We start from the raw sequence: 57,671 nt of genomic DNA, 5'->3' as shown, positions 1-57,671 counted from the left end.
TGGTGCGACCGCACGCAGAATGTCGATGCGAGACAGCACCGTGCCGAAGTCATTTGACGTCCAACGCACGAATGCGAAGATGCTGCCTGGCGCGAACGAAAGGACGCGCCGGTGAGCATCTACGATCTTTTCCGTAACCGGCTTGCCGAACCGAATGCGGTTCTCGATGCGTTTCTCGAGCCACAGGAGCTCAACGTTTGTGACATCACTCACCTGACGCCTCCTTGTGCTTAAGAGAGCTTGTGAAGGAGCCAACATGTCGCCGCCAGCGCATTGCGGGCGCAGACTTGCGAGCGCGGCTGTACGATAGTGGTGAAGCGGACATGCATCGGCGTCGCCGCCCTGCAGCAATGCCGGTCGCGCCAACGAGCTCTGTTCCGTTAGAAGGAATCCGAAGGATTCCTTGTTAGGAAAGTTACGGCAGCAGGAAGTACTTGCGCCGCAACGCTTTAGCCATGCTTTTGGTCCCCGATGGCACGAGCCGGCGTTCCCCGATGGCACGAGGGTTCTGGTCCCCGATAGCACGACGCGATTCACAGGTTATCCCCCGCTGGAGACACGAGCCGACGTTTGCGCAATCGCTGGGTGAGCGGCTCGATGGGAATCGGCGCGAAGTTCAATCGCTCTGCGCCATTCGGGTCGTGCGTGATGAGAAGCTGATACCCCGGCAAGTTCTGATGACGGACGATCTGACGCACGTCGTAAGCAAAATGTTTGAGCGGTGACAGGCTGCCTGACTTGGCATGCAAGTGCAAAAGGTCGAAGCTCCAGCCGCCACGTTGACGGCCGCCGTGCTTGCGTACGAGACGGTAGAGCCAGCGCTCCAATCCGCCAGTCAGATCGAAATACGCGCGGTCAATGGTCAGCACGAGCGCTTCGTTGAGAACACCGGCATAGAACCAGTCCGGTAGTATCAGCTCGAGTCCCCGCGGACGGCCGTGGACGTCCGCTGTCTCTTTCCATTCGTTGATCCAGGAGAAACGATGCGCTCGCCGCGCTGTCGGCTGCCGGATCGACGTCAAGACTGTGGTCGATTGCAGCCGATCGAGTGCGGCCTTGAGGCGGTCGTAATCGCGCGCACTGGTGCCGCGGCCGACGAAGGTCAGGATCTCGTAGGGTGTGGCGGCCATCAATCGGGATGTCTTCAGACCGGCGTCACGGGCCTCGACGATTTGCGATGCAGCCCAGATCAGAACGTCCGCGTCCCAGATGGTCGCCATACCGTGTTCCGGCACGGATTCGACCCGGATTGTGATGGTTCCCACGCGAAAGTCGATTGGTACAATTCGTTTTGACTTAGCCAGCGAGAAGAACGGATACGCCATCAGGTCTTGCGCGTCGCGCGGCGCCAGATTGCCAGGAAGCGCGCGAAACAGATCGAGTTGGTCTCGCTCGGAGTAGCGCTTTGTATGTAGGGAGAAGTTGCTGTTCGGCATATGGTCAGCGCCGCTCCTTGCCCGCATACGGGATGGGTGTGTGCCGTTTGGCCGGCAACACCGATCCATTTCCTGGATCGCTGGTCGATGTCTTGGCTCCGCGGTCGACCCACGCCTTCAAGTCCTCAAGCGCATAGACGACGCGGCCACCCAGCTTGCGGTAGGTCGGACCCGTGCCATAGGTGCGATGCTTTTCGAGCGTGCGACCGGACAGGCCGAGAAAGCGCGCGGCTTCTGGCGTTCGTAAATATCGCGGCGGCAGGCCGGCGTTTGGATCGGGCATCTTCGAGCCTCCGTGACCTCTGGGGCGCGACCGAGTGGCATTGCGCGTCGGCGGTCACGATGGCGGAGAAGGAGTGGTTAGGGGGATGCCGAAGATGCAAAGATGAATTTCGGCACCCTGCTCTATTCCTTGCGAGACGTTGGCCGAAGCAATGCGCGATAGCCGCCGCGTACCAGCGCACGACCAGCCTGCACCAGGCGGATGGTCCGGCTGCGCAGATCATGGGTCTTCCAGGCGCGCTCAGAGATGCGTTGATTGCCGAACAGCACTTCGGCGAAGACGCGATAAGATGCGCCATCCATATACGCATCCAGTGCTCGCAACGCTAACGCCAGCCTTGCTCGCTGTTGCACCGAAAGCTGATGATAGGGAGGTCCCGTCGGGCGGCCGTTAATGGCACGCCACAGCCGATGTGAGGCATAGGCGCGGATTTCGAAATCCGCATCAAGGGGCAGTTCAGCGGAATAGAAAGCCCCAAACTGAGGTGCCTGCTTCAGCCAAAGGTGATGTTGCGTTCCCCGAATACGGCGTGCCAACCATCCGAAGCCCGTTTAATACTGCCCGACGCAAGGTCGGCAAGCGGTAGCGGCGCGCCGACAACCTGCGAGGCAGGCGCGCTACGCGCGAGCGGCACCACGCTCGGCAAGACCTCTGGTGCCCAGAAGATGGTTTGCTGAAAAAAGACCCCTCGGGGTCATGGGCGAAAGCAGATCCCCCAGCTCCTTCTGAATTCGGCGCCCACGTCCCCGCCTTTCGCACGAAACTCTCGATAATCAATCCGGTAATTGGGACTTCGCCTGAGCGTTTCCCAGGCAAAGTCCGCCCTCTCCCCTGATTTGATTGCGCGCTGATAGGGCTCTGGTGAGCGCCAGTCGAACTCCGACATTGCAAAGATTCCCCGCGTCAGATTGTCGCGCAATGTCTATGAAGCCCTTGGTTGTGACGCAAGTCGCAAATTTCGCATCGCGTGATGCGTAGGAGCGATCACTTTGGAGCACGGAAAGGCTTGATCTCGATGGCAGACTTCAAACGGTGGAATTTTGCTATCTTGTGGCTCTGCCGCGAAGCAAATGGCGGTAACCGTGGTCGGCCATCCAATTTGCTCGTGCCAGGTGGGTATCAAATGCATTGCGGGCGCGTGAGGGTTCACGATCTGGATCGACACGCAACACAATCCGAGCCACTTCCTTCCAATCGGCCCCCTCGGCCGCCGCATCAAGCAGGCGCCAGTTGGTCACGAGATGCTGCTCATCGTAGATCGTGAGCACCGGCGCATCGGGGGCCGACTCGGCGACCTCTGGATCAGGTGGCGGCGTCAGCATGGTTCTTGCCATCAACTTTGTTGCTCAACATTACTCATTCTTCGCGAGCAATGCCATATGGGCGCCATAATATGGCAAGCCTAGGCATAAACTCGCTGACCTCGTCATCGACGTGTGCGTTAAGCGCGGTGTCCGACATCCCAATTCTCGTCATCCGCTTTGGGAATACATACTATAGGAGATAAACCTCATAGTATGTAAAGACGCAACTTGCGCAGATGGACATACGCAAGTTGGTAGGCCGGAATTTCACTCGGCTGCGGAAGCAGAAGGGCTTCACGCAGGAGAAATTCGCGGAGGCCTCTGGCTTTACTCAACAGTATATCAGCGGGTTGGAACGTGGCCGACGTAATCCGACTGTCGTGACGCTGTTCGAACTCGCAAGCACGTTAGGTGTTAGTCACGTCGACCTTATCTTGCCTGACGAAGAATTTACCAGGCGCCCCAAAGCGAAAATCATAGACCACGTCGGATTCGGACCATGCGGTTTGGCGCGCCTTCCTGGCACCTAGGAAGAACCCCGCCCGAGCAGCTCGGGCGGGGTTGAAGGTATTTTACTCACCGTTCTTGCGCGGCCGCGACCAGAGCAGGTTGTAACCCTCGCCACCTTCATCGTCGAACAGGTTCGCGTAGATCGGTGCGTTGAAGGAGGGATCATCGAGCTTGAGCGAGAGGTAGTCGCGGCCCTCCTCGGAGCGCTTCGACCAGGCGGCTCCGATCTCGGCTCGGCCCACATAGATGCGGTGGCTCGGGGCGTTGTCGTTGGAGCGGTTCGTCTCGGCGACGATACGGACGCCCTTGGCCTGCAGGCTCAGGGTGACGATCTCGCCCTGAAAATCGTTGCCGACCTTCTTGAAGGAACCGATGTTAGCCATGTCACTTCTCCTGTTGTGTTTCGAGCCCGCGACCACCGCGGCCTCGATGGCGATCTGCAGGCCGAAGACGATCGGCGACGCACCCGCCCGGGGGCCGGAGCGCAGCGGAGGACGCCGTTGTGGCGACTTTCTTGACTCGCGAGGAATGGGCGAAGCCCAGGGGAAGAAAGTCGCATCAACGGCGTTGCGGCTCAGACGATCGAGGCGAAGCCGGTCTTCGGCCAGATCAAGCCAACGAGGCCACGTGCGTCGCGTGCTGAACCCGCAATCTCGGGAGAAAACATGGCGTAGCCCGGTTGCGCTGAACAAGAGGTGGGAACGATTCGGCGCAAAAGGAGAAACAATCTGCTGCAAAGGGCGGTATCGTCTCTGAAAAAACGATCGAGACATCGCCGCTCCACCGCTTCTATGTGGGCCGAGCCGAGATTGGGTGCGGCATGGTCGAGGCATTTCGAGGAGGACTGCCTCTCCCACCTCAGGTCCCGATCATTCCCTTCAATGCGCCTGATCTACGCGAACCTGTTCGATGATGAAGGCGGTGAGCGATCATCCTTCGCGCGTGGCGGCCGGAAGAATTGGCTGTGTCCGATTCTCTACCACCCTGCCAGGTCGAACGGGCCAGGCTCCGCAAAAACGGTCAAGCGCGTCCACGCTGTGCCGCCCACACAGACCGCGCCCAGGCAAGCGAAGATCTCACGCCAGGCAGGCAAAGGCACGCCGATATGGGACAGAGCGAACGCCACCTGATAGCCAGCGACGGCCGCCGGAACAGCGTATGCGGTCGCGATCACGATGCGCAAGGCCAGGCGTCGGCTAGCAGTGAAGGCGACCTGGCCAAGGACAAGCGTCAGCGCGCCGCTGACGATCCCGACAAGCAGTGCGCCAAGGAGGCTGGCGCCACCCTCGAACGCCGCCATCCCGATATTAAACGCGACGAAAAACGGAAGGGCATATACCGCGAGGGCGAAGATCAGCCAGCAGAACAGACCAACGCCGATGGCGTTGAGGGCAAGCATGGTGGTGGCTCCATGTGCATAGGATTAAGGATTGCGCCTTCCACCACCACCACGGCGCATCTTCATACATGAAACCGAAACGAGGCGGAGTTGCGGCGTATGCAATTCCGCTTTGACGCCTTGGAGACCAGAAGACGGCGCTCACGCGCCGCCAAACTTCCAGACGGGGATGCCGAGGCGCTTCGCCTTGTCAGCGAGGTTGTCCTGAATTCCCGTGCCCGGGAAGTGCATGACGCCGATCGGCAGGAGTTCGAGCATGGCGTCATTGCGCTTGAAGGGGGCCGCCTTGGCGTGCTTTGTCCAGTCAGGCTTGAAGGCGATCTGAGGCACTTTGCGGTGGGTCGCCCATTTGGAGGCAATCAGTTCGGCTCCTTTCGGAGAGCCGCCGTGGAGCAAAACCATGTCTGGATGCTTGGCGTGAACCTTGTCGAGGCGGTCCCAGATGAGGTGATGGTCGTTGAAGTCGAGCCCACCGGTGAGTGCGATCTTTGGTCCCGGTGGCAACATGACTTCAGTCTCGGCGCGACGCTTGGCTGCGATGAAGTCGCGGGAGTCGATTATGGCCGCGGTTAGCGTGCGGTGGTTTACCAGCGATCCCGATCGGGGGCGCCAGGTTGAACCGGTGTGGGTCTCAAAGCGCTCGATGGCCTGGTCGCGGAAGACCTCGAGGCAGCTGCGGCGCTCGATCAAAGTGATGCCTTCGGCCGTCAGGCGCTCGAGTTCGACCGATCGGACTTCGGAGCCGTTCTGCTCGCGCTGGCTTTTCTGCTGCGCCTGTTCGTTATCGTCGAGATGGCGTTCGATGCGGTCGACGGCCCGGTGGAACAGATTGACGGTCGACCAGAGCAGATCGTCAAGATCTGGCTCGAGCCGTGTGTCGCTCAACGTCGCGACGAGGGCATCGAAGATATCGGCGACGGCGCCGGTGATGATCTTGCCCTCGGGAAGCGGCCGTGGATCAGGCTCGTTGTCGAAGGGTCGGTAGCCGAACAGCTGTAGTTCGGTGAGGACGTGATCGGTCGGAGATACGGCGTGCGGCGGTTCGATGTCGTCGTGGTCGGCCATTTGAGGAGTTCCTTTGCCGGATCGGCCGCGCCCATCGCGGCCTTCGTGGCGATCACTCAGACGGCGGGCGGAACGGGCCAGAACCCGAAGGGCCGAAGCGACAGCAGAGGATGGCGGAGACCGGCTATTTTGCCTCGCGATGCAAAGCGCGCTAGCCAGATGGCGGGTTTGTCTTCTCATCGCCGGCGCGCGGCGGAAAATAGCCGGGCGTAGCCATTGCCGGCCCGGTCCCGGTTGCCGTCCGATCGCCCTCTAGAAGGCCGAGGTCGCGTCCTCTTCTGGCAATGGCCTCGTTATGAGCGACCTATCAACGTCGATCGAAGCACCGGCCTATTCTGCGACTACCGTCGACGAATGCAGGAAGCGGACGACGTCCTCTGGTACGAGTTGAAGCCGCAACGCTGCTCGGAGAGTCTCGAGACCGAAGATGTGCAGGTCTTCGTTGAAATCTCCCAGCCGGGGCGACAACGCGATCGCTTCAACACCGACGGCTTCTGCACGCTGGCTAAGAGTAGCCTGCACGGCATCTCCGGCGGCATCAGCGTCGCGGGCGATATAGAGCCGACGCAGGCCAGACGGCAGCATCAGGGCTGCAAGGTGACTGGCCGAAAGCGCGGCTGCCATCGGCAACGTCGGCAGCACGTAACGCAGCGACAGCATGGTCTCGAGACCCTCGCCGGCGGCGAGCACGTCGTCCACCGCGCCAAATCGAACGGCATTGCCGAGCAAGTCGCCCATAGCCCGTCGTGGAGTATCGATTGGGGCCTTGCCGAGCCGCACGCGATCAAATCCGTCTGGGTCGAGCCAAGTGCGGTGCACGCCGGAGATCCGCCCATCGAGGTCCGTGACGCCAGCTATCATCGCCGGCCAGGTCTCGGTCGGCAAATGCTCGCCCGGTCGGTAGTAGCAACGTGGGTGGAAGCGCAGACTGCCACCATGGTGGATGCGGGCTATTCCGCGGCGCCGCAAATAAGTCTCGACCACCGTGCCTTCGATCGGGCTAGAGATCGCAAAGAGCCGACGGGCGGCTTCCTGCGATCCGACCGGCGCAGGCGAACGAATGGGTTTCGAGGCCAGCTGCTGCTCGGGACGAGGCAGCCTCAGAAACCGCCGCGCCTCCTCGGCGACCTCGCGGAAGTCTCGCAAGGCCAGGCTTTCGCGGATGATGTCGAGGAGATCACCATGCTCGCCGGTCGCAGCATCAGTCCACTTGCCGGCGGGACCCTTCGGCGATTCCTGGAGCCGCACGAACATCGAGCGGCCCGGCGTGTTGTGGACGTCTCCGACCACCCAATACCGCCCCGCCCGCTTGCCATGGGAAAGATAATGTCGGCACACCGCCTCGGCCTCGCGCGCGAGGCGGTGTGCCAGTTCGGAAGCATCGCGGGACATCACGCGGCCTTGCGCTCACTGACGCGCGCGACCGGATACGTGTCGAGCACCTTTGTCAGGATCCCGACGCCGCTCGCGTCCGTGGGCACAAACATGCGCAGCTTCCAGGATATGATCTCTCCAAAGAGGCCGTAAGCTCGGAGGCGATCGCGCATCGCGTCGTTGAATCCCGACAGCTCGATGCGCCATGCGCCTATCACCCGGACGCGGCGAAGCTGGAGCCCCTCCGCGAGGTCGAGGACGGTGCGTCCCTCCATTACCGCGGCAAAGGCAGCGTCCGGCGTCAGCGTGGGCGTGTCCGCCGAGACGACGTTTGCGACCCACGCGGCAGAAACCTTGCGGCCGATGATGCGTTCGCCCGCATCGGTCTGGAGCCGATAGACACGTGTCGATTCGTTCGGCAATCGTTTCCAGATGGGTAACAGCAAGCCGGCCACGACGTGAATCGTGCTTTCCGTGAACTCAGGCACCTCGGCAAGCTCCGCCAGCCAGGCCGCGGCAAAACGTTCGCGATCCGCTTCAAGCCAATGGCTCTCCACCATCATGTTCAAGGGGACCTGATGCTGCTCCATAGGCCGGATCAGGCGGACGCGGCGCTCGATCTCGCCGTCGTCGAGCATGATGCTCGGGGCCGGAACCTGCACGGCGGCCCGTCCCGACCGCTCGTTGATCAGCAGGACAGCATGATTGGAAAGACGAGCAAGGGCGTCATCCAAACCAACAGGATGGTTGCGCTGGCGTTGGGTGATGCTGAGCCGCCGTGTCTCGGCGCCTGTGCGCGGATGGACATAGATCGTCCGCCGGCCGCTGACGACAAAGCTTTCGGCGCGGAGCGTTTCCAGCCCGACGTCGTAGGTGCCCGACGCGACAGCGCCTTCGATTCGACCGGTCAAGAGCTGCTCGAAGGCGGTGAACAGGACATTCTGTAGGTCGATGGTGAGCGCCAACAACCTGTTCAGGAAGGTCGTGATCGGCGGCAGATCATCCCTGAGCCCATTGGCGTCCGTCAGCTTCAGGCCGGTGGCATCCTCGAACCTCTCGAGTGAGCATCCGTCGACCTTGCCCCGCGCGAGCAACGTGTAGAGTTGACGCAACGCGTCCCGCCCGTACTGGCTTTCGAGATTGTCCTCGGGCCGAAACAGGCCCTGCCCTCCGGTCTGGCGCTGGCCGCGGGTAATGGCCCCCAATGTGTCGAGCCGACGCGCGATGGTGCTGAGGAAGCGCTTTTCCGCCTTCACGTCGGTCGCGATGGGCCGAAACAGCGGCGGCTGCGCCTGATTGGTCCGGTTGGTCCGGCCGAGCCCCTGGATCGCGGCGTCGGCCTTCCAGCCGGGCTCAAGCAGGTAATGGACCCGCAAGCGGCGATTCCGGGCAGAGAGTTCGGCATGGTAGCTCCTCCCCGTGCCGCCCGCGTCGGAGAACACCAGGATGCGCTTGACGTCGTCCATGAAGGCCGAGGTCTCGGCGAGGTTTGCCGACCCGGCGCGGTTTTCGACCACCAACCGGTCGCCCTTGCGAATGATACGGCGCGAGCGGCCGGTCACTTCGGCGACCATGTCGGTGCCGAAGCGCTGCACGATTTGATCCAGCGCGCCGGGTACCGGAGGCAGCGAGGCGAGCTTCTCGATGAGGCGGCCGCGTCGTGCCACGGCCTCCCGGCTCTCGACCGGCTGGCCATCGCGATAGACAGGTCGAGAGCAGAGGTTACCCTCAGAGTCGGTGAACGGTTCGTAGAGCTGGACCGGGAAGGAATGAGCGAGATAGTCGAGCACATACTCGCGCGGGGTGATCTCGACCTGGACGTCGCCCCAGTCTTCGGTCGGGATCTCGGCGAGCCGGCGCTCCATCAGCGCTTCGCCCGTTGAGACAATCTGGATGACAGCGGCATGGCCGGCGTCGAGATCGCGGTCGATCGATCGGACGAGCGACGGCGTCTTCATCGAGGTCAGCAGATGACCGAAGAAGCGCTGTTTGGCGCTCTCGAAGGCGGATCGGGCCGCGGACTTTGCCTGCCCGTTCAGCGTTCCGGTTTCGCCGGTGATGTTGGCGGCCCGCATCGCCGCGTCGAGGTTGTTATGGATGATGCTGAACGCATCTGCATAGGCGTCATAGATGCGAACCTGCTCCGGTTTAAGCTTGTGTTCGACGAGCTCGTACTCGACGCCCTCATAGGACAATGAGCGGGCGGCGTAGAGACCGAGCGCCTTGAGGTCGCGCGCCAGCACCTCCATCGCCGCGACCCCGCCCCCCTCGATTGCCTCGACGAACTCGGCTCGCGTGGCGAATGGGAAATCGGCGCCGCCCCAAAGGCCGAGGCGTTGCGCGTAAGCGAGGTTGTGAACCGTGGTAGCGCCCGTCGCCGACACATATACCACGCGAGCATTGGGCAAGGCGTGCTGGAGCCTCAGGCCCGCGCGCCCCTGCTGGGAGGCCGCCTGGTCACCGCGTTCGCCCTTGCCGCCGACCGCGTTCTGCATGGCATGGCTCTCGTCGAAGACGATCACTCCGTCGAAGTCGGATCCCAACCATTCAACGATCTGCCTGACACGCGAAAGCTTTTCGCCACGCTCGTCGGTGCGCAGCGTAGCGTAGGTGGCAAAAAGGATGCCTTCCGAAAGCCGGACCGGGGTGCCCTGGCGAAACCGGGACAGGGGCGTAACGAGCAGCCGCTCCATGCTGAGCGCTGACCAGTCGCGCTGGGCATCTTCGATCAGCTTGTCGGATTTGCTGATCCAGACCGCACGGCGGCGGCCCTTGAGCCAATTGTCGAGAAGGATGCCGGCGACCTGCCGCCCCTTGCCCGCGCCGGTGCCATCGCCGAGAAACCAGCCGCGGCGAAAACGGACGGCATTCTCTGCATCGTCACGCGCGGCGGCCACAACATCAAAGGTCGCATCGACCGTCCAGGAGCCCGCGAGGAATTCGGAATGCGCCTCGCCCGCATAAATGACGCTTTCGAGCTGGGCGTCCGACAGAACTCCGTCTGCCACCAGACTTAAAGGTAGATGCGGACGGTAGGACGGCTTCGGTGGCGCAACGGACGCCATCGCCGCGGATTGCACGAGCTTGGTCGGATGTGCGCATGATCCGGGAATACGGATCGACTGCAATCCGTACTCCTCGTACAGCGCGTCGGTGAGGCGGGCGCCTTCCGGCGGCGACCATTCGACGGTCTCGTACGCAAGTTTCACACCTTCGGGTGCGCTCCCCGAAGTGGACGAGGGGCTTGGTGCAATGGCGCCGGCCGATCGGGGCATTGCAGGGCGCCTAACGATGTCGGCTACGACCGGCGCGGCGACAGGCAGCCTCGGAGGCACATGCTGTGTTACCCAATTGAGCAAGGTGGCGACATCGCCGGCCATGCCTTGTGAGACAGGAAAAGCCTTTGGATCGGCAGCAGGCGACTTGTCGATTACGAGCAATCTCGTATCCGTCTGAGTGCCGTGCTTGGCGTAGACGGCGCCGTCGATCGCGGCGGAAAACACGACCCGTCCGCGCTCCTGGAGGCGAACAAAGGCCTCTAGCCACGCCGGGTTATCCGGCGCAAGGCCTGCGCCCGCGATGGCGACGAGGCGCCCACCATCGCAAAGTCGCGCGAGCGCCGAAGCGATGTGCCGAAAAGCGGCGTCCGGCATCTGTCGATCGACATTCGCTACCGCGGAGAACGGCGGGTTCATCAGAACCACGTTTGGTACGAGGTTCACGTCGAGATGATCATCGATCTGCGCGGCGTCGAACCGCGTGACCTCAACGTTGGCGAACAAATGATCCAGCAGCGCCGTGCGGCCTTCGGCCAACTCGTTCAGCATCAGAGAGCCGCCGGCGAGCTCGGCAAAGATGGCGAGCAAGCCGGTCCCCGCGGATGGCTCCAGAACGCGGTCGGCAGGCGTAATACCGGCTGCGGCGCATGCGGCCAGCCCAAGCGGGATCGGTGTCGAGAATTGCTGAAGCGCCTGACTGTCTTCGGAACGCCGCGTATGAGTCGGCAGACAGCTCGCGATTCTCGCGAGCATTGGCAGCATCGCGGCCGTCGAGCCAGCCCTGGCGCGCATGGCCGGACCGAACTTGCGCAGGAAGAGAACGGTTGCCGCCTCGCAGACGTCATAGGCGGTCTTCCAGTTCCAAGCGCCGGGCGCGTCCGAGCCACCGAATGCAGCCTCCATGGCGCTACGCAGGACGGCCGAATCGATGCGACGGCCGCGTTCGAGATCCGTCAAGAGCCGTCGCGCGGCCCCGACGGCGGCAGAGGTGAGAGTGGCAGCGGCACGCATCGAGAGCAACGCGGCGGCAGCGCCGCCCGCGAGAGATTTGGTCATGACAGGATTTCTCGGGAGAGCAGGAACGGGTCGAACCATCAGGCGCTCTCCTTTGGCCCGACGGCTCAAACCCTTCCCGGCCCTGCTCTCCCTCTCAGCCCTCGCCCATAAAAATGGGGACCGGCGCTGTACACCGGTCCCCAAGCAACTGCGGGATGGCCGGAGCCATCCCGCTCAACGATGTCACTCAGCCGCGTCGAGCTGTTGCGGATCATCGTCGCCGGCGTTCTCTCGATCCTCATCGTCGGCGAGGAATTCGGGCAGCGGGCCCGTTTCACCCTCCTGCTCCACCGACGACGCGCTGGGGTCGACCAGACGCAGCGGTTCCGGCAACCAGCCCGAGCCATCGAGCAGACGCTCAGCCTCCTTCGCCATGTCAGCTTTCTTCAGGTGGTCGATCAGTTGCGCCGACGACTCGCCCTTGGCTTCCCGGATCGCTTCCAGGATGCGAGGTTTAGTGACCCGGCCGAGATAGTTATCGACGGTCGGTCGCCAGCCGGCCTGCACCATGTCGAGCCCTACCGCGCGCGCCAGCACATTGGCCTGGTCGAGACGCGTGCGGACACCATGGACGGAGAAGCGGCCCTGAATGTAGCGGCTGGCCGGCTCGTAGACGGCGTTGACCGCAAATGACGCACAGTGAGCGAACAGGGACGCCTGAGCGGCACCGTCGAGAGCTGTGAGCGCATCCCAGAGATCGTTCTCGCCCTTCGGCAACCGTGCTTTCCAGGACTCATGCCGCGCCTCGACGGCCTTCGCGGACGCGCTCTCTCGCAGGCCAGGGGCTTGAGCAGGAAAGGTCGGCGTGTGAAGTCCGATCTCAAGAGAACTTCCGGAGGAGGCAAACCGGTAAAAGGCGGTCAGCACGAAGTTGTGCAGCACCGCCTGGAACGCGATCGCGGGATTTTCTGCCAGCGCATCCCGCAATGCCAGGGTTCGATGCGCCGTCAGTTCGGTGATGAGACGGTCCGGCAGCGGTCGCGCCGCATCCTCGTCATCATCCTCGGTATCAGCAGCACCGCCAGCAACCGAGATGGCCGTCTGCTGCACAGTGGGACTACTTGACCCTTGGCCGCCGCTCGACGATGTATGGGCGTCCTGCCCGACAGCCGGATGATCTTCCTGCGGCGCTTCGTCCTCGCGTCGGACATAGCCCCGGTCCACCGAGAGCCGTCCTTCGGAATCAATACTGACGAAGCAGCCGGCGCGGGAGATGTCGACGGGATCATAGATGATCGAGCGCTGTTCGAACGCAATCAGGGCAGCTTCGATTTCACCGAGGCGCTGATCGACGTCGTCGGGCAGCTCGTCGGCGTCTTGGTACTCGGATTCCCGCTTGGCATGCTCGGCTTTCAGGGCGTCGATCGTCGCCTGCTCCTCCGCGGTGAGGTCGGCAGGTGTGCCATCGAGTTCCCGAAGGCCCGTGGCATGACCGAAGGGGAAGTCGAGAGCAACCTTGATCCACTTCCATCCTTCCCTGGCGATGGTTTCGGCCTCAGCGGTGAGTTTTTCGGTAACGAGCCGATCGAGCAGCGCGACGTCTTGCAGCCAACCGCCATCATCATGCTGAAAGAGGTCGCGCTCGACGGCGCCGCCTGCTTGCCCGTAAGCGTCAACACCAACGAAGCGAGCCCGACGGTCCGAGGCGCGGACGGCATTTTCTGTCAACGCCCGCCGAAGTTGGTAGGGCTCATCATGGCCGGAGCGACATGCGTTCACCCAGACCTGCTCCTGGCGAGCCTGATCGCCCGTGACGGAGAACGCCATGAGCTGTTCGAGAGTCATGCCGTCTTCGGCATAGACCTCATGCAGCTTCGGCGACACCGACGCCAGCCGCAGGCGTTGCCTGACGATCGCCGGGGTCACGAAATGGCGCGCGGCGATATCTTCCTCGCTGAGGCCAGCATCGCTCAGAGTCCTGAACGCTCGGAATTGGTCCAATGGATGCAGACCGACCCGTTCGTCATTCTCCGCGAGCGAGTCATCTTCTGCGATGCCGCCCTCGCGGACGACGCACGGAACAGCCTGCGTCTTCGCCATGCGCTTCTGTTTCACCAGAAGCTCCAAAGCGCGATAACGCCTGCCGCCGGCGGGCACTTCGAACATGCCAGTCTCATTGCCCTCGCCGTCGAGGACTGCTCGAACGTTCAGGCTCTGCAGCAGGGTGCGCTGGGCGATGCTTTCCGCGAGCTGTTCGATCGAAACACCGGCCTTCACGCGCCGCACGTTGGACTGGCTGAGCACCAACTTGTTGAAGGGGATGTCGCGCGACGGCGACAGCGTGATCTTCTGGACTTTCGTCATTTGGACTCTCCACGATGGGCCGCCAGGAGACTCTCTCTCGGCTTCCAACCCGTCGCGAAGCCCCTCCGCTCCTCTCACTCTGACCTGGAACAACGTCACGCGGCTTCGTGATCGCTTATCCCTGCTTCCGCGGCCGCGGCGGGATCGATGTCGGCAACGAAGCCGAGCAAATAGTCCGCGGCCTTGCTAGCCTGCGAGGCGGCACGCACGATGGCGCGATTGTCTTCGCGCAGGACTTCAAGCCAGGAGCCGATATAGTCGGCATGGCGAACGGTTGGGACGATCCCGAGCGACGCGCAGCTGAAAGCGGAACTCAACTCGGCGACCAGTTCTTCGAAGGCATATTTCTTCGTACCGTAGGATCCGCTCTGGTCGCGGTTCAGACGCGATGAATGCCCGGTCGCATGACCGAGTTCGTGCAACGCGGTGCGGTGCCAGTTGATCGGCTCGAAATAAGCCTGCGGCGGCGGGACCTGAACATAGTCTTCGACTGTTGCATAGAATGCGCGAACTCCACCAATCCGAAATGGAATTCCGCTGGCCTTGATCAGGGCTTCGACCGTGGGTTCGATGAGGCCAGCCGGCGGTGGCGGCGCAGCGGTTGCAATGCCGTCAGGCAGTTCCTCGCACTGATCGGTGTTGAAAACGGTAAAATCGTTTGAGGAATGGAATCGCTTGCGCGTCTTCGCCTGTCTCAGCGGCGCGTCGCTTCTCGTCATTCGGCACGAAACGATCCGCGTAGACAATAGTGGTGCCGCGCTCTCCCTTGCGAACGTGGCCGCCAAGCGAGAGCGCCTGGCGGAAGGTGAGCCAACTTTGCCCGGTGAATCCGCGTTCGATAACGGACCCCCAGAGGATAAGAATGTTGACGCCACTGTATTGCCGGTTGGTCGACGCGTTTTTCGGCATCGCCAACGGCGCTTTCGCCGCGGCCGTACCCCAGGGCTGAACCCAGGGGACGCGTCCGGCCTCAAGCTCGGCAATGATCTTGTCGGTGATTTCGTTATAGAGGTTCGCGCGGTCCTGGCCGGCGCGCGCACCAACAGTAGGGTTTGGCATCGCGGTTCTCCGCGACGGGCGCCGCGAGTCTCTCTCGCAGCTCGTAACCCGTCACGGATAAACCCAGCCCGCACTCTTACTCTCAGCCCTTTGCGCAATCTGACTTAGGGCCGCAGGCCCGACCAGGCGTGCGCCAGAGGCGCATCGCCTAAACGGAAAATGGCACCCGCAGGAGCGTGAGCATAGCGACGCCGAAGGCGGCACGCGGGACCGAGTGCAGCGACGAGACCGGTTAAAAGGGCACCCGGGAATGGGGCAGTGATAGCGACGCCGGCATGACGGCGGGCCCCTTTCCCGAGTGCCCCCGGCGAGGAGCACCAAAAGCTCTGGCGCGAGGGATCGAAGCCGCACGGCCGAGACGCTGCGCGGCTCGGTTCACGAGAGCCCGGTGCGGCTCTGGCCGCACGCGCACACGCAGTGAAAGACCTGAGCGGACGTGATTCAGGCAATCCCGCGAGAACCGCCTGGCACTTTTCACAGCGGCCTCGGAATGGGGAAACCCTGTTCTTTGCTGACTGGGAATCCCAGCCTTGTGTTAGCAGCCGGAACAAACGACGGGCTACAGGATTCGTCGTATTCGGAGTCTATCTCAATGCTGATGACCAGTGAACGAAGGCCACCAATACGTACACTGCGGGGATGGGCGATCCACGTTCTCCAAGAAGTAGGCGCCATCCGCGAGTGCGAGGAGCACGGCTGGATGCAGGACCGCGCCGATCCGCATGCGCGGGAGCGGGCCTTCGATATGGCCCGTCGAGACCCGCCAGCAGACGTGTCCCCCGATGCAGCGGTGGCCGCGGTTCGCGACGTGCTGGACTCGATCGGCGACACCTGCCCAGAATGTCCCCCTGACTAGAAGGACCGGCGCCGAGCACCGACGCCAACTCAGCCCTCCGGTTCAGCGGCCTAGCCGCTTCTCCACGCGCTTCCGCGCATTGCCGACTTTTTTGACAGCCTTCTTCACCGCCGGCGCCGACTTACCTGTCTTCTTCGCCTCGTACCGCACTTCGTAGTCCTGCCCGCCGGCTACCCGTGCCCGGTCCTGTTTTCGCCCGCGCGCCGTCTTTGACTTCTTCGCTGCCGCCATGGATACCTCCTGTTCGTGGCGTCGAGGCAACGCAACAAGGATTCGACGGTTCCGGAACGATTCGAACTGTGTCAATTTGAATCGGCTGTAGCGTGGAGTTCTTCAGTGGCGTTTCAGCGTAAAAAGCCGGCGGCTATCGGCGTCAAGGCGTCCTTCCCCGGCTTCATCGAACCGGCCTTGGCCACCTCGATCGAAAAGGTGCCATCCGGAGAGCGCTGGAGTCACGAAATCAAGTTCGACGGCTACCGTGTTCAGGTCCATCTGGCCAACGAGACGGCGAAGATCTTCACCCGGCGCGGCCACGATTGGACGCATCGCTTCAAGAAGGTCGCCCATGACGCCTGGCGGATCAAGGCGAACTCGGCGGTGGTGGACGGCGAGATCGTGGTACCTGCCCCCGACGGCACGACCGACTTCTCGGTCCTGCAGAACGAGCTCAAGGGCAAATCGAAGAGCATCGTGCTCGTAGCGTTCGATCTGCTCTATCTGAACGGCCGAGATATCCGGAAGCTACCGCTCTTTCAGCGCAAGGCCGAACTCAAGAAGATCCTGACCGGCACCGATATCCAGTTCAGCGAAAGTTTCGAGATCGACGGCAGCGAAATGTTCGCGCACGCCTGCAAGCTCGGCCTCGAAGGCGTGGTCTCGAAGGTCCGGGGCAGCGCCTATCCGACGGGACGCACGAATGATTGGGTCAAAAAGACCTGCGTACAGCGTGAGACGCTGACCATTGCCGGTTTCGCACTCGATGGGACGAAGTGGGACGGCATCTACGTCGGCCGGCGCAAGGGCGATGATCTGCTTTACGCCGGCAAAGTCGACCACGGCTTCGACAAGGTCTCGGCCGCCGATCTGCAGAAGCGGCTTAAACCCCTCATCCGAAAGACCCAACCATATACCAAGCGCATCGGTCACAAGGGCATCTGGGTCGAACCCAAGCTTTTGGCCGAGATCGAGTATCGCGCGAAGTCGGCCGAGGGAAAGGTTCGCCACCCCTTCTTCCGGGGCCTGCGGGAGGACCTGTGATGGATGCGTTCGATCGCTTCTGGCAGTGGGCGAACAAGCCCCCCGAAAGTCCGCTGACGATTCCGGTGTGTTTCGGCATTGCCGATCGGGGGTCCCAGTCCAATGCCGATTGACAGTTCTGGCGAAAGAGCTCGGCAAGGCACGCGCGATGGCAAACATCCTGGCTACCCAATCGGCGGAGATGCGGGCCAAAGGCGAGGCGATGATCCAGCAAGCCGACAGGCTGCTTTGCGAAAGTTGGAACGAGCGGATGTGGAGTGACGGCGAACCGATCGATCCGTCACCGACCATCGACCAGGCCGTGAACGGAGGCTTTCCCTGGCTGGAGATCAGGTGCGCGCGCTGCAAGACCCCAAGCGACGTGGATCTCGCGGCGATGAAGCACCCGCCGACCACTTTCGTGCACGATCTCGCCAGCCGGCTTCGCTGCCGGAAATGCGCCAAGGCGGGGCGGCGTCCATCCGCAACTCTGCTACAGTTGACGTGGCAGCCGCGCCACCCTCGAACCGAATCCTGACTGATGTGCAATCTTTATTCGATCACGACCAACCAGGCCGCGATCAGCGCGCTGTTCCGCGTCGTGAACCGTTACGTTGGCAATTTGGCGCCGATGCCCGGTGTGTTTCCCGATTACAAGGCACCGATTGTGCGCAACGCGGTCGAGGGGCGCGAACTCGCTACGGCGCGGTGGGGAATGCCATCGTCGTCAAAGGCGCTGATGGACGCCACCAAGAAACGAGCCGAAAAGCTGCAGGCCAAAGGCAAGGCAGCGGATTTCAAGGATTTGCTCAGAATGGAGCCGGACGGCGGCACGACCAACATCCGCAACGTGAAGAGCAAGCACTGGACGCGATGGTTAGGAACCGAAAACCGCTGTGTGGTACCCTTCAACTCCTTCAGCGAATTCAACAAGGCTGAGGGCGGCGATATCTGGTTCGCGCTCGACGAGACCCGTCCCCTCGCATGCTTCGCCGGCATCTGGACCAACTGGACGTCCGTCCGGAAGGTCAAAGAAGGTGAGACGACCAACGACCTCTTCGCATTTCTCACAACGGAGTCGAATACGGAGGTTGGCGCCATCCACCCCAAGGCGATGCCGGTCATCCTGACAACGCCGGAAGAAGTCGAGACCTGGATGACGGCTCCACTCGACGAAGTCTTGAACTTGCAGCGACCGCTTCCGGATGGATCGCTCAGGATCGTCGCCCGCGGCGTCAAGGAAGACCCGGCCGGGCAGACAACGTGACTGGCGAGGACGACGACCAGACAGAGGGCTCACCCCGTCAGCGCAAAATAATCCACATCGACATGTACGCCTTCTACGCGTCCGTCGGGCAGCGTGATAATCCGGACTTGCGGGGCAAGCGAGAACCAACTCCAAGACGAGGGGCGCGCTCTGAAGAATTTAGCTCTTCTCCGCCGAGCGCCGCCAGAGACGCAGACTTTGAGCGACGACACTGCGTTCGGGGATTAGCCTCGACTTAGCTCCCGATTCCGATAGTGCGGCGGTTGCGTGGTCTAAAATAACAGTATGGTCAGTATTTTTGGCACCGCACAAAATGGCGATGTCCCCAGGTTATCCAACCTCCCTTTATCCCGGTTGACCTCTGCGCTCTAAAGTTGCAGCATGTTCACTTATTGTTCCCTGGCGATATAAGTCTCTTAAAGTCCCTCTATTTGCAGCGCCATTCCATGAGAGTTGATGCACGTGAGCTCTTCCGACATGTCACCGCCGAGAAGTCAGAACTTTATCGGAAAATCATGGATGCATTCGCTGCGGCTAAGCGACAGTTCCGCCTCCATCTGAGACCAGACGAAGTTCTTGCCGATGCGCAGTGGGATACCGCACCTCCGAAGATCGAAGATCTTCAAGGTGCTTTGGCGCAGCTAACTGAATGGGGCAATCTCGAGTCGCAGCCCGACACAGCTCGTGTTGCTAGTATCAGTGACTTCTACCGTGCCCGTTTTTTGTATCGTCTTACTGAGGGTGGAGAGGCCGTCGAGTCAGCCCTTACTGTATTCAGCCAAGCACTAAGGCGGCGAGCCGAGCTGCAGAGCGTTGCGCTCGAAGACATTGCAAAGCAGCTACAGGTTCTGCGTAACCTCTCGCAAGATTCCATCTTCGACGATGCAAAAATTCATGAGACCCTGCGTGATTTGGTTCGAGTGTTCGAAGGTCTCGCCGAAAACGCCCAGGCATTCATGGCGAGCATCGGACGCAGCATCGAGCTTCAGCATTCGGATACAACTGCAATTATCGCCTATAAGAAGAGGCTGATCGACTATCTCGATCGATTCATCGGCGACCTTGTCAGCCGCTCGGGCGGCATCGCACAGCATCTTATCGCGCTTGATCCAGTCATTCGTGAGCTTTTGCGGCAAGCGTCGCAACGCGAAGCCCGAGATGCGGCTCCCGGGCAAGACAACGAACAACAGGATGCGCTAGCTCGGTCGCTTGATGCTTGGACGGAGCGATGGAAGGGTTTGCGAGGCTGGTTCGTTAGCCCAGGAAATGATCCGCCGCAGGGCGAGGTGCTAAGATCCAGGGCGCGATCGGCCATTCCGCATCTGCTCGCGGTTATCGCTGCATTGAACGAACGCCGCAGCGGCCGCAGCGATCGATCCGCAGACTTTCGCGTCCTTGCCCATTGGTTTGCAGATTGTGGCAGCGAGGACGGGGCACATCGGCTTGCCCGCGCTGCATTCGCACTCAATCCGGCACGGCACTTCCTAATTGGCGCGGAAATCGCTGACCTGCCAGCTACGACGCCTTGGAATGATGCTCCGCCCGTACGTATTCACCCGCGCTTACGCGAATATGGTGAGATGGCCCCACGTGGTCCGCTACCGCGCGTGCAGGACCGTCAGGCCGAGCGAGAACGGTTACAAGCGCAGCTATCGTTCCGTAAATTGGCCAATCGAAGTCGCCATGATAGAGGAGGCGGCCGCCGGCGGTTACCAGTTGCTGCAGAATAACGCGTTGCGCGGCAGCAGGCATTCCCTCGGTGCATACCATCGGCGCACAGTTCGCGCCGAGTTTGTCGGCCGCGATAGCAAGCAAATTGGGGTTCTCACAAACGTAGACATTTCGCGATCTCACGTCCCAGAGCGGATTGGAACGTAACAGAAAGCGAAGTGAGGCGTAATTCGGCTCCCCGGACGACGGCGTCTGACTGCTGTCGATGTTCAGGTTCAGAAACAGTGCAGGCCGCGCTAGTTCGTTGACTAGAATCCCTGCTCTAGCCCAAATGTCCCGAATCCGATCTTCACCGATGCCGCGAATGTCGTCGCTCTCAAACAGCCGATTCTCGTCATCGGTGCGTTCGTCGCGACCCTTCTTGCGCCAGACAGCGAGTACCAAGGTCGCCACGGCTTCGCCCATGTCGAGCGCATGCGCGTCGCCTAGCGTTCCGGCGGCCAACTGTGCACGGGTCATGCCCTTGGCTGGCAGAAGCTTGAGAACCGTATCCGCCTGCGAGCAAAGCCGCGCAGCGACGTCCGGGTCACTATTTGACAACCGCTTGAGCAGGCCCGCGCCCGAGGGAACTTGAAGAAAGCTCGAGAAATCCAGATGAGTTGCGAAAGATATCGCCTTCGACCATCTCGCGTTCAATTCGGTCTGAGCAGTTTCTGCGTGAATGATAGGGCCGTCGATCGACTCCAGCGCTTCGCGCAACGAGCTTGCCACGCCTGCTCGGCTTAGGGCCGCATCGATCACTTGTACATCGATCTGCATGGAGCCCGAGAAACGTGCGGGCCGACCGATGAGCCCGGCAAGCGCGGAATGCTCGTCCCTGTTGAGGTTTGAAATGCGAAGGCGCTCTATTTTCCCATCCACCGGACCTCGCTCAAAGCGCTGTCGAAGACGCATTCTCAGCGATGCAAGTGCATCGCCGCCGAGCAGACGTCGGAGACGGCCGTCCCCCTCAATCATGCGTCCGCAAACCTTCGATTCGGATCATCTTCACGCTGCTTCGCACGACCATCCCACGTCCAACGAGAGACGTGTACTGCGTCGATATTCTCAAGTCTCTGAAGGTGGCAAATGGATACGCCCGGTAATTCAGCATAGCATCCCCACTCGCGTTCGCTTGTTACGACGAAGTCGAGGTCGAATTCACGAATCAACGCCATGCAGTGAGCTCGCGCAGAATCGTCGATGCCTGCAAAGACTTCGTCGAGTAACACGAGCCGCGGAGAGTGCGGCGAGCCGCTCTGGCTATAAAAGCTTGCGACCGCTGCGAACAACGGAACCGTCAGGCCTAGCGCTCGTTCACCACTCGATGCTGGCCCGGAGAGCTTGCGCCACTGCTTGTCCTGCCAACGTTGGACTGTGAATTGATGCCAATGACGATAGTCGAGGGCTCTGCTCAATTGATCGAGGAGACTGCCGCCCGTAGTCGCGTCGGCGTTCGTACGTTCGATGTTGATTCGATCTTGGAGCATGGCGCCGACCACGCTGCGATCCTCGGAACTCCAAAGGTCCGTACTCGTGTTCAGCAGTCGTTTTCGGGCGGCATCCAGTCCAACGGGTGCCCCGTCGGCCCCCTCGGCCAGCGGCAGCCATTGCAACCGGAAGCGAACTCCGGTGGATGTTGGTCGCTTGTATAGCTCCTCGTTGATGGCATCGACCTTCCGATCAGCGTCCTGCATTAGCCTTTGAATCGCGGCGGCAATCTCGGCTTGAAGGTGATTTTCGAGTATCTCTCGTTCTCGTGCCGTCAGGAGCTCATGACGCTGAGCAATCTCGCCCTCGAGTCGCTCCTTAAGCCGATCAGGCCGCTCCGGTCGATTTTGGTAGACGACAGTCACGACCAGTTCATAGTCGGCCGTCTGGTCCATTTGGGCCTGGTGGCCAAGCGCGCTAAGTGCGCGGCTGAGTTCGGTATAATCCGTAGACAGATGGCTTTGGATTCGCTTCCATGCTTCGTCGTCATGCGGAACGTCCGAAAGGGCTTGTTCGGCCCGACGTGCGAGCGTCAGTGCCGGTTCGATCGTCCACACACCTCGAGGATCAGGTAGGTCAATTTCCGGAAGCGCGATGGATAGAAGGTCGGTTGCAGCGAATCCCTGCAATCGAGTGATGGCTTCTTGACGCGCGGCGGCTCGCTCCTGCAATAGCTCGTCGGCCGAGATTACCTTTTGATCCGCACGTGCACGTTCCTCGCCTGCGCTGCGCGCAGTTTTTCCCGTTTCCTTTGAATCGGTTTCGCTGAGTTCGAGCGCGGTCCGAGCGGCCTCGAGCTTGGCTTGTAGTTCGGCAACTTTCGTTCCCACCGTTTCTTGAAGTGTTTCTAACCGTATCCTCGCCTCGATAGCCTTGCGCCCCTGCTCGACTGCGTACGCAATATTTGCGTCGGCCTCTTGTTTGGCGTCTTGTTCACGGTTCTGTTGCTTCTGCAACTCCGATTGGGCCTGACGCAACTCGCGGGCCGTATGTGCAAGCGCCAGAACCTTTTCTGTCAGCTGCGCAAGCATCGTATCGACCGCATTCAATTGGACATGATCCTCAGGAAGATGCAGGTCTGACAAAGGAGAAGTTGAGAGAGACGTTAGCCGATCATGGGCAAGTCTATGACACCGCGGCGAGCTATCGCCGTGCCGTGGATGAGCATCTTTTCCAGCTGGGTAATGCCCGCTATTCCGCGCTGATGGACACACTAATTCAACTTCGGCAACCTCAGTTGTCGAAGAAACCGGATGAAGCCAATTTGTCGGCCGCGCTGACGGAAGCATTGCCTCCGCTGTCCACCGACCTTCTCACGGACGTGGCCGATGCGCTCAATCAACTGGAGGAAGATCGTCGGCAGTTGCACGACTACCAAGCGCTCGCTCGTCACGTCGGCCAGGGTTGCGCATCGGCAATCATGTGATGCGCGAATTTGGAGCCATACCGTGGCGGTTCGACGTAACGGAATATCTGGCGGCAGTAGCACGCGCCCCACGTCCCGGCTTTGCATTGACTGGCCTTGAGGTCCACGCCTCTTGGGACGAAGCTCTGACAGCAGCGATGCGAACCCATGGTCTTGCGATAGCCGAAGAAAGCCTGGCCGATGAACTGCTACAGGATTTGGCTCGATGATCGCCCGCTCCACCCTCGTCGTAGACGGGCCATTGGCGATACGCATGCAGCGGCTAGCGGCTGCACGCCAAGGAAACATCGGTCGTGAAATCCTCACCCTTCCGCTTGTTGCCGCGCGGCTGGCCGGCGGGTTTATCGCCCCCGTCACTACCGACGTTCTTTATCCTGCCATTCAAGCGGCTTTGGCCGCCGGCGGCTTCCAAGATCTTGGCAGCGTTTCGAGCCTGCCGGGCATGCCTCGAGCCGTGCTTCAGGCGCTCGACGCAGTATGGCGTGCAGATATTGACCTATCATCCCTTCCCCAGCACGTTGGGCGCTTTGCAGATCTACATCTGCTTGAGACACGCATAAGGGAGCTTCTTCCTCCCTCCAGGAGGCTGCCTCGCGATCTTCGCGGCGCCGCGATGTCAAGGGTATCGCAGTCGAAGACCTTGCTCGGGCCGGTTACGCTTGGCGGGATAGTGGAGATCGATGCCGTCTGGCGTCCCTTGCTGAATGGAATCGCCCACTTCACCGAGCTTTCCTGGGATTCACCTGTCCAAGCCGAGATTGCGTGGTTCAAGGGCACGCTTCGCCGACGCACGGCGGTTGCTCCGGCAAACTTTTTGGCTGAGGCCAGTGGCGATCCGAAATCCGAGGTCGTCGAAGCACTTCGATGGGTACGTCAGCTCTTGTCGTCGGGCCAAGCAAAGGCCGAGGAGATCGCGATAGCGGCGACGTCGACGCCGGGCTGGGACGATCACTTTCTCGCCTACGCAAACAATGCCGGACTCCCGCTCCACTTCTCGCATGGCGTTCCGGCACTCAGCACGCCTGAAGGACAGGCCTGTGCTGCCTTAGCAGACATCTTGACGAACGGCCTGAGCCAGGAACGCGTTTGGCGGCTTTTCAGACGCCTGCCGGCGCGTCCCTTCATAAGTACTCTTCCAGAAGATTGGTTCTCGTCGATACCTCGGAATGCCGGCCTGAGGACTCTGAATCAGTGGCGGGAAGCACTCATCGTGGGTCGATCGTATCGTGCGGCTGGCGACCTAGCTGAGACCGTCCTCCTTCCGGTTCTCGACCTCCTTGCACGGGGACCCAACATCGGGCTAGAGGCCGGCCGCCTGCTACTCAGCGGGGCCAGCTTGGCCATGTGGGAGGAAGCATCACGGAGCGCGCCGCCCCACGCTGTAGCGCTATCGCTGCAGGCATTGCGGGTACTTGATGGGCGAGATCCGGCCAACAGTGTTGTTTGGTGTCCCGCGTCGCACCTGGCTGCGAGCCCGCGACCATTTGTCCGTTTGCTCGGCATGACAAATCGATTGTGGCCTCGCTTTGAGAATGATGATCCTCTCATCCCCGACCATCTTCTCGACCGGCGTACATTGCATGGACTCACGACGGCAGACCGCGACCGTTTACATTTTGACGTCATCCGCAGTGCAACGCGCGAGATATTGGTGCTGTCTCGACCGGAGCGTAACGCGAAGGGCAGCGTCCTCTCCCCGAGCTCGCTGTGGCCAAAGGACGAGGCCATTCATAAGCGGGACCGCATTCCTCCACACGCATTCAGTGAAGCCGACCGACTATTGGCCCGACCTCGCGAGGCAGGGCAGCTCGAACACGTCCGCCAAAGTCAGCTTTGCTGGCGAAATTGGCAACGAGAATCAACTCTGACTCGCCACGACGGCTTGATCGCGTCCGACCATCCCGCGGTTCTGGCCGCCCTCGCCCGCACTCAATCAACGACGTCGCTTCAGCGCCTTCTGCGAGATCCGCTTGGCTTCGTCTGGCGTTACGCTCTGGGATGGCACTCCACACGCTTGGATCCCGAGCCCCTTCAGCTTGATCCAATGGCTTTTGGCGAACTCGTGCACGAGCTTATCAGTGGCGCGATCGCACGGCTTGAACCGAGCCCAGGGTTCGCTCGCGCAAACCCCGATGAGATCGAGGCCGCAATCGCTGCGGCCTCGTCGAGGATTATGGCTTCTTGGCCCCTACAACGCTCCGTACCGCCAGCTACACTTTGGCAGCATACAGTGAAAGAAGCAGCCCGGCGCACGGCCAAGGGGCTTGCATCTGACGAGCCGACGAGGGCCGACACACGAAGCTGGAGCGAGGTCCCGTTCGGCCAGGAAGCATCAATTGGCAGCGAATTGCCATGGAATGAGACGATCAAAATTCCCATTGTTCAGGCCGACCTCATCTACGGCGGTAGGATCGATCGTCTCGACATCCGCGCTTCGGGCGATGGCGCGCAGATTACCGACTACAAGAGCACCAAGCCGCCACCAAAAAGTCAGCAGATCGTACTCGGCCAGGGGCGCGAGCTTCAGCGGGTGCTCTACGCACTGACGGTCCGCACGCTTCTTCCGGAGGTCAGAACGGTTGTCGCAAGGTTGATCTACCTCGCTGATGAGCCTGCCAAGTTCGAATTGAGAGGCGACGAACTGGACAATGCGATTGTCGAGGCCACCAATTTCCTAGCGGCAGCAGTAGAGATCCTGCGGAGTGGACGGATCGCGCCACGGTGGGAGCAGGACGCGCACTACGATGATATGCGCCTTGCCCTTCCTGCGGATCGTGAAAGCTACCTCCGACGCAAAGGGGGCGACTTTCGCGCCGCCAACCGGAAGCTTGCCAAGCTGTGGAATTCGTCCAAATGACACTGGTCGATCAGGACAATCGCATTCGCGCCATGACCGACTTCACGTCGGTCATTCTTGTCGAGGCCGCCGCTGGAACGGGAAAAACCTCACTCATGGCCGGCCGCGTCGCAATGATGTTGGCGGCCGGCTTCCCGCCCGGAGACATTGCCGCCATCACCTTTACCGACTTGGCTGCGGGCCAGCTCGCTCGCCGCATCAGGGAGACCGTAGAATCCCTGCTTGCAGGCGACACACCCGATTTCGTCAAGCCCGTGCTCCCTACCGGCCTCACCGCGGCGCAGTACGCGGCACTCTCTGCGGCGGCCCCGAGGCTCGACGAACTGACAGCCACGACGATCCACGGCTTTTGTCAGGCCGTCATCCATAGCCACGGTGTGCAGGCCGGACTCGATCCGGGCGCACGCATCGTCGATGAAACGGTGGCCGAAGCGCTTTTTCGCAGCGAGCTTTCCGCGTGGTTTTCCCGCAGGCTCGCCGAGGGCGCCATTGAGAACGACCCGATTGTCGTGCTGGCGGAAGAAATCCCACTGAAGGTCGTCGATCTCATTCGCGAACTTGCCATGCTCCGTCGGGAGCACCCGGAAGCGGCTCCGATACCTCCGCTACAGAGTGTTCGACCCGACATCGTGTTTGCTCAGGCCGTCGACGACTTTTTTCGATGGCAGACAAGCATCGACAATGACAACTGTTTGCGGGGAATTGCTCATGAGCTGCGTCGGCTCTCGGCGCGATATGTACGCGTTTTCGATAGCGCACCGGATTTCGCGACCCTATGGCGGCTGTGCGATGCCGGTCCATGTCGATTGTTCGCCAAGGGACTTCAGCTCAAGTCCTATGTTGATGCAGCGGAGCTCTTTGGCGCGCACCCCGGCGAGTCGGGCAGCGAGGCCGCGATCCGGCACTATCAGATGGCCGCTGACGCTTGGAACGAGTTGATCGGACATATCGCGAGCTTGCTCGTCTGCATTTTGTCGTCATCGCTCGATCTGCTGCTGGAAAGCTACGAGGGCCGAAAACGGGCAGCCGCGGTGCTCGACTTCGATGACCTCCTCTTGCATGTACGGTCCCTTGTCCGCCGTCACGAAGAAGTCCGTCGCGCGATTGGACGACGTTACAAGTATATACTGGTCGACGAATTTCAGGATACGGACCGCATTCAGAGCGAAATCCTCTTCTCCATTGCAGCAACTGACGACCGAGTGGAACGCTGGGAAGATCGTCGGCTGCGGCCCGGCTCTCTATTCCTGGTAGGGGATCCCAAGCAGGCAATCTATCGGTTCCGAGGCGCGGATATAGAGATCTATGAACTTTGTCGCCGGCTCATCGGCGCACAAGACGGCGGGGCCGTCATCGAAGTAACGGCCAACTTTAGATCTCAAAAGGCGATCATTCGACACGTTAATTCGTGTTTTGAGACGGTCTTCGGCAAGACCGGGCAGCCCAGATACGTCGCGCTTGCGCCGACCATCGCTGACGGCTCCTACCCCACACCGTGCGTGGCTCGGTTTACGATCCAAGTTGTGACTGAAGGACGTATCTATGCGGAGATGTTCCGCGAGGCCGAAGCCGAAAAGGTTGCGGACATCTGTTCTCGCCTAATCGGCAACGTGTTGATCCGGCGCGCAGATGACTCATTGTCTCCTCTTCAGCCCGGGGACATTGCGCTTGTATCGCCAGGGCACACCGAACTCTGGCGCTACGAACGCGCGCTGGAGCAGCGAAACCTTGCCGTATCGTCGCAAGCCGGTCAGTCGCTCATGCGTCGGCAGGAGACTCAGGATATCCTCGCACTCCTTCGTGTACTGGCGGATTCCTCCGACACCCTCGCCTTTGGTGCGCTCATGCGTGGTCCATTGGTCGGGCTGAGCGACCAGCAACTCTTGGACATCACTGCGGGGCTGCCGGAGATGAACGGGCGCCCGCACTTCTTCAGCGTAAGGACCAATCCTTCGACGAACCAACATCCCGTCGCGAAAGCCATCCTTATCAGCCTGCAAGACCTCCGGCGGCGCGCAGCCATCTCGACGCCGAGCCTGATCCTGGCTGAAGCGATTGAACGTCTGAACGTACGGGTGATTTTGGCGGCTCGCCACCGCAATCGTAACGCACGTGCGCTCGCTAACCTGGACGCCCTCATCGAGCGCGCGCGTGGCTATGGAATAGCAGGGCTACGCCCATTCGTTCGAGACCTGCAGGCGGAGTGGGAACGCAAAGTGAGGGCGCCAGAGGGACGGGTCGATGCTGCCGAGCACGCGATTGAAATTGTCACCATACACAAAGCGAAGGGTCTGGAATGGCCGGTCGTGATACCGATCAATTCAACGACTGAGCTCTATCGACCGGATCAGTTCGTGCATCGGCAGTCCGACAATACCCTCCACTGGATGGTTGGAGGCGTCGCGCCACCAGACTTGGCCGCGGCCCGCGCGGAGGAAAGTCGGGAAGACGCAAATCAGCGCGAGAGAATTTGGTACGTAGCCTGTACTCGAGCGCGAGATCTTCTAATCCTTCCGCATATCCCACAGGCTGCGAAAGACTCATGGTTCACTTCAATCGATCTCCGACACGGGGAGCTCCCAGAATTAGATGTTTCCGGCTTTCCGGAATCGTACCAGCGGCAAGCGACAGCGCACGAGAACAAGCAATCTTCTGACATTTTCGCGGCAGAGCAAGGAAGGGTGAGCGAGAGCGCACCGACCGTTGTCTGGCGCCGTCCGAGCGACCACGATCGAGATCGCCTAGCTGATCCTATCGACACAGTTGTCGTGGCTGACTCGCTTGCCGAACAGATGGAAGTGGTCGGCGGCGGAGCATTGCGCGGGATTGTCCTCCACAAGATGATGGAGGAGTTCCTGACGGGCGGGTTGGAGGCCCAGGAGAGACCAGTGGCTTCACGTGCGGACGAGTTGCTCGCCCAGTTGCTAACGGACGCAGACGAGAGGGAGATCCGCCCGGATGCGACGGAGATGGCGAGATGCGCGTTGCGAACTTTAGGCCTGCCGGAGATAGCGGAGATGCGCCCCTTTCTTCTGCCTGAAATGACGATTTGGGGTTCCGAGGACGGTGTCCTGATTGCAGGCCGAGCGGATGCGCTTGCGATCAGAGAGGGTCACGTGGAGGTGGCCATTGATTGGAAGTCGGATATCACCCCGAGTTCTACAGTACGAAACCGCTACGCCTCGCAGCTCAGCGATTATCTGAAGGCGACAGGCGCCAAGCGCGGAATGCTCGTATTTATGAGTCTTGGCGAGATAGTGTGGGTCGAGAATCCGGCCTCCTCATTGGCTCGCCGTCCCGAAGAAGACGGGATAATTCACGAAGCGAGGCCCTTATGATCACGATCAGCCGCGACTGGTGGGAACATCTCGCGCCCAAGGTCATGCACCGGCGGCGGAGTGAGATTGAGACCCTGCTCCGCCAGTGGTGCAGGACCGGATATGGCGCCCATTGGCTAAGTGTCGCCAAGCAAAAGGGAGGCGTTATTCGTGCGAAGCCGGGGGATTTCATACCGGTCGTGCACCTCGTTGCACTGGGTGATGGACCCGTCTTCATAGCGCCTCAGAACCGCGTAAAGGAGGGGCTTCGGACGGTTGGTTCTGACCAATTCAAGTCAGGGCAAATGCTGGAAGCGGGTGAACTAGCGTTAGGAACGGAGATCAGGTTTGACCTCGTGCTGGATCCAGTCCTGCTGGCAGCGGCGGATCGCCTAGAGACCTCTCCGCGCATATTTGGCGTCACGCAGCCTAGCCAAGTGTTCTCCGCGCCAGCCCAACTGCTGATTGCACCAAAGGCGTGGCCGAAGAAGTCTTACGTTCTTTACCAGCATATATTTGGTGAGGGACCATCCTACCCGGACGATGGCTTCTTCTATGTTGGCGTTACGACGCGAAGCTGGCAGAAGCGCTGGGCAGAGCATCGTCGGGCTGTTGATGCCGGAAGCCCACTGCTGTTTCATCGCAAACTCCGCGAGGAACTGCGCGAAGGACGCGTCACCTATATCCACCATAAGATCATGGGGATTACAGACGATCTCGAGGCTCTTTACGCGACGGAGGAATGGCTCGTCAAAGGACATTGGTCTGACGCACGGCGCTTGAACATGATCCCCGGCGGGAAGTCTGGGCTGAAATATCTTCGAGAGAACGGGATGCTGGCCGAGCGCGTTGTGCCGATGCCCGACGAACGCGATCGGCTGTTAGAGGCCTGGTTACGGGATAACCCGCGTAAAGGTCTCCCGGCACCGTGGGTGTCGGATAAGTGGAAAGACAACGATTGGGCCATTGCGCAGATCTGCGGGCGGGATGACCGCCTTTCAGTTGAGCAAGTGCGCGCCATTCGTGAGCTCGCGGCTCGCTACTCAGCGGAGACCATAGCCGAGAGGATCGGAGCCAGAAGTAAGGAACAGGTTCAGCGCGTGATCGACGGTGAAACCTACACTCGTGTGGTTTGAACACACCGGCGACGGCCCGGATTGGCAGATTTGGAACTGGGGACCTGCCCTTGGGATAAGCCGCTGAAGTCACGGTTCAACGCAGTTTTTCGGGGCATCGACATCCTGTTGAGCGGAAAGATCCTGGAGGGCGGACACCTCGATCATTAGACCTAGTTCGCGTGCGACTACAGCGACGATCCGGATTTCGCCTTTGCGCACCGTATCGTCGACGCTCGAAAGTTCGTGTTCTCCCGAACTCCTCCCGAAACCAAATGGGCTGGAACCGAACTTGCGAGAGTGCCCTTGGTGGACGAAATCGTCGCGCTCAAGGCGGAGTCGGGCCGCAATCTCATCGACTTTGGCGGCGCGGGTTTTGCCTCGGCCTTGGGGGCAAATGACGTCGTCGACGAACATCAATTCTACATGAACCAGGTCGCGCTGGGCGAAGGGCTTTCTATTCCCAGCGAGCTGCCCCGCGCTTCCAAAATTCGAGCTGCAGGAGGTGAGGGCTACAGGTTGTAGAGTCGTTGTCGGTGGTAAAATGCACCCTCATTCGTAGGGCAGCTCCCCGAACAGTCCGATCATGAGATCCCCGTCGTACAGAGAAAACGGAATCTCGACGTAGTGGTCGGGGTGACGAGTAAGAGCGCGCCCGTCGTTCGGGCCATTTTTGGTATGGCCGCGGATGTACTCGCCATTCTCCTTGATGTAGGGCAGCACGACCAGCCGACCGTGGTTGGTGGAGAGAATTGTGCCCTCTTTCCAGACCGTCGCCCCTTCGGCCTCGCGTGTCGAAGAGGTCTCCTTCACCTGCCAGCCAATGCCACCGTCGGCCTCGTACCAAAAGACGATACCATTCGAGACCAGGACGCGTTCGCCTCGCGCGAGCGCTTCGGCGAGGAGGCGCTGCACGCTTGCAAGCTGAAGCAGTTGATTGGCGCGGGGCAGCAGGATTTGTCTGATCCTAGCTTTCGCCTTGCCCCAATGCATGGTCGTGCTGAGACCGAAGCCATTCGCAATCTTCGCTCGCTCGGCGGTGTGCGCCGCCTTCTCACCAGCGAGATACGGCTTCGACCAGATGCCGTCGTGCCCGAGGAACAGCAGGTAGTGTGCCCAACGGTTGTTCGATCGACCGACCTTGGCGACCTTGAGATAGGGCATAGCCGCAAGCTGTTCCGCGAGATCGGCACGATAACGCTCTGCCTCTGGTGCGAGCTTCAGCGCATCGGCACTCGGCTGCTCGTCGTCAGCATGACGACGCAGGGCTTCGGCGAGCATCAGCGCCTCTTCGTCCTGCAAGCGCTGCTTTGCTTGCAGGGCTTTGTCGACCTTCAGTTGCAGGGATCGCTTGGCGACCGGGTCCATCGCACGATTAGAGAGCGCCGCTTGTAGAACGGGATTGAGCGCGCTGGCCGCCGCAATGGCGGCGTCTCGATCAGGATAGTGGTCGGCAAAAACCGCGTCATTGTCGCCCGGCACCAGGCGCTCGCGCCAGATTGGAGCGAGTTCACCTTTGTCGACAAGCTCCTGCATGAACCAACGTTCGTGCAGCGGGCGGTAATGGGGCCAGACCGCGAGGATGGTATCGGATGCGCGCTTCAGCTCGGACCATTTCATGCCGCTTTATCCTGACGGGTCCGCACGTCGGCGATCCATTTTTCCAGGACATCGATCTCGCCCTCGATAAGCGCGGGGGCTGGCAAGCGCGGATTGATCTCACCGGGCTGACTATGGAGGAGTGCCGAACAGCGCCCAAAGGCCTCCCGCATCACGGTACAATCAGCGTCGGTAAGCACCGTCAGTTTGATGAGCCCCGTCGTGTCGACCTTGCGCGACAAGCGGCGGATCACCGGCCCCACCACTTCCTCGACGGCGCGTTCCCATGTGGTGCGAAGTTGATCCTGGAAGGACGTCACCTCGCGAAGCCACTTCGCCTGATCGCCGCGCTCGTGATGGATTTTCACGTTCGCAAGATGCGCCTTCATCCCCTCGATCACTTTGTCGAGCGGCATGACGCTGGCCGGCGGCTCCTGGTGACAATAGCCGGCGTTGTCGACGCCGCGGCTGATCAGCCGATAGGCTACCGGTGTCGCCTCCCGCTCTTTGGTCGCCCGGCAGGCTTCATCAAGAAGGAGCAGGAAGGCCATATCGTGGGTGAAGACGATCACCTGCCGGGTCTGCCCGGCCTCGGCCAGTCGGGCGGCAACCTTGTCCCGGTGTAGATGGTCGAGTGAGGAGACGGGGTCGTCGAACACGATCGCCGACTGGGCGTCGATGGTCGAAAGCTCCGCCATGAAAGCGGCGAGCGCCACGCAGCGATGCTCGCCTTCGCTCAGGACTTTACCAACCGGCTCACTCGGCCTGTTGATGAGCCGGACCTGGAAGAAGGGAACGCCCGCGCTGGTTTTCGCCTGCTGAAGCTCGATGGCAAGACCGGCGACGCCGAGCTTGTTTACCTCGATGGCGAACTGGCCACGCAAGCGGTTGGTGACGAGCGCCTGCGCGATACGGGCGCTCTGGGTCGTGATCTTGTTCGTCGCCGTGTCCTTGTTGGCCTTCTCGATCGCCTCGATCGCCTTGAGGCGTTCGATCTGGGCCAGCACATCGGCTTTCACCACACCGAGCCATTTGCGGTCGGTGAGGCCATCACGCTCCGCGATGAGCGCTGCCCGCTGTGGAGAATTGGCCTCCGCCTGGAGGCCGGCAATGCGGGCGGCTATATCATCGAGCACCGTGCGCAAAGGGACGACGGAAGGGACTGCTGCAGGCGGAAGGACCGGCATCGCCGCCAAGTGGTGAGTTCTGAGATGCGCGCGCAGCCGCCAGGCCAGTTGCAGGATTTCACGGCGAAGAGTGGCCGCCAGTTTTTCCTCGCCGAGGTCATCCCGCATCAGGGCGACGATTGCCAGCAGGCCCGTCATCAAGATGGCTTTCGACGAGACTTCCTCGCACTTCTCACTGTAGGCGTCAGCGGCTTCCTGCTCACGGCGCTTGCTCTCGTCCTGAACAAAGGTCTCAAAACTGCGGAGCCGCTGCGCGGCCTCCTCGCTGAGCGGCTGTTGGCAGAGGACGCAATGGGCGCCGCCTTCCGTTACCGGAAACGGCCGATCCGGGTAGGCAGATGCGCGCGAATAATCGCGGGCGGCCTCCCACAAGACCTTCCAAACGTCAGAACCGATGTCGGGCAGCGGTTCATCGGCGAAGAGATTTGCGGATGCGGCTGCTGCGGCGGAGCGCGCGTTCGACAAATGCGTGTGGGCTTCGCTGAGCTCTGTCCACGTTTCATCCGTGGCGACCGCAGCCAGGTGCTCAAGCTGGCTGACAATAGTCTTGATGCGGCTTTCCTGGCCCTGGAGCTGACGAACGGTCCGGGTCGGATCACTTGAGAGATCTGTTGTGAGCGTCTGGAGGCGTGCTTCCTCGTCGGGCGATAGGCCGGCGAGGTTCTCGATGTCTTCCGGTTTGGTCTTGCCCGACAGCCCGGTGATCAGCTTGCCGACTGCAGTGTCCTGCTTGCATTCGGGTGTGGAGAGGACAGCCGGCGTCTGTCCCTGGAGCGCCTTAATCTCCGCAGCCAGCTTGGCCTTTACGTCCTGACAGGCCTGCGCGAGGCCGGCGAGAATGCGGAGCGGAAGTGGAGTGTAGGCGAGATCGTTGGTGTTCTCGACATGGACGTTGGCGGTTCGGGAATCGAACACGCTCACGGCGGAAAGCATTGGGTCCGGCGCGCTGCCCTGGGTCCACGACGCGCTTCGCTTCTGTGCGCCGATAAAGAAGTCGATGCAGGCGGCGGGAGTGCCGGGGCTGGCCGCGTAGATGTTAGGCAGGATCGCATCGCCTTTCGGCGAACGCGCGCGGCAAAGCTGCTTGAGAACGCGAGCATATCCGGACTTACCTGCGCCATTGTCACCATAGATGACCGTGAGGCCGGCTTTGCCAAAGGATAGCCGCTCGCCGGGGCGAGGGCGTTGACGTGCGAGAGGCCATGAAGGGCGCCAAGGCTGACGACGGCATGGCTGGCCGACGGGTCGCGGACGTGGCTGGCGTCGAGGGGCACTCCCTGTTCGGCGGCCTTGCAGATGGCGACAAGCGTTATGATATCGGCGCTTTCCAGCAGGGGCTGACTACATAGCCTCCGCAGCGCATCGCGCTGCCAAGCCGGCAAATCCGCCGACCATTTGAGAATGTCGGCAAGAGCTGCTGCTTCGTTCGAAAGATCCTCGTCCTGTCCGTCCATGGTTTCCCCCGACCTTTACCTGCTGCCACAGGCCCCGTTTCTATGTTCCCGCAATCACCATCTCAGGTCCCTCTGATGATGCGGCGTTCCTGGCCGAGCGGCACGATCCAGCCCCCCGCACGATCAGACCGTGCAAAGTCATCCGGCTGCGCGGTCTCGGTCAGCCGGACGCGCACTGCGTCGGGCTCGGCGTCGATGGCGGCGCGGATGAGATCCCGGTCTATCCCAACGAAGATCGGCCGGAGATTGAGGCGGGCGAGCGCTTCCTGATCGGCACCGGAAATATCGGCATCGTTTACAGGTCCGGCGCGTGTGACGATTCCACCGACAAGCCCGCTGATCGCGCTCGCCTTTTCAACATCGTCCACCGGGGCGGCGTCGAGCAGCGATCGTGCCGTCTGGACGTCAGCCTGGAGCCGGTTGGCGAAGGGCTGATGGGTCATGCGCTTCAGGGCATCCGACAGTTCGACATGACCAAGTGGCCGAATCAGATTGGCGATGTGGAGGCGGAGCAGCCCAATGAAGAGTGCGTCCTTCTCCTCTGGCTTGATGGGCTCGCCCTCGTCCACGGGGTCTTTGACCGAGAGATGGGCATTGGCCGGGCCTGAGACGGCCATGCCCCAACGTGTTGCGACGGCGATGCGCTTCACGGTGACCTTGCGGCCTCGGGCCGTCACATCAATTCGCGCGGCCTGCTTCCAGGCGCGGGCCAATGCCGCTGCCGGACCTCCTGCATCATGGCAGCCCTTGGCCTCCGCGACGGTCAGGGAGGCCAAGTCGGAGGCACAAGCGACCCAGTCGGGCAGATCACCTCGGGACAAGCGCTTGATCTTCACCTTTCGGCGCCCGTCGAGATCGATGACGCGGCTGCCGAGATGCGCGAAAATCGACAGGCTGAAGTACCGCTCAAGGTAGGCGCGCGCGATGAAGCGCCCGAACAGACCAGATAGGGCCACCTTCACCTCGCGGGCCTGACCAAGTGGCTCCTTGAAAATGAAGGGCGTTCCAGAGCCGGTTGGGGTGAGCAGCGCATCCAGAATGGACCATGCGCCATAGGCAGCGCCCGGCGTTTGCAGCACTTCCCGGATACCGGCGTCCTCGATGGCTGCGACATCAAGGTCGACGGTGGGACCAGTGACGGGATTGGCGGTCGGCGGGTCGAAGCTGTGAAGAAAGGTTCTCGTCATAAGGCGAGCGCTCGGTTCAGGTCGTCGTGCTCGAATGCGCTGGCCATGCGGGTGATCTCGGCCCCGCGGGCGCCCACCGCCTTCGCGGTGTGGCGCCAAGTCGCGGTGATGGTGGCGACTTCCTTGATAATCGCGCGAGCCTGTACCAGCGTCAGCGCGAAGAACTCGGAAGCAGCCTCCAGCAGATCGAGCGAACAGGTACCCTCGTCGAGATCGATGTTGGTTGTCAGAACCCGCGCCTTGAGATCCGTCGGGACAGGATTGAGATCGTAGGCCGGAGAGAGCGACCATCCTGCCTTTCCGAGCCAAAGGAAACCGTGGTTGCGCAGATGATCGTCGACATTGGAGATCAGCACATTGAAGACGACGCGCCGATAAAGAGCATGGGCGTCGGTCTTGCTCTGCGCGCCATATTCAGCGAGGGCATCGACGATTTCGGGATAGCTGCCGCGTTCGCCGTCCCTGATGCCCATCATCGCCATGGCTGACAAGAACGGAATGCGGATTGCGCCACGCCGATCGAAGCGCCGCGACAGCATGACCCTCTTACCGGCGACGTCGATCAATTCGTGTCTGGGGGTGACGATGCCAGCTTGGCCCGCGAGGCGCAGAGCGATCTCCTCCCATGTCTCCATGCTGTAGTCGTCAGTTTCCTTGGGGAACTTGGCGATGGAGAGTTGCCCGTGTTGGTCGATCACCGACGCCTTGGGCCGCGCCCCGCCCAAGGAGGAGCCAGGAGCGAAGATGAGTTGCATATCTTCGTCGGTTTCCTCGTCGCGAAGGATACGTTCGGTGATCTGAAGCAGGCGGCCAAGCTCGACCAGGGCAGGCACGCCCGTGCGAATCGGCGCCTGGAAGGTATCATCGCCAGCCCAGCGAAAGCGCAGCGCACCCAATCGGGTCTCGTCGGCGACGCCGAGGAGATAATCGCTCTCCGCGAGGGTACGGACCGCACGGCCTTCGCGTTCGGCGAGGCGGCGCGCGGCACGCTGCATGAGGCGACGGCCCCAGGTGTCAGGAGCCGAATCGCCAATGGAACCGAAAGTTGCAAGGCCGGCGGGCGGCGCGAAGGCGCCGCGGCCGAGAGCAAGGGCGGGTTCAAGCGAGAAGGCGTCGGGGTCTTCCAGCCACGCGCCGTCATATTCGAAGAGAATCGTCTCGGCGCCGCGAACGCGACTGCTTCGCGCCAGCCCGATCTGGCGCGCGCGACCTTCGAGATCGATATGGACCTCGAAATCAGCCATTACGGGGCGGTCCAGCCGGCCGTTTGAGATGGACGCGCTTGGGCAGCTCGGCACTGGCGAGGGCCCGCCCGACGCTATCGTTGCTGATGTCGGCAATCTGGCTCAGGCCGTCGAGGAGACCGAGCGCTTGGAGGACACCGGCATAGATGCCGATGCTGACGTTGGTGTCGCCGGCTTCGACTCTCTGGAGGGTGGAGCGGGACGTGAAGGCGCGTTCCGCCACGACCGCCATGGGCAGCCGTCGGCGGCGGCGGGCGTCATGGATGTCCGCGCCCAGCTTGCGCAGGGCGCGCCGCACAGCGGCGGGAGGATTGTGAGGAGTCGGCATTTGCTACCTTCGCACTACAAAATTTGGCTATATGTAGCACGAAGCTAACAGTTTTGCCAGTCCCTTCGGGTTGCCCGCGCTACGCTGGAATAGCGCCACCCAATGGAGACAGCCAGCGAGGCCTCGTCGGACTCGGGCAGCTGGCTACCCGAGACCCTCCTTGCGAACAAAACAAGAAACACGGATCGTGAGGGTTCCGCCGTGACTGATTCGAACAACGCGCAAGTGCCATATCGATGTCTGCATTCGAAGTGGCGTTGGGGAAATTGATGCAATCAAGGAATGCCAAACGGCAACTCGATACGCTTGAGCAACGCTTCGAGCTCGATGAAACCTTCCTGTCATCCCCAAATACGGCCGCGCTGAAATCTGCAGTGATCCGTGCGACCGACCGTCGTACTGGCGATCCGGTGGTCCTTAAATACTGGGCAAAGACCGGAACCGCGGTCGACGCGGACTTCCGAGAACTGTGGCGGCATGAAATGCGCCAGAGCGAGCGCGTGCGTGCTTTCCCGCGGGGGAATGAAGTCGTTGTCGAGGTTCTGGCCTCGGGAGAAAGTGACGATGCATTTTACATTGTCATGCCAAGCGACGTCGCTCCGCTAGAACACGCCTCACGATTTGTGCGCCCCGATCATTGGCTCCGCAGCCTACACGGACCGCGTCAGCGCGTTCTCCTCTGGAAGAATTTGCGCCGTTTGGCGGAAGCTCTCGGTGCCGTTCACGGCCAGGGGTTGGTCCATGGCCGGATCGATGGCCGAGCCGTCTATTCTACTGGAGCCGCGACAACTCCGGATTTTCGCTTGGGCGGGTTCGAGTTTTGCCTGCGGGTCGCAGAACTCAACAAGGCTCCACTGCATGTCATCGCCAAGAGCCGTCCGGTCGGCTCGGTCATCTTTTCCTTCCTCGACGACTGGCGCGCGCTGGGCAAGGTCATCGCCGATCTCATCGGCCTTGATGCAAACAAGCTCGACGAAGAGGACATTCCGTTCATTGAAGGGCGCGCGAAAATCGATTTGCGTGCCTCAGAAATTGACCTGATCCGACTGCTATTTGAACCAGAACGCAATCGTATCCTCGATGCCGCAACGGTCACGAACCGAGTTGACGCTATTCTCAACGATTTGGATGCGGAAGCATTCGCCGATAACGGCCGTTATGTGCTGGCACTTCAACTCGGGCAGGCGCCGACCGATCTGGTTCAGTACCAGGCGGATCAAGGGCTTGGTCCGCGAGATATCAGACGGCGGCACCACGAGGTAAAGCGTCGTAGGACTATCGAAGATGACAGAGAGCTAGGTGATTGGATCACTGAATTAGTGTTGCGGAGTTCGCCAACGTTCGCCGACGCTTATTCAACGAATATTCGACGACTTCACCAGAGTAGATCTAAATCATTGAAATAACTGGCGCTCCCTAGGGGAATCGAACCCCTGTTTCAGCCTTGAGAGAGCATTGGTGTCAACGCTCCTTGCAAGTTGGTGCGGGTGCGACTCCGTCCATTTTCCTTCACACTGACCGCAACCCACAGGCCGGACTAAGCGGCATCTGGACAATGTGCCAGGCGCGTAAATTTCGCTTGCGCTCAAGCGAGCGAAGTTCACCCGTCCTCTCGTGGTAGCTATCTGGTAGCTAGAACAATCCGCAAGCCTTCGAGGAGTTCAGTGAGTCGTTGATTTTGCTGGTACAGTTGGGTGGGCTCGAACCACCGACCTCCTGTTCCACAGACAGGCGCTCTAACCAACTGAGCTACAACTGCATCCTTGCGAGCCGCCCCTGGGGCTACCTGAAAAGGCCGGTCACCGAGGGGGGCTGGACGGGGCGGAAACTAGGTGCAACGGCCGTTTTTGGCAAGGCCGCAAACGGGCGGAATCCACCCTCAAACGACGTTATTTGCAAAGGAAAACCCGGGCCTGGGCCCGGGTTTCTTATTATTTGGGCATGATCTCATCGAAAGACCGCCGTGCACTTCGCGCGCGGCCCTTCGGGTCCGGATCAGGCCCTGATCAAACCGGCCCCGTCGCTCAGGCGGCGGGCGGGTAGAGCTTCGAGGCGCTGGCCTTGATCGGCTCGGCGGCGGCGGTGGCGGCGCGCTGGGCGATCTCGGCGAGCTCCTTGGCCTGGGCCTGGAAGGTCTCGAGCTGCTTTTTGCCATGGCTGCTCCACAGCGCGAACGCATCCGACGGCGATTTCACGCCGAGCAGCTCCTGGGTGAAGTCCAGATGGGCGGTGGTGTTGGCCTTCATGAACTCCATCAGCTTGGCGGTGTACTCGTTCGCGCCCTTGCTGGCGGAGGAGAACAGGGCCTCGATGGTGCCGTTATGGCTTTCGGCCGCGTCCTTGAACTTGGCGTAGCTCTCGCGGGCCTGCGAAACGCCCTTTTCGGCGAACGCACGCATCTGCTCGGGCACCTCGAACGGAATGATCGAGGCAGAAAACGGATCAGTCGCACCTGTCATTGTTGGTCCCTCACGGTCTTGGAAAATGGAGTGAGCCTTCTGGCGCGCCCGCCGGCCAACCGGGGCCCTCTGTGGCGGATACGAAGACTGGATACGCGTAACGAAAAAGATGGCTCGTCCAACGCCCAGCAGTATCACTGGGTAACATGTCAACATTGTGCAGCGCAACGCGATCCAGGGGGCGCAGAGAAAATTTAATCGCGGGGAGGATGAGGTTCCGGGGTATGGGAACCCGTGGTTGCGGTACCACGATGTTGAATTCCAAGACCGCGCGGTCGGGCTGCTTACCCTCCCCTGGAGGGTCCGAGACGAGCGTAGCTCGCTCGTGGGTCGATCGCGCGCAGCGCGGGCGGGGTGGGGTGATCTCTCCACTCGGGCAGTGCGAAATGCGGAGAGACTGTCACCCCACCTGGGTTCGCATGCCGCTTCGCGCCAAGCGAACCCATCCTCCCCCTCCAGGGGAGGATGGGCAGCTGTGATGCCGCGCTAGTCTACCGGGCCCGCGGCGCGCGAATCCTGCGGATGCAGCGGCCGCGCGGCTTGCGGGGGCGGCCGGATTAAGGTTATCGCGGCTTTAGGGCTTCCCCCATAGGCTGGGGCCGTGGACCTGCCCGCGCCCGCGCGCGATACTAACCCTTTCTTAAGGCTGTCATTCCCGGCAGCCCTAGGGCCAGAGGCGTGACAGCGAGACTTAAAGCCGGTTGGATGAGTCATTCGGATTTCCAGTTGCGAGGCGTGGGCGATCCCCGGCTGGCCGTGCATGCGACATCCCCGCTGCCCGCGTGGCTCTGGTCGGTCGACGGCACGCGCGTGCTGTGGGCCAATCCGGTCGGCGCAAAATTCTTCGGCGCGGCGCATGCCGCAGTGCTGGCGGAAAAGACGTTCGGCCCGGCCGACAGCCATCGCCGCCAGGTCGCCCGGCTCGCCCGGCAGCTGCCGGCGAGCGGCACGGTGCGGCTCGAACGGCTGCGCGGCTTCGGCGCCCGGCTCGGAACGCTGATGACCTGCGCCTGCACGCGGCTGACCTTCGCCGATGGCGGCCAGGCCGTGCTCGTCACCGCGATGGAGCCATCGGTGCGCACCATGCCGCTGATCGAGCGCCTGCATCGCCTCGTCGCGGGCGCCAGGATGCCGATGGCGGCGTTCGCGCCCGACGGAATGTTCGTCGGCGCCAGCGAAGCCGCCCGCTCCCTGCTCGGCTTCCGCGATCTCGGCGAAGCCGGGCTCGAACGGGCCCGCGGCGATGCGCTTCGCAACGGCCGCGCCGAGACGCCGATCGGCATCGGCCAGATGGTGCTGCAACGGGTCGGCCTCGGTGCCGATATCGGCCTGGTCGCGCTGATCGAGCCGGCCGCCGCGCAAGCGGCAGCGGCGAGCGATGCCGCCCCGGCCGCATCCGCATCCGAGAGCACGCCTGACGTCACGCCCGCGGCGCCGGCTCAATCCACGCCGCAAACCGAGCAGGCTCCGAACGCGCCACCGCCGTCGAACGACCCGCTAGCCGCGATCGCGATGTTCGATGCCTTCGCCGAGCCGGTAGAAACGCCCGCGCCGGCCGAGACGATCGCGCCCGCGTTGCCCGCGAGCGAGGCGGCGCCGGAGATCGCAACGGTCCAGGAGACTGTCGAAGAAGCCGTCGCCGAGACGGTTGAAGAGACGGCCCAGGAATCGGCTGAAGAGCCGGCTGACGCGCCCAAAACTCCGGTTGAAAACCACCCCTCAGCCATTGTCTCGCCGCAGGCCGCGTCGATCACTACCGGCATGGTCGAGCCGCCGTCGGGTCCCACGGAGACGCCCGCGCCGCATCAGCATCCGCTGCGCTTCCTCTGGCAGATGGATGCAGAGGGCCGCTTTGTGCTGGCGTCCTGCGAGTTCATCCGCCTGATGGGCGCGCACACGGCCGCCGGCTTCGGCCGCCCCTGGCGCGAGATCGCCGAGGAATTCTCGCTCGACCCGGAGGGGCGCGTGGCGCAGGCGCTGGCCAGCCACGACACCTGGGCCGGGATCACTGTGAACTGGCCGGCCGATGGCGGCGAGCATCTGCCGGTCGAGCTCGCGGGCCTGCCGGTCTACGACCACGCGCGCAATTTCGCCGGCTTCAAGGGCTTTGGCGTCTGCCGCGATCTCGACGGCCTCAACCGGCTCGATGCGCTCCGGCGCTTCGAGCTGCTCGCCGAACCGCCGGCGCAGCACGGCCTGTCCGCCCACATCGCCGAGCCAGATCCGGAGCCCGTGGCAGAGGCGCCGCCGCCGCCGGCCGAGCCGCCTGCACCCGAGCCTGAGCCCGCACCCGAAGCTGAACTGCCCGCCCCCGCCCTCGACGCGAATTCACATCCAACCGATCCGGAAACGCCAGTGGAAACGCCTCCCAACGTCGTGCCGTTCCGCCCGCCCGGCGATACCAGATCACCTGGTGATCAGAGATCGCCGACGCTGACGCCGATCGAGAACAGCGCGTTCAACGAGCTCGCCCGGCAATTGTCCGAGCGCCTCGAACGCGAGCGTGAGACGATCGCCACCGCGACGACCGAACCGCCGGCGGAGAGCACGCCCGAACCGCTGATCGAGGCGCCGCACGCGCCGGCCGAATGGCTGACCGAGCCGGCGCCGCCGGCGCGCGGCCACAGCATGCGCGACCGCGCGCTGCTCGACCTCTTGCCGACCGGCATCCTGATCTATCGGCTCGACCGCCTGCTCTACGCCAACCCGGCGTTCCTCGCGCGCATGGGCCATGCCAGCGTGAGCGCGCTGGAGAATGCCGGCGGCCTCGATGCTCTCTATGTCGAGCCGGGCGTATCGCCCGCCAGCAGCACCTCGCAAGGCGGCACGCCGGTCACGATCAGCGCGACGCTTCCCAACGGCGAAGAGCCGCTTCCGACCACCGAGGCGCATCTGCACACGATCGACTGGGACGGCGAGAGCGCGCATGCGCTGGTCTGCGCGCTGCCGGCTGCTGCGCCTGTCGTTACTGCGCCCGCCGTTGCCGAGCCTGTCGCCGCGCTGTCCGTTGCCGCCGAGCCAGTCGTCACCGAGCCACTTGTCGCGGAGTCTTTCCCCTACGCGTCCGAGCTCGAGTCCCAGGCCGGCGATGCCGACGCCGAGGATCTCGCCGCGATCCTCGACACCACGGCCGAGGGCATCGTGATGTTCGATGCGGAAGGCAACATCCTCGTCTGCAACCGCAGCGCCGAAGCGCTGTTCGGCTACGACGGCGAAGCGCTGCTCGAGCAGAACCTGGTGTCGCTGTTCGCGCCGGAGAGCCAGCAGATCGTCGCCGACTATCTCGAAAGCCTGAAGAGCCAGGACATTTCCAGCCTGCTCGATCACGGCCGCGAGGTGCTGGGGCGCGAGAAGAAGGGCGGCGTCATCCCGCTCGCCATGATCATGGGCCGCACAAGGCCCGACGGCCCGAACTTCTTCGCCGTGTTCCGCGACCTCTCCCAGAGCAAGAAGGGCGAGAGCGAGCTGACGCAGGCCCGCCGTCTCGTCGACGGCGCGGCGAATGCCAAGGCCGACATGCTGGCGCGGATCAGCCACGAGATCCGCACGCCGCTCAACGCCATCATCGGCTTTGCCGAGGTGATGATCTCCGAACGCTTCGGCACGCTCGGCAACGAGCGCTACGGCGAATACATGAAGGACATCCGCGCCTCCGGCGAGCGCGTCATCGCGATCATCGACGATTTGCTGGAGCTGTCGCGGATCGAGACCGGCAAGCTCGACCTCAACTTCGCCAACCTCAACCTCAACGACCTGGTCGAGGCCTGCGTCGTGGTGATGCAGCCGCAGGCCAACCGCGAGCGCATCATCATCCGCACCTCGCTCGGCCATGCGCTGCCGCAGGTGAGCGTGGACGCGCGCGCGATGCGGCAGATCACCATGAACCTGATCTCGAACTCGATCCGGCTCGCCAGCGCCGGCGGCCAGGTGATCGTCTCGACCGCGCTCAACGATCGCGGCGAGGTCGCGCTTCGCATCCGCGACACCGGCCACGGCCTTAGCGAGCGCGAGGTCGCGGCCGCGATGGAGCCGTTCCGCACCCCGCCGCCGGGCGATGCCGAGGACAATTCGGCGCTGAGCCTGTCGCTGACCAAAGCGCTGGTCGAAGCCAACCGCGCCCGGTTCAACATCAAGAGCGCAGGCCACGGCACGCTGATCGAAGTGGTGTTCGCGCCCGCGCTGGCGCGGGCTTGAGGCTCGGCGAAATCAAACCTGGTCGACTGGGCGAGGACCACCTCTCCCCAGCGGGGAGGTGGCGCGAGCCCGCGGTTCGACCGATCGAACCAAGCGCGAAGGCTCACGCCGCGCGCACGGTGGCGCTGCGAGGCGCTCAGGGAAATGCTTGCGCCTCCATGGATTGGCCGAACCATCGCGACGCGGCCTGAGCAATCTCCTCATCGTCGGGCGTACCGTCGCAGGCCCACGCGACGAAGCCGTCGGGGCGCACCAACGCTGCACTCAGGCCCAGCCGGTCCTTCGCGTCATCGGCGACATATGTGATCCGGTCGCCCCAGCGGCTTGCAAGCATCCGCAGCGACGCACGGGAGCCGAAGTCCAGCAATAACCCTTTCGCCGTCCTGAGACGTTCTCCGACCGTCGTCCCGTCAGCGAATTCGAAATCGGGAGCACTCCGGCCGACAAGCGGATGGCTGCCGCCGAGATCGTAGCGGAGCGAAACGCCGCGCACGCGCTCGGCGAAATAGGTCGCACCGTCCCGCGTCTCGATGAGATCGCGAATGATGGCTTGGAGCGCGCGGGTGCTCGGTGTCGGCCGCATGATCGCGACCTGCGCGCGCGACCAGTCGAGGATTTGCGCGCCCACAGGATGCCGCTCGCGCGAATAGCTGTCGAGGAGATCGGCCGGTGCGCCGCCGCAGATCGTCGCCGCCAGCTTCCAGCCCAGGTTCATCGCATCGCCAAGACCGAGATTGAGGCCCTGGCCGCCCAGCGGCGAATGGATGTGGGCAGCGTCGCCCGCCAGGAGCACACGCCCTCTGCGATACGTGGTTGCCTGATGGGCCCGATCCGTCCAGGTGGCGGCGAGCCGAAGCGCCGTGACGGTGACGTCGGTGCAGGAGACGCGACGCAGGACGCTCTGCACATGCTCGCGTGTGATCGGCTCGGTGCGGTGGAAAGCTCCGCCGTCGAAATCGACCATCGCGATCGTCCCGGGCTGCGCATAGGTATACATGCCGGCGGGCGTGTGGTTGCGGCCCTGGCGAAGCCTGTCCGGATCGGCCAGCTCGACGTCGATGGAATAGCCCGTGAACTCGGGGTCGGTGCCGACGAAGTCAAAGCCACCGATCTTGCGCACCGTGCTGCGGCCGCCGTCGCATCCGACGAGCCAGCGTCCCCGGAAGGTCTCGCCGGCCGCCTGCACTGTCACGTCTTCGCTCGAGGCGACAACGGCATTCACGGCAAAACCGCGCCGGATCTCGACGCCCATGCTGCATGCGCGCGCGGCCAGAACGGATTCGAGCGTTTCCATATCGACGGCGAGGTTGGCGTCGGCTGACGTTGGCAGACGCCAGGACCACTTCGCGGCATCGATGTTGTCCTGATAGAACTGGATGCCGGCGAAATGACCCGCGGGCCGTCGCGTCTGCTGCATCCAGTGGGCTGCACGCTTGATCGCGCCTGAGGCGGGCTGCTGCGCGGCCACGATCTCTTCCAGCAGGCCACGCCGGTGAAAGGCCTCGAGTGTGGAGATCGAAAGACCGCGCAGGCCAAACGGGAGTTGCTTCAGGGCCGAATGCGAATCTCGCGATTGCTCCAGCACCAGCACCTGGAGACCGGCGAGCCGCAACTCGCACGCGAGAAACAGGCCGACGGGACCGGCACCGGCAATGACGACATCGTATGGAATCGAGGATTGATCGGGCATGAGACGCTCCTGTGGTCGATGTTCGACCGGAGCGTTCCCTGGGCTTGAGAATCACACGGACGAACGATTGGGCGCCCTGGTGGCGTCCGATGTTCGTCGCGGGGATCTCGTGCACAAGGCCAAAGACCAGAGCTTTCGTTACCGAAAGGACTTGGGCTTACCAGACCAAGTCTGCCTTTTCCGACAGAAGTGATATAGTTTCGTGACGATCGATCTGCAACGAAAAAGGCACGGCGCTTGCGGCGCCGTGCCTTTCACATTCATGTGGCCCGGATCAGCTGTAGATCTCGAACAGGCCGGCGCCACCCTGGCCGCCGCCGATGCACATCGTCACCACGCCCCACTTCGCCTTGCGGCGCGCGCCTTCCTGGAGCAGGTGGCCGGTGAGACGTGCGCCGGTCATGCCGAAGGGATGGCCGATCGCGATCGAGCCGCCATTGACGTTGTACTTGGCGGGATCGATGCCGAGCTGGTCGCGGCAATACAGGCACTGGCTGGCGAAGGCCTCGTTGAGCTCCCACAGATCGATGTCGTCGATCTTGAGGCCGGTGCGCTTCAGAAGCTTCGGAATCGCGAACACCGGGCCGATGCCCATCTCGTCGGGCTCGCAGCCGGCGGTCGCCCAGGCGACGAAGCGGCCGAGCGGCTTGAGGCCGCGCTTCTCGGCGTCCTTGGCTTCCATCAGGACGACGGCGGCGGCGCCGTCCGAGAGCTGGCTGGCATTGCCGGCGGTGACGAACTTGCCGGGGCCCTTCACCGGCTCGAGCTTGGCAAGGCCCTCTAGCGTGGTCTCGGGCCGGTTGCACTCGTCACGGTCGACGACGTAGTCGACGATGCTCTCCGCCTTGGTCTGCTTGTCGACGACCTTCATCTTGGTCTTCATCGGGACGATCTCGTCCTTGAACTTGTTCGCCTGCTGGGCCGCGGCCATGCGGCGCTGCGATTCCAGCGAGAACTCGTCCTGGTATTCGCGGCTGAGCTTGTAGCGCTCGGCGACGATGTCGGCGGTGTCGATCATCGCCATGAAGATGTCGGGCGCAACCTTGAGCAGCTCAGGATCGACCCATTCCTTCGGCGAGCCGCCGCCCGGAATGGAAATGCTCTCGACGCCGCCGGCGACGATGCAGTCGGCGCCGTCGGAGCGGATCGAGTTGGCGGCCATCGCGATGGTCTGGAGCCCTGAGGAGCAGAAGCGGTTCACCGAGACGCCGGCGGTGGTCTTCGGCAGGCCGGCGAGCAGAGCGGCCTGGCGGCCGATGTTCGGCGCGCCGTGGGCGCAATTGCCGAGGTAGCAGTCCTCGACATAGTCCTTGTCGACGCCGGCGCGATCGACCGCGTGGCGGATGGCGTGGGCCGCGAGCGACATCGGCGGCGTGATGTTGAACCCGCCGCGGCCGGATTTCGCAAGACCCGTGCGCGCATAGGAAACGATGACGGCTTCACGCATTGTTTTCTCCCTTGTCGAACGATTTTGAACGGAGCGTCCTGGTCGCCATTGGTACACAAAGTTGGAAGGCTGCGGGAGAAATAAAAACGCCGCCCCCGGTGAGGGAGGCGGCGTTGTTCCGCGGGTCGGAATATATGATACGCGTCATTCCGGGGCGGCTCGAAGAGCCGAACCCGAAATCTCGAGATTCTCAGGTGCGCAATTGCGCACCGGAGTTTACTCTTCGCGTGCCCCGGAATGACGGAGTGTCAGAACGTCAGCGCCTTGGCCTGCTTGACCTGCGGCAGCGCCTGCACCTTGGCGAGCACGTCGGCCGGCACCGCGCCGTCGACCTCGACCAGCGCGATGGCGTCGCCGCCCAGCTTGACGCGGCCGAGATGGAAGGTCGCGATGTTGAGCTTGGCGGCGCCAAGCAGGCTCGCGAACGCGCCGATGAAGCCGGGCTTGTCCTCGTTGGTCACGTAGATCATCGACTTGCCGAACTCGGCGTCGACGCGGATGCCCTTGACGTCGACGAGGCGCGGCTTGCCGTCATGATACACGGTGCCGGAGACCGAGCGCTCCTGGCGCTCGGTCGCCACCGTGACGGTGATCAGGCTCTCATAGTCGCTCTGGGCGGCGCGCACGATCTCGTCCACCACCATGCCGCGCTCCTTGGCGACCACGGGCGCGGACACCACGTTGACCTCGCCCAGCATCGGCCGCAGCAGGCCCGACAGCACGGCGGAGGTGATCGCCTTGATCTTCATCTCGGCAACATGGCCCTCATAGGTGATCTCGACCTTGAGGATGCCGCTCTCGGTGAGCTGGCCGGCGAACGAGCCGAGCTTCTCGGCGAGCGCGATGAACGGCTTCAGCTTCGGCGCTTCTTCCGCCGTGATCGAGGGGAAGTTGACCGCGTTCGAGATGGCGCCGGTGAGCAGATAGTCCGACATCTGCTCGGCGACCTGGAGCGCGACGTTCTCCTGCGCTTCGGTGGTGGAGGCGCCGAGATGCGGCGTGCAGATCACGTTGGGATGGCCGAACAGCACGTTGGTATTCGCGGGCTCCTCGACGAAGACGTCGAAGGCGGCGCCCGCGATGTGCTTGGAATTCAGCGCATCAACCACCGCCTGCTCGTCGACGAGACCGCCGCGGGCGCAGTTGATCAGGCGCACGCCCTTCTTCATCTTGGCGATCGCGGCAGCATCGATGATGTTCTTGGTCTTCTCGGTCAGCGGGGTGTGCAGCGTGATGAAGTCGGCGCGCTTGAGGAGGTCGTCGAGATCGACCTTCTCGACGCCGATGTCCTTGGCGCGCTCCGGCGACAGGAACGGATCGAACGCGACCACCTTCATGCGCAGGCCGAGCGCGCGGTCCGCGACGATCGAGCCGATATTGCCGCAGCCGACCACCCCTAACACCTTGCCGGTGATCTCGACGCCCATGAAGCGGTTCTTCTCCCACTTGCCGGCCTGGGTCGAGGCGTCGGCCTGCGGGATCTCGCGGGCGAGCGCGAGCATCAGGGTGATGGCGTGCTCGGCGGTCGTGATCGAATTGCCGAACGGCGTGTTCATCACGATGATGCCCTTGGCCGTGGCGGCGGGGATCTCGACGTTGTCGACGCCGATGCCGGCGCGGCCGATCACCTTGAGGTTGGTTGCCTTCTCGAGGATCTTGGCGGTCGCCTTGGTCGCGGAGCGGATCGCGAGGCCGTCGTAATTGCCGATGATCTCGGCGAGCTTGTCCTTGTCCTTGCCGAGATTGGGCTGGAAGTCGACCTCGATGCCGCGATCCTTGAAGATCTGCACGGCGGCGGGCGAGAGCGCGTCGGAAATGAGAACTTTGGGTTTGGTCATGGGAATGATCCTCTACCTTCCTCGCAAAGAGGGGCGGCCTTCGGGAGCAGGGTGATGCTGTTTCTTCTCCCTCTCCCCGTTCTTACGGGGAGAGTTGGGGTGAGGGGCAGCCACAGGCGAAGGTACTCGCGGAGAGAGCCCCTCACCCGGATTGCTGCGCAATCCGGCCTCTCCCCGTAAGGACGGGGAGAGGCTAAGAGCTCACGCCGCCTTGGCGAGCTGCGCCTTGGTCTCAGCGAAGGCCCAGTCGATCCACTGGGTCAGGAGCTCGACGTCCCTGGCCTCGACAGTGGCGCCGCACCAGATGCGCAAGCCGGCCGGTGCATCGCGATAGTAGGCGAAGTCGTAGCCGGCGCCTTCCTTCTCGACCAGCGCGACCAGCTTCTTGGAGAACTCGGCCTGCGCATCGTCCGAGAGCGCGGTGAGCGCGGGATCGATGAACTTCAGGCACACCGAGGTGTTGGAGCGGATCGAAGCGTCCTTGGCCAGGAAGTCGATCCAGGGCGTCCTCGCCTTCCAGTCGGCCAGCACCTTGGTGTTGGCGTCGGCGCGCGCGATCAGCGCCTTGAGGCCACCGATCGACTTGGCCCAGTTCAGCGCGTCGAGATAGTCCTCGACACAGAGCATCGACGGCGTGTTGATTGTCTCGCCGACGAAGATGCCTTCGTTGATCTTGCCGCCCTTGGTCATGCGGAAGATCTTCGGCAGCGGCCAGGCCGGCTTGTAGGTCTCGAGCCGCTCCACCGCGCGGGGCGACAGGATCAGCATGCCGTGCGCGGCTTCGCCGCCGAGCGCCTTCTGCCAGGAGAAGGTGACGACGTCGAGCTTGGCCCAGTCGAGGGCCTGCGCGAACGCCGCCGAGGTGGCGTCGCAAATGGTCAGGCCTTCGCGGGTCGCGCTGATCCAGTCGGCGTTCGGGACGCGCACGCCTGAGGTGGTGCCGTTCCAGGTGAAGACGACGTCCGACTTCGGATCGACCTTGGAGAGATCGGGGATTTCACCATAGGCCGCATTGAGCTTGGTGACGTCCTTGAGCTTCAATTCCTTGACGATGTCGCTGACCCAGCCTTCGCCGAAGGATTCCCAGGCGAGCGTGGTGACGGGCCGCGCACCAAGCAGCGACCACAGCGCCATCTCGACCGCGCCGGTATCGGAGGCCGGCACGATGCCGATGCGATAATCGGCCGGCACTTCAAGCACTTCGCGCGTCAGATCGATCGCGAGCTTGAGCTTGGTCTTGCCGACCTTCGCGCGATGCGAACGGCCGAGCGCTGCGTCCTTGAGATTTTGGGCATTCCAGCCGGGGCGCTTGGCGCAGGGGCCGGAGGAGAAATGCGGCACGTTGGGCCGCGAAGCGGGCTTCGCTACAGTCATATTCTACCCTTCCAGATAGTAAGCCTCCCGTTGGGGGGAGGTGTCCCGCCGCGGCTGATACGGGAAACGGGAAGAGTCGTCAAGGAAGTTCCGGCACCTCACGCGCGAGTGATGGCACTTCCGGCGCGATATCGGGGGATTCAACCCTGGCGAGCGCGTTCAGCAAGTCCGTGGCCTCGCTGATCAATTGCGCGGCTTTGCGTCGGCTGCCGACCTTCAAAATGCATTTGTCATTGGCCTGCACAACATAGTCGTTGCCGACCTTGATCATCGAATAGCTTGTCATCGAAATCCCCGAACCGACCGAGCTCGGTGTCTGACGCTGCCGTAGCACCGTTCGTTCCCGGCTCAACGTGAACGACGGCTGGGTAGTTTACCGGCTCTTAACATGAACGAATGCGCGATCCGAATTCGCTGATTACGCAAGGCGCGCGACCGGAGCCCCATTCCGATACAATCGGAATGGGGCTCTTGATTTTTGTGTTGACGCGTTTTCTTTACGCGAACCGGTATCCACTTCGCTCGAAAACGCTCTTACTGCCTCAAAAGCGGACAGTCATGCCGACATGACTCGCCGTGAACCCGAGCCGCTTGTAGAAGCGCTGCGCGTCCACTCGCGTCTGATGCGTCAACAGCTCGACCAGGTTACAGCCACGCGCTTTCGCTTCCGCGATGGCCCATTGCACCAATTGCTCGCCGATGCCGCGGCTGCGACAATCGGCGGCAACGCGCACGTCTTCGAGCAGACCGCGGATGCCGCCTTGCGAGCTGATGCCTGCCAGAACAGCAAGTTGCAGGCAGCCGACCACCCTGCCCTCGCTCTCGGCAACCACCAGCATGAGATTTGGATCGCGCTCGACCCGCGCGAACGCCTCGTAATAGGCGGCAGGCAGCGGCTCCTCCACGCGCTCGCGGCCGCGCCCGAGATGATCGTCGGCGAGCATCGCCACGATCGCAGCGACGTCCTCGCGGCGCGCGCGACGAATGGAGACGGATTTGGCGTTCATACGGAAACTCCAGGACTCAGCGCGCCGGCGGCAGGCCGAGAAAGGTCTCGACTTCGCCGATCCAGCGGCGGACCGCCGCGTAGCGAGCAAGATCGAAGCCGCCCTCATGCGCGACGCGCGTATAAGCGAGCAGCGAGACGTCGGCGAGCGAAACCGCTTCGCCGGCGAAGAAGCGGCTGCCGGAGAGATGCTGCTCCATGCGGTCGAGCGCCGCATAGCCGCGCTTGACCTTTTCGGGATCGAGCTCGGAGGCGTCCTTGCCGAGGTAGACGAGCTGAAAGCGGCACACCGCGATATAGGGCTCGTGGCTGTACTGCTCCCAGAACAGCCATTCATCCATCTTGGCAGCAGTAAAGGCGTCGCGCGGGATCAGCGCGCTGTCGCGGGCGAGATAGCGGATGATGGCATTGGATTGCGCCAGCGTGCGGCCGTCGTCGAACGCAACGGTCGGCACCTGGCCGGCACCGTTCATCGCCAGAAATTGCGGCGTACGCGTCTCGCCCTTGCGGGTGTCGATGTCGATCCAGTCGTAGGGCAATGCGAGCTTGTCGCAGACCCACTTCACCTTGAGACAATTGCCGGAGTTGGTATCGCCGTAGATCTTCATCGCTGCCGCCCCGCTTCGGAGCGACAGAGCATCAGGACGGAGGGAATCTGTCAACCGCGCTGCGGCGATGCAGCGTCAGAACTTGTAGCCGAGTCCGACGCGCGCATTGTTCAGCGTCACCGAGGTGTTCATGACCGGCGAGAATTTCACGTATTCGTATTCCACGCGCGCGAACAGACCGTCCCAGATGCAGTATTCGACGCCGAGGCCGGCGGTCCAGCCCACCGCGAATGCGTTGGTTCGACGCTGAGTCTGCGACTGAGACTGAGCCGGAACGGCCTGCGGCGCTCCGAAGGTGGTCGTGGTCAACGTGGCGCCGCCGACGACAATCGTATTCGTCACATCCTGACGCAAATCCACAATGCTCGTCACCGAGCGGGACACGTCCATTCGGCCGACCGCAGCGCCCATGAAGGCATACGGCATGAAATCGCCGCCGTCCCAACCCACCCGGCCCCGGAGCGTGATCATGTCCTTGACTTTCGCCGCGGCAGTGCCGGTCAGCGTCACGTCATAATTGTCGGTGACGTTCGCAGCGTGCGCGTCGCCGGGCGGGTTGACGATCGTGAGCGAGTTGGTGCCCGACGTGAGCGTCGAGAGGTTGTTGAAGTAGCTGTAGGTGCCCTCAAGACCGAGAATGGCATCGTACCATTGCCAGTTGCGGCCGACGAAGGCGCCGAAATTTGTGCTCTGCGTGTTGGTCTTGTTCATCAGCGACCAATTCGCGGTCGGCTGCTGCAGCACGCTGTCGCGGAAAATGAAATTGGTCAGGCCGACGACGCTCTGGCTGAAATCGGTCGCGTCGGCCGTGTAGCCGCCATTGACGCCGACATAGGCGCCATCCCAACGATGGGACGTCTTGGACAGACCGTCGGTGAAGCCGCCGCGCAGGACGGGCAGATCCGGCATGTCGGCCGCGTGTGCGGCGGATACAGATCCGAACACCGCCGCCACCAACCAAAGCCTACGCATTGCAACGCTCCAAATCGAACTCGAACTTTCGCCATGATCATGGCTCGTTAACCTTAACCAATGGTTGCGCCGGAGCCCTTCGTCGCCGCGAGCAATGAAAAATACGCAAAGCAAAACGGCGCGGGATGATCCCGCGCCGTTAAGAAGTCCTAACCGATGAGGCTGACGATCAGCCCTTGGTGACGAGCGGCGGCGGCACGTAGGCCGGCGGGCTGTTGAGATCCCAGCGCACGCCGAGCTTGAGGTCGTGCGAGGTGAGCTCCTTGAGCTTGATCGAGGTCGGGCCCGAAGCGCTGTTGTCGAACAAGCGGAAGTTGCCGGGCGCCGCGTCGCCGAGGTTCATGTAGCTGTAGGCCAGTTCGACGGTGAACCCGGGATTGACCTTGTAGGCGAGACCGGCGTGGGCGGCCCAGGCGAAGTTCCACTTTCCGCTGTCGGCGAAGTAGGCAACGCTGGCGCTCGGGGTCGGGGTCAGTGCGGCGAGATAGGCAATGCCGTCGTCGCGGAAGCCGCTGATCTTGTTGTAGGAGCCGCCGACACCGGCGCCGATGAACGGGGTGATGCACCACCAGGTGCCGAGATCGACATAGGCGTTGGCCATGACGACCCACTCGGACTTGCTGCCGCTGTAGTTGTCGGAACCGACGAAGCCGGGCCCAATGACGTTGTCCGCACCATGCAGGTTGGCCTTGCCCCGGTACTGGCCGATCACGTCCGCACGAAACCAGTTGTTGAAGCGATAGCCGACGCCGAGGTCGAACAGCGGGGACGAGTCGAAGCCGAGTCCCTCCGTCGTCTTCGTAAACCCGGGCGCTACGGTGGCCTCGATGCTCTTGGCGCGCTGGTTGGTCATGCCGATGTCACCGCGCAGATACCAGCCGCCGAAGTCGGCGGGCGGAGCCGGCGGCGCGTACATGGGAGGGGGCGCCGCGATCGGCATATCGGCGGCGAACGCCATCGACGAGATCAGGGATGCCGCACCCGCGGCAAGGAGAGACTTAACGCTACGCATTGGCTTCGTCCTTATGGCCGGTGAGGCAAAATGCAGACGCCTCACGTTCTGGAAACTCACGGCCCGGACGATGGCAGCAAATGTTTAAGCGCCACTTAACCCTAATTTTTAAGGTTGATTTTTTCTGACTGTACACGCGGATGCGGCGGAAGCGTTGCAAAAATGCAGCGCCCTTTGTCCTCATTTGCTAACGATGTATGAAGCCGCGTTGCTGCAAAAAAGGATCTGTTAACGCGCGTGCCGCGGCAGTTTTGGCAGGAACACGGCGAGCAGCCCGATCGCCGGGAGGTAAGCGCAGACCTGATAGACGAACTCGATCGAGGTGTGGTCGGCGAGCTTGCCGAGCACGGCCGCGCCGAGGCCTCCGATGCCGAAGGCGACGCCGAAGAACACGCCGGAGATCATGCCGAAGCGGTGCGGCACCAGTTCCTGCGCGAACACGATGATCGACGACGTCGTCGACGAGATGATCAGGCCGATGATGACGCTGAGCACCGCGCTGGCGTGGAGCCCGGCATAAGGCAGCGCCAGCGTGAACGGCAGCGCGCCCAGAATCGAGATCCAGATCACGATCTTGCGCCCGAAGCGATCCCCGAGCGGACCACCGAGAAACGCGCCGACCGCGTTCGCGGCAAGGAAGACGAAGAGATAGATCTGCGCGGCCTGCGTCGACACGCCGAAGCGGTCGATCAGATAGAAGATGTAGTAGCTCGACAGGCTCGAGACGTAGAGCTGCTTCGAGAACAGCAGGGCCACCAGCACGAGCAGCGCGACCGCGACGCGGCGCGAACTCGGCGCGTCAGGATGGGCTTGAACCGCCGCCGTCTTCTTCGCCTTGATCTGCGGCGCGTACCAGCGGCCGATGCGCCAGAGAACGACGATGGCAAGGAACGCGATCGAGGAGAACCAGGCGATGCTGCCCTGCCCGAACGGCACCACGATCAGCGCCGCCAGCACCGGGCCCATCGACGTGCCGAAGCTGCCGCCGAGCTGGAACACCGATTGCGCGAAGCCGTAGCGGCCGCCGGAGGCGAGCCGCGCGATGCGCGCGGATTCCGGATGAAACACCGCCGAGCCGAGACCGACCAGCGCAGCGGCGACGAGGATGACGAGATATTGGTGCGCGGCGCTGAGCAGCAAGAGACCGAAGAAGGTCGAGGCCATGCCGATCGCCAGCGAATAAGGCTGCGCCTTCTTGTCGGTGTAGTGCCCGACCACCGGCTGAAGCAGCGAGGCCGTGAACTGGAAGGCCAGCGTGATCATGCCGATCTGCGCGAAGTCGAGCGCGTAGGTGTCCTTCAGGATCGGGTACACCGAGGCGATCAGCGACTGCATGGTGTCGTTGAGGAAGTGCGAGAAGCTGATGCCGGCGAGCACGACATAGGCCGGCCCCGCAGCCCTGGCGGCAGCGGGCGCCACGTCGCTGACGACGACGGGCTCGGTCAGCGTTTCCGCAGGTACGACGACTGGCTTGTTCAACGGACCAATCCCAGGAGGCGCGGCGAACCGCCGCATCCGCTAGTTACGATGCAAGCGGCGGTGGAACCACCGCCAAACGTCGATAGCTGGGATGCGCTCGTCTGCCCCTCTCCCCTTGTGGGAGAGGGTGGATCGCCGCGCAGCGGCGAGACGGGTGAGGGGTCTGCCTCCGCGAGTCGATCTAGCAGCTGTGGTCAGGGATAGAACCCCTCATCCGGCGCTTCGCGCCACCTTCTCCCACAAGGGGAGAAGGAAGAGCTCAGGCCGCCGCCTGTCCGAGCGCCGAGACGATCGTGTCGACGACGTCCTCGACCAGGATGCGGTCCTCGCCTTCGCCCATGACGCGGATCACGGGCTCGGTGCCGGAGGAGCGGATCAGCAGGCGGCCATGGCCGTTGAGGCGCTTCTCGCCGTCGGAGATCGCCGATTTGACGTCGGAATCGTCGAGCGGCTTGCCGCCTTTGTGCCGGACGTTCTTGAGGATCTGCGGCAGCGGATCGAAGCGGTGGCAGACTTCCGACACCGGCCGGCGCGACTTCTGCACCACGGCCAGCACCTGCAAGGCGGCAACGAAGCCGTCGCCGGTGGTGGCGTAGTCGGACAGGATGATGTGGCCGGACTGCTCGCCACCGAGATTGTAGCCGCCGCTCAGCATCTGCTCGAGCACGTAGCGGTCGCCGACCGGCGTGCGCACGAGATCGAGCCCCTGCCCTTTCAGGAAGCGCTCGAGCCCGAGATTGGACATCACGGTGGCGACGATGCCCGGCCGCGACAGCCGGCCGTCTTCCTTCCAGCTCTGCGCGATCACCGCGAGCAGCTGGTCGCCGTCGACGACATGGCCGCGCTCGTCGACCAGGATGACGCGATCGGCGTCACCGTCCAGCGCAATGCCGATGTCGGCGCGCATCTCGCGCACCTTCTTCGACAGCGCTTCCGGCGAAGTCGAGCCGCAATCCTTGTTGATGTTGAAGCCATCGGGCTCGACGCCGATCGGCACCACGTCGGCGCCCAGCTCCCACAGCGCTTCCGGCACCACCTTGTAGGCGGCGCCGTTGGCGCAATCGACGACGACGCGCAGCCCGTCGAGCGACAGATCGCGCGGCAGCGTGCGCTTGGCGAATTCGATGTAGCGGTCATGCACGCCGTCGATACGGCGGGCGCGGCCGAGGCTCGCGCTCTGCGCCAGCCGCTTGTCGATGGGCTCGTCGAGCAGCTGCTCGATCTGCTTCTCGACGTCGTCGGAGAGCTTGAAGCCCTGCGGACCGAACAGCTTGATGCCGTTGTCCTCGAACAAATTGTGCGAGGCCGAGATCATCACGCCGAGATCGGCGCGCATCGACTTGGTCAGCATCGCAACCGCCGGCGTCGGCATCGGGCCGACCAGCAGCACGTCCATGCCGACCGAGGTGAAGCCGGCGACCATCGCATATTCGATCATGTAGCCGGACAGGCGGGTGTCCTTGCCGATCACGACCCGATGGCGGTGGTCACCGCGCTGAAACGCAAGGCCCGCGGCCTGGCCGACCTTGAGCGCGAGCTCCGGCGTGATCAGTCCGTTGGCGCGGCCCCTAATCCCGTCCGTCCCGAAATATTTGCGGCTCATATCGTCCCCCACGCAACAACCAGGGAATCCCCTCTACAACCACGGAGTGCCCGAACGGGCCCCGCATCCCTGATTTGCTGAGGTCTTATAAGGCCATCACGGCTAACTTGGCTTCAAAAAATGTGATTAATCATTACGGAATAGGGGCCGCCTTCGGCCCGCTAACTAATTGTTAACACTATATTTCCCGTTAGGGAACCGAAATGGGGCGGAACCCGCCCCTATTTGGAGCGCTTCACATGGCCGTCGCCGCGGCTCGGCGCCGGCTGGGTGACGTTGACGGGATCCGAGCCCGGGAAGGTCTCTTCGAGGCCCTCCTCCAGGGCGTCCTCGAGATCCTTTTTCTCCTTGATCTCTTCCGGTGTCGGTGCGGCGTGCGGTCTCGTCATGGCACCCTCCTCTCAAACGATTTGGCTGTGCATCCAACCATGCTAGATGACCCCTCGATCTTCCGATGCAAGACTTTCGGATACGAGACGGGCCCGGGGACACGTTCATGAAGCACATCACCTGTATCGACGATCTTCGCGCGCTGCATAAGCGCCGCGTGCCGAAGGCGTTCTTCGATTATTGCGACCGCGGCTCCTATGCCGAGGAAACGCTGCGCGCCAACCGCGAGGACATGCAGGCGATCAAGTTCCGCCAGC

47 protein-coding genes, 1 tRNA gene and 4 pseudogenes (2 of these 52 cut by a window edge) are annotated in these 57,671 nt (G+C 62.5%); 16 read left to right on the top strand and 36 right to left on the bottom strand.

Translation table 11 applies throughout. From position 1 onward, the window contains the following. From ACVWW6_RS13965 to ACVWW6_RS13940, 6 genes are all read right to left on the bottom strand, one after another. Positions 1 to 213, bottom strand: partial view of a DUF2840 domain-containing protein gene (locus ACVWW6_RS13965; RefSeq protein WP_271612734.1) — the 5' portion only. 252 nt of this gene lie to the left of the window's left edge; 213 of the gene's 465 nt are visible here — the first part of the coding sequence; it begins with the start codon at positions 211 to 213; the stop codon falls past the left edge of the window. 320 nt (positions 214 to 533) lie between these two features. Beyond that, positions 534 to 1,436 (bottom strand): replication initiator protein A, encoded by a 903-nt coding sequence (locus tag ACVWW6_RS13960; RefSeq protein ID WP_271612733.1) that lies wholly within the window; start codon positions 1,434 to 1,436, stop codon positions 534 to 536. A gap of 4 nt (positions 1,437 to 1,440) precedes the next feature. Then, complete coding sequence (locus ACVWW6_RS13955) at positions 1,441 to 1,719, bottom strand: helix-turn-helix transcriptional regulator (protein WP_097669042.1); 279 nt, start codon at positions 1,717 to 1,719, stop codon at positions 1,441 to 1,443. Positions 1,720 to 1,841: 122 nt separating this feature from the next. Beyond that, positions 1,842 to 2,255 carry a DUF2285 domain-containing protein gene (locus tag ACVWW6_RS13950; protein ID WP_456680889.1) on the bottom strand — a complete coding sequence of 138 codons (414 nt, stop codon included), beginning with the start codon at positions 2,253 to 2,255 and terminating at the stop codon, positions 1,842 to 1,844. Positions 2,256 to 2,413: 158 nt separating this feature from the next. Then, positions 2,414 to 2,605 carry a transcriptional regulator domain-containing protein gene (locus tag ACVWW6_RS13945; protein ID WP_456680888.1) on the bottom strand — a complete coding sequence of 64 codons (192 nt, stop codon included), beginning with the start codon at positions 2,603 to 2,605 and terminating at the stop codon, positions 2,414 to 2,416. A gap of 157 nt (positions 2,606 to 2,762) precedes the next feature. Further along, complete coding sequence (locus tag ACVWW6_RS13940) at positions 2,763 to 3,041, bottom strand: DNA -binding domain-containing protein (protein ID WP_097669084.1); 279 nt, start codon at positions 3,039 to 3,041, stop codon at positions 2,763 to 2,765. A 218-nt stretch (positions 3,042 to 3,259) separates the two neighbouring features. On the opposite strand from ACVWW6_RS13940, the gene ACVWW6_RS13935 reads away from it, so the two are divergent. Beyond that, complete coding sequence (locus ACVWW6_RS13935; protein WP_456680887.1) at positions 3,260 to 3,553, top strand: helix-turn-helix domain-containing protein; 294 nt, start codon at positions 3,260 to 3,262, stop codon at positions 3,551 to 3,553. Positions 3,554 to 3,595: 42 nt separating this feature from the next. Here the strand turns inward: ACVWW6_RS13935 and ACVWW6_RS13930 are convergent, their stop codons facing one another. The 7 genes and pseudogenes from ACVWW6_RS13930 to ACVWW6_RS13900 form a co-directional block, all read right to left on the bottom strand. After that, a complete protein-coding gene (locus tag ACVWW6_RS13930) occupies positions 3,596 to 3,916 on the bottom strand; it encodes a DUF736 domain-containing protein (RefSeq protein WP_097669038.1) in 321 nt (106 codons plus the stop codon). A gap of 593 nt (positions 3,917 to 4,509) precedes the next feature. Beyond that, a complete protein-coding gene (locus tag ACVWW6_RS13925) occupies positions 4,510 to 4,932 on the bottom strand; it encodes a hypothetical protein (RefSeq protein WP_456680886.1) in 423 nt (140 codons plus the stop codon). A gap of 141 nt (positions 4,933 to 5,073) precedes the next feature. After that, positions 5,074 to 5,997 carry a DUF2493 domain-containing protein gene (locus tag ACVWW6_RS13920; protein ID WP_456680885.1) on the bottom strand — a complete coding sequence of 308 codons (924 nt, stop codon included), beginning with the start codon at positions 5,995 to 5,997 and terminating at the stop codon, positions 5,074 to 5,076. Between the two features lie 330 nt (positions 5,998 to 6,327). Further along, complete coding sequence (locus ACVWW6_RS13915) at positions 6,328 to 7,389, bottom strand: DUF7146 domain-containing protein (protein WP_097669036.1); 1,062 nt, start codon at positions 7,387 to 7,389, stop codon at positions 6,328 to 6,330. After that, positions 7,389 to 11,705: a strawberry notch-like NTP hydrolase domain-containing protein gene (locus ACVWW6_RS13910; protein ID WP_456683156.1), complete on the bottom strand. Its 4,317-nt coding sequence runs from the start codon at positions 11,703 to 11,705 to the stop codon at positions 7,389 to 7,391. Before ACVWW6_RS13910 ends, ACVWW6_RS13915 begins: the two co-directional genes overlap by 1 nt. Before the next feature lie 183 nt (positions 11,706 to 11,888). After that, positions 11,889 to 14,009: a DNA-binding protein gene (locus ACVWW6_RS13905; protein WP_456680884.1), complete on the bottom strand. Its 2,121-nt coding sequence runs from the start codon at positions 14,007 to 14,009 to the stop codon at positions 11,889 to 11,891. A gap of 95 nt (positions 14,010 to 14,104) precedes the next feature. Continuing rightward, positions 14,105 to 15,068: pseudogene (locus tag ACVWW6_RS13900) on the bottom strand (ArdC family protein). A 592-nt stretch (positions 15,069 to 15,660) separates the two neighbouring features. Between ACVWW6_RS13900 and ACVWW6_RS13895 the strand changes: the two are divergent. Further along, the gene (locus tag ACVWW6_RS13895; RefSeq protein ID WP_246740402.1) at positions 15,661 to 15,924 is read left to right on the top strand and encodes a hypothetical protein; all 264 of its coding nucleotides are present in this window, start codon (positions 15,661 to 15,663) and stop codon (positions 15,922 to 15,924) included. 42 nt (positions 15,925 to 15,966) lie between these two features. Here ACVWW6_RS13895 and ACVWW6_RS13890 read toward each other — a convergent pair whose 3' ends face one another. Then, positions 15,967 to 16,155, bottom strand: coding sequence for a DUF3606 domain-containing protein (locus tag ACVWW6_RS13890; protein ID WP_161536670.1), 189 nt, complete (start codon positions 16,153 to 16,155; stop codon positions 15,967 to 15,969). Between the two features lie 105 nt (positions 16,156 to 16,260). Here ACVWW6_RS13890 and ligD point away from each other — a divergent pair, with 105 nt between their 5' ends. The 5 genes and pseudogenes from ligD to ACVWW6_RS13865 form a co-directional block, all read left to right on the top strand. Continuing rightward, positions 16,261 to 17,181 (top strand): non-homologous end-joining DNA ligase, encoded by a 921-nt coding sequence (gene ligD / locus ACVWW6_RS13885; protein ID WP_161537181.1) that lies wholly within the window; start codon positions 16,261 to 16,263, stop codon positions 17,179 to 17,181. Positions 17,182 to 17,329: 148 nt separating this feature from the next. Next, the gene (locus ACVWW6_RS13880) at positions 17,330 to 17,698 is read left to right on the top strand and encodes a hypothetical protein (RefSeq protein ID WP_456680883.1); all 369 of its coding nucleotides are present in this window, start codon (positions 17,330 to 17,332) and stop codon (positions 17,696 to 17,698) included. A gap of 3 nt (positions 17,699 to 17,701) precedes the next feature. Beyond that, the gene (locus ACVWW6_RS13875; protein ID WP_161536671.1) at positions 17,702 to 18,427 is read left to right on the top strand and encodes an SOS response-associated peptidase; all 726 of its coding nucleotides are present in this window, start codon (positions 17,702 to 17,704) and stop codon (positions 18,425 to 18,427) included. Next, a pseudogene (locus ACVWW6_RS13870) lies at positions 18,424 to 18,546 on the top strand (DNA polymerase IV); the annotation flags it as partial. The gene ACVWW6_RS13875 and the pseudogene ACVWW6_RS13870, both read left to right, overlap by 4 nt. 327 nt (positions 18,547 to 18,873) lie before the next feature. Continuing rightward, positions 18,874 to 20,022, top strand: a pseudogene (locus ACVWW6_RS13865) (TIGR02677 family protein); the annotation flags it as partial. Here the strand turns inward: ACVWW6_RS13865 and ACVWW6_RS13860 are convergent. Then, positions 19,943 to 21,115 carry a TIGR02679 family protein gene (locus tag ACVWW6_RS13860; protein WP_456680882.1) on the bottom strand — a complete coding sequence of 391 codons (1,173 nt, stop codon included), beginning with the start codon at positions 21,113 to 21,115 and terminating at the stop codon, positions 19,943 to 19,945. The pseudogene ACVWW6_RS13865 and the gene ACVWW6_RS13860 sit on opposite strands and share 80 nt — an antisense overlap. Beyond that, entirely contained in the window at positions 21,112 to 22,677 is a 1,566-nt protein-coding gene (locus ACVWW6_RS13855) for a TIGR02680 family protein (RefSeq protein ID WP_456680881.1), read from the bottom strand. The genes ACVWW6_RS13860 and ACVWW6_RS13855 overlap by 4 nt, the downstream gene beginning before the upstream one ends. 44 nt (positions 22,678 to 22,721) lie before the next feature. Between ACVWW6_RS13855 and ACVWW6_RS13850 the strand changes: the two genes are divergently transcribed. From ACVWW6_RS13850 to ACVWW6_RS13825, 6 genes are all read left to right on the top strand, one after another. Then, complete coding sequence (locus ACVWW6_RS13850) at positions 22,722 to 23,054, top strand: hypothetical protein (RefSeq protein WP_456680880.1); 333 nt, start codon at positions 22,722 to 22,724, stop codon at positions 23,052 to 23,054. Next, a complete protein-coding gene (locus tag ACVWW6_RS13845; protein WP_456680879.1) occupies positions 23,054 to 23,263 on the top strand; it encodes a DUF2399 domain-containing protein in 210 nt (69 codons plus the stop codon). The genes ACVWW6_RS13850 and ACVWW6_RS13845 overlap by 1 nt, the downstream gene beginning before the upstream one ends. Then, entirely contained in the window at positions 23,260 to 25,911 is a 2,652-nt protein-coding gene (locus tag ACVWW6_RS13840; protein WP_161536676.1) for a PD-(D/E)XK nuclease family protein, read from the top strand. Before ACVWW6_RS13845 ends, ACVWW6_RS13840 begins: the two co-directional genes overlap by 4 nt. Further along, complete coding sequence (locus ACVWW6_RS13835; protein ID WP_456680878.1) at positions 25,893 to 29,249, top strand: UvrD-helicase domain-containing protein; 3,357 nt, start codon at positions 25,893 to 25,895, stop codon at positions 29,247 to 29,249. Before ACVWW6_RS13840 ends, ACVWW6_RS13835 begins: the two co-directional genes overlap by 19 nt. Further along, positions 29,246 to 30,364: a hypothetical protein gene (locus tag ACVWW6_RS13830; protein ID WP_456680877.1), complete on the top strand. Its 1,119-nt coding sequence runs from the start codon at positions 29,246 to 29,248 to the stop codon at positions 30,362 to 30,364. The genes ACVWW6_RS13835 and ACVWW6_RS13830 overlap by 4 nt, the downstream gene beginning before the upstream one ends. 225 nt (positions 30,365 to 30,589) lie before the next feature. After that, complete coding sequence (locus tag ACVWW6_RS13825) at positions 30,590 to 30,868, top strand: dihydrofolate reductase family protein (RefSeq protein ID WP_456680876.1); 279 nt, start codon at positions 30,590 to 30,592, stop codon at positions 30,866 to 30,868. A gap of 27 nt (positions 30,869 to 30,895) precedes the next feature. Here the strand turns inward: ACVWW6_RS13825 and ACVWW6_RS13820 are convergent, their stop codons facing one another. After that, positions 30,896 to 31,963 (bottom strand): hypothetical protein, encoded by a 1,068-nt coding sequence (locus ACVWW6_RS13820; RefSeq protein ID WP_456680875.1) that lies wholly within the window; start codon positions 31,961 to 31,963, stop codon positions 30,896 to 30,898. Continuing rightward, positions 31,960 to 34,050, bottom strand: a complete 2,091-nt coding sequence (locus ACVWW6_RS13815) for an AAA family ATPase (RefSeq protein ID WP_456680874.1) — start codon at positions 34,048 to 34,050, stop codon at positions 31,960 to 31,962. The genes ACVWW6_RS13820 and ACVWW6_RS13815 overlap by 4 nt, the downstream gene beginning before the upstream one ends. Positions 34,051 to 34,331: 281 nt before the next feature. Between ACVWW6_RS13815 and ACVWW6_RS13810 the strand changes: the two genes are divergently transcribed. Further along, the gene (locus ACVWW6_RS13810) at positions 34,332 to 34,478 is read left to right on the top strand and encodes a hypothetical protein (protein ID WP_282525207.1); all 147 of its coding nucleotides are present in this window, start codon (positions 34,332 to 34,334) and stop codon (positions 34,476 to 34,478) included. Between the two features lie 167 nt (positions 34,479 to 34,645). Here ACVWW6_RS13810 and ACVWW6_RS13805 read toward each other — a convergent pair whose 3' ends face one another. From ACVWW6_RS13805 to ACVWW6_RS13780, 6 genes and pseudogenes are all read right to left on the bottom strand, one after another. After that, positions 34,646 to 35,770 carry a hypothetical protein gene (locus ACVWW6_RS13805; protein ID WP_456680873.1) on the bottom strand — a complete coding sequence of 375 codons (1,125 nt, stop codon included), beginning with the start codon at positions 35,768 to 35,770 and terminating at the stop codon, positions 34,646 to 34,648. Then, the gene (locus tag ACVWW6_RS13800; RefSeq protein ID WP_161536681.1) at positions 35,767 to 37,014 is read right to left on the bottom strand and encodes a type II toxin-antitoxin system HipA family toxin; all 1,248 of its coding nucleotides are present in this window, start codon (positions 37,012 to 37,014) and stop codon (positions 35,767 to 35,769) included. The genes ACVWW6_RS13805 and ACVWW6_RS13800 overlap by 4 nt, the downstream gene beginning before the upstream one ends. Continuing rightward, positions 37,007 to 37,342, bottom strand: a complete 336-nt coding sequence (locus ACVWW6_RS13795; RefSeq protein WP_104462250.1) for a helix-turn-helix domain-containing protein — start codon at positions 37,340 to 37,342, stop codon at positions 37,007 to 37,009. Before ACVWW6_RS13795 ends, ACVWW6_RS13800 begins: the two co-directional genes overlap by 8 nt. A gap of 1,175 nt (positions 37,343 to 38,517) precedes the next feature. Next, a pseudogene (locus tag ACVWW6_RS13790) lies at positions 38,518 to 38,622 on the bottom strand (type IV secretory system conjugative DNA transfer family protein); the annotation flags it as partial. A gap of 402 nt (positions 38,623 to 39,024) precedes the next feature. Continuing rightward, positions 39,025 to 39,101, bottom strand: a tRNA-His gene (locus ACVWW6_RS13785). A gap of 265 nt (positions 39,102 to 39,366) precedes the next feature. Continuing rightward, a complete protein-coding gene (locus ACVWW6_RS13780; protein ID WP_456680872.1) occupies positions 39,367 to 39,801 on the bottom strand; it encodes a phasin in 435 nt (144 codons plus the stop codon). Positions 39,802 to 40,506: 705 nt separating this feature from the next. On the opposite strand from ACVWW6_RS13780, the gene ACVWW6_RS13775 reads away from it, so the two are divergent. Next, the gene (locus ACVWW6_RS13775; protein ID WP_456680871.1) at positions 40,507 to 43,995 is read left to right on the top strand and encodes a PAS domain S-box protein; all 3,489 of its coding nucleotides are present in this window, start codon (positions 40,507 to 40,509) and stop codon (positions 43,993 to 43,995) included. 136 nt (positions 43,996 to 44,131) lie between these two features. On the opposite strand, the gene ACVWW6_RS13770 is transcribed toward ACVWW6_RS13775, so the two are convergent. From ACVWW6_RS13770 to ACVWW6_RS13715, 12 genes are all read right to left on the bottom strand, one after another. Continuing rightward, positions 44,132 to 45,685 carry an FAD-dependent monooxygenase gene (locus ACVWW6_RS13770; RefSeq protein ID WP_456680870.1) on the bottom strand — a complete coding sequence of 518 codons (1,554 nt, stop codon included), beginning with the start codon at positions 45,683 to 45,685 and terminating at the stop codon, positions 44,132 to 44,134. Between the two features lie 274 nt (positions 45,686 to 45,959). Beyond that, positions 45,960 to 47,132, bottom strand: a complete 1,173-nt coding sequence (locus tag ACVWW6_RS13765) for a thiolase family protein (protein ID WP_028174708.1) — start codon at positions 47,130 to 47,132, stop codon at positions 45,960 to 45,962. A 248-nt stretch (positions 47,133 to 47,380) separates the two neighbouring features. After that, positions 47,381 to 48,970, bottom strand: coding sequence for a phosphoglycerate dehydrogenase (gene serA / locus ACVWW6_RS13760; protein ID WP_011090136.1), 1,590 nt, complete (start codon positions 48,968 to 48,970; stop codon positions 47,381 to 47,383). A 201-nt stretch (positions 48,971 to 49,171) separates the two neighbouring features. Continuing rightward, complete coding sequence (locus ACVWW6_RS13755; RefSeq protein ID WP_456680869.1) at positions 49,172 to 50,344, bottom strand: phosphoserine transaminase; 1,173 nt, start codon at positions 50,342 to 50,344, stop codon at positions 49,172 to 49,174. A 79-nt stretch (positions 50,345 to 50,423) separates the two neighbouring features. Beyond that, complete coding sequence (locus tag ACVWW6_RS13750; RefSeq protein WP_456680868.1) at positions 50,424 to 50,615, bottom strand: hypothetical protein; 192 nt, start codon at positions 50,613 to 50,615, stop codon at positions 50,424 to 50,426. Positions 50,616 to 50,886: 271 nt separating this feature from the next. Next, positions 50,887 to 51,351, bottom strand: coding sequence for a GNAT family N-acetyltransferase (locus ACVWW6_RS13745; RefSeq protein WP_304548372.1), 465 nt, complete (start codon positions 51,349 to 51,351; stop codon positions 50,887 to 50,889). 16 nt (positions 51,352 to 51,367) lie between these two features. Then, positions 51,368 to 51,958: a glutathione S-transferase family protein gene (locus ACVWW6_RS13740; RefSeq protein WP_456680867.1), complete on the bottom strand. Its 591-nt coding sequence runs from the start codon at positions 51,956 to 51,958 to the stop codon at positions 51,368 to 51,370. Positions 51,959 to 52,033: 75 nt separating this feature from the next. Beyond that, on the bottom strand, positions 52,034 to 52,930 hold the full coding sequence (locus ACVWW6_RS13735; protein WP_011090140.1) for an outer membrane protein: 897 nt from the start codon (positions 52,928 to 52,930) through the stop codon (positions 52,034 to 52,036). A gap of 169 nt (positions 52,931 to 53,099) precedes the next feature. Further along, positions 53,100 to 53,942: an outer membrane protein gene (locus tag ACVWW6_RS13730; protein WP_028174704.1), complete on the bottom strand. Its 843-nt coding sequence runs from the start codon at positions 53,940 to 53,942 to the stop codon at positions 53,100 to 53,102. 228 nt (positions 53,943 to 54,170) lie between these two features. Next, a complete protein-coding gene (locus ACVWW6_RS13725; protein WP_038965428.1) occupies positions 54,171 to 55,421 on the bottom strand; it encodes an MFS transporter in 1,251 nt (416 codons plus the stop codon). Between the two features lie 259 nt (positions 55,422 to 55,680). Then, positions 55,681 to 57,024 (bottom strand): phosphoglucosamine mutase, encoded by a 1,344-nt coding sequence (glmM, locus tag ACVWW6_RS13720; protein ID WP_028174702.1) that lies wholly within the window; start codon positions 57,022 to 57,024, stop codon positions 55,681 to 55,683. 221 nt (positions 57,025 to 57,245) lie between these two features. Further along, positions 57,246 to 57,413, bottom strand: a complete 168-nt coding sequence (locus ACVWW6_RS13715) for a hypothetical protein (protein ID WP_165448176.1) — start codon at positions 57,411 to 57,413, stop codon at positions 57,246 to 57,248. Positions 57,414 to 57,520: 107 nt separating this feature from the next. On the opposite strand from ACVWW6_RS13715, the gene ACVWW6_RS13710 reads away from it, so the two are divergent. Next, positions 57,521 to 57,671 carry the beginning of an alpha-hydroxy acid oxidase gene (locus ACVWW6_RS13710; protein WP_011090144.1) on the top strand. 986 nt of this gene lie beyond the right edge of the window, so the window shows 151 of its 1,137 coding nt (coding positions 1-151); its start codon is at positions 57,521 to 57,523; the stop codon falls past the right edge of the window.

It is taken from the genome of Bradyrhizobium sp. USDA 3311 (genome assembly GCF_054062495.1).
Note: the sequence above shows the minus strand (reverse complement) of the source record. Positions and strands in the feature narration are given on the sequence as shown.

Bases quoted from the DNA above. Each gene is read 5' to 3' on its own strand.
- ACVWW6_RS13875 (WP_161536671.1), top strand. From the start codon at position 17,702: ATGTGCAATCTTTATTCGATCACGACCAACCAGGCCGCGATCAGCGCG.
- ACVWW6_RS13845 (WP_456680879.1), top strand. From the start codon at position 23,054: ATGCGCGAATTTGGAGCCATACCGTGGCGGTTCGACGTAACGGAATAT.
- ACVWW6_RS13960 (WP_271612733.1), bottom strand. From the start codon at position 1,436: ATGCCGAACAGCAACTTCTCCCTACATACAAAGCGCTACTCCGAGCGA.
- ACVWW6_RS13740 (WP_456680867.1), bottom strand. From the start codon at position 51,958: ATGAAGATCTACGGCGATACCAACTCCGGCAATTGTCTCAAGGTGAAG.
- ACVWW6_RS13840 (WP_161536676.1), top strand. From the start codon at position 23,260: ATGATCGCCCGCTCCACCCTCGTCGTAGACGGGCCATTGGCGATACGC.
- ACVWW6_RS13735 (WP_011090140.1), bottom strand. From the start codon at position 52,930: ATGCGTAGGCTTTGGTTGGTGGCGGCGGTGTTCGGATCTGTATCCGCC.
- ACVWW6_RS13775 (WP_456680871.1), top strand. From the start codon at position 40,507: ATGAGTCATTCGGATTTCCAGTTGCGAGGCGTGGGCGATCCCCGGCTG.
- ACVWW6_RS13745 (WP_304548372.1), bottom strand. From the start codon at position 51,351: ATGAACGCCAAATCCGTCTCCATTCGTCGCGCGCGCCGCGAGGACGTC.
- ACVWW6_RS13940 (WP_097669084.1), bottom strand. From the start codon at position 3,041: ATGCTGACGCCGCCACCTGATCCAGAGGTCGCCGAGTCGGCCCCCGAT.
- ACVWW6_RS13730 (WP_028174704.1), bottom strand. From the start codon at position 53,942: ATGCGTAGCGTTAAGTCTCTCCTTGCCGCGGGTGCGGCATCCCTGATC.
- ACVWW6_RS13880 (WP_456680883.1), top strand. From the start codon at position 17,330: ATGGCAAACATCCTGGCTACCCAATCGGCGGAGATGCGGGCCAAAGGC.
- serA (WP_011090136.1), bottom strand. From the start codon at position 48,970: ATGACCAAACCCAAAGTTCTCATTTCCGACGCGCTCTCGCCCGCCGCC.
- ACVWW6_RS13820 (WP_456680875.1), bottom strand. From the start codon at position 31,963: ATGAAATGGTCCGAGCTGAAGCGCGCATCCGATACCATCCTCGCGGTC.
- ACVWW6_RS13830 (WP_456680877.1), top strand. From the start codon at position 29,246: ATGATCACGATCAGCCGCGACTGGTGGGAACATCTCGCGCCCAAGGTC.
- ACVWW6_RS13920 (WP_456680885.1), bottom strand. From the start codon at position 5,997: ATGGCCGACCACGACGACATCGAACCGCCGCACGCCGTATCTCCGACC.
- ACVWW6_RS13935 (WP_456680887.1), top strand. From the start codon at position 3,260: ATGGACATACGCAAGTTGGTAGGCCGGAATTTCACTCGGCTGCGGAAG.
- ACVWW6_RS13925 (WP_456680886.1), bottom strand. From the start codon at position 4,932: ATGCTTGCCCTCAACGCCATCGGCGTTGGTCTGTTCTGCTGGCTGATC.
- ACVWW6_RS13795 (WP_104462250.1), bottom strand. From the start codon at position 37,342: ATGCCGACTCCTCACAATCCTCCCGCCGCTGTGCGGCGCGCCCTGCGC.
- ACVWW6_RS13770 (WP_456680870.1), bottom strand. From the start codon at position 45,685: ATGCCCGATCAATCCTCGATTCCATACGATGTCGTCATTGCCGGTGCC.
- ACVWW6_RS13890 (WP_161536670.1), bottom strand. From the start codon at position 16,155: ATGGCGGCAGCGAAGAAGTCAAAGACGGCGCGCGGGCGAAAACAGGAC.
- ACVWW6_RS13715 (WP_165448176.1), bottom strand. From the start codon at position 57,413: ATGACGAGACCGCACGCCGCACCGACACCGGAAGAGATCAAGGAGAAA.
- ACVWW6_RS13750 (WP_456680868.1), bottom strand. From the start codon at position 50,615: ATGATCAAGGTCGGCAACGACTATGTTGTGCAGGCCAATGACAAATGC.
- ACVWW6_RS13805 (WP_456680873.1), bottom strand. From the start codon at position 35,770: ATGACGAGAACCTTTCTTCACAGCTTCGACCCGCCGACCGCCAATCCC.
- ACVWW6_RS13800 (WP_161536681.1), bottom strand. From the start codon at position 37,014: ATGGCTGATTTCGAGGTCCATATCGATCTCGAAGGTCGCGCGCGCCAG.
- ACVWW6_RS13860 (WP_456680882.1), bottom strand. From the start codon at position 21,115: ATGATTGAGGGGGACGGCCGTCTCCGACGTCTGCTCGGCGGCGATGCA.
- ACVWW6_RS13930 (WP_097669038.1), bottom strand. From the start codon at position 3,916: ATGGCTAACATCGGTTCCTTCAAGAAGGTCGGCAACGATTTTCAGGGC.
- glmM (WP_028174702.1), bottom strand. From the start codon at position 57,024: ATGAGCCGCAAATATTTCGGGACGGACGGGATTAGGGGCCGCGCCAAC.
- ACVWW6_RS13895 (WP_246740402.1), top strand. From the start codon at position 15,661: ATGCTGATGACCAGTGAACGAAGGCCACCAATACGTACACTGCGGGGA.
- ACVWW6_RS13780 (WP_456680872.1), bottom strand. From the start codon at position 39,801: ATGACAGGTGCGACTGATCCGTTTTCTGCCTCGATCATTCCGTTCGAG.
- ACVWW6_RS13910 (WP_456683156.1), bottom strand. From the start codon at position 11,705: ATGACCAAATCTCTCGCGGGCGGCGCTGCCGCCGCGTTGCTCTCGATG.
- ACVWW6_RS13915 (WP_097669036.1), bottom strand. From the start codon at position 7,389: ATGTCCCGCGATGCTTCCGAACTGGCACACCGCCTCGCGCGCGAGGCC.
- ACVWW6_RS13955 (WP_097669042.1), bottom strand. From the start codon at position 1,719: ATGCCCGATCCAAACGCCGGCCTGCCGCCGCGATATTTACGAACGCCA.
- ACVWW6_RS13810 (WP_282525207.1), top strand. From the start codon at position 34,332: ATGAAGGGCGCCAAGGCTGACGACGGCATGGCTGGCCGACGGGTCGCG.
- ACVWW6_RS13945 (WP_456680888.1), bottom strand. From the start codon at position 2,605: ATGTCGGAGTTCGACTGGCGCTCACCAGAGCCCTATCAGCGCGCAATC.
- ACVWW6_RS13755 (WP_456680869.1), bottom strand. From the start codon at position 50,344: ATGACTGTAGCGAAGCCCGCTTCGCGGCCCAACGTGCCGCATTTCTCC.
- ACVWW6_RS13905 (WP_456680884.1), bottom strand. From the start codon at position 14,009: ATGACGAAAGTCCAGAAGATCACGCTGTCGCCGTCGCGCGACATCCCC.
- ACVWW6_RS13765 (WP_028174708.1), bottom strand. From the start codon at position 47,132: ATGCGTGAAGCCGTCATCGTTTCCTATGCGCGCACGGGTCTTGCGAAA.